The organism is Halopseudomonas sp. T1L2 (assembly GCF_055397385.1).
Genome location: NZ_AP040865.1, coordinates 674,488 through 730,111 on the forward strand (window position 1 = coordinate 674,488; position 55,624 = coordinate 730,111).

Genomic DNA, 55,624 nt, shown 5'->3' on the forward strand with positions numbered 1-55,624 from the left:
AGTGCAGACCCGCCCCGGCGTGCTGCAACTGAATGAAGGACGCGAAACGCTGGTGATCAGTGTGGCCAACAGCGGTGATCGTCCGGTGCAGGTCGGCTCCCATTACCACTTTGCCGAGACCAATCCGGCGCTGCAGTTTGATCGCGATGCGGCGCGAGGCTTTCGTCTCAACATCGCCGCCGGTACCGCGGTGCGTTTTGAGCCGGGGCAGAGCCGCGAGGTAGAACTGGTAGCGCTGGCAGGTGAGCGCAAGGTGTATGGCTTCCGTGGCGACGTCATGGGCAGTCTCTGAGCAGATTGGGAGAAGCGAACAATGGAAATCAGCAGACAGGCCTATGCGGAAATGTACGGCCCAACCACCGGCGACCGCGTTCGCCTCGGTGATACCGAACTGTGGATCAGCGTCGAGAAGGACCTGACCCGCTACGGCGAAGAAGTGAAATTCGGTGGTGGCAAGGTCATCCGTGATGGCATGGGCCAGAGCCAGCGTACCCGCGCCGAGACGCCGGATACCGTCATCACCAATGCCCTGATCGTTGACTGGTGGGGCATTATCAAGGCCGACGTGGCGATCAAGGATGGCAACATCCAGGCCATCGGCAAGGCCGGCAACCCGGACATTCAGCCCGGAATCGATATCATCGTCGGCCCGAGCACCGAAGTCATCGCCGGTGAGGGCATGATCCTTACCGCCGGTGGCATCGACGCGCATATTCACTTTATCTGCCCGCAGCAGATTGATGAGGCGCTGATGTCCGGTGTGACCACCATGATCGGTGGCGGCACCGGCCCGGCCACCGGCACCAACGCAACCACCTGTACCCCGGGTGCCTGGCATATCGGCAAGATGCTGCAGTCGGCCGAATGCTTCCCGATGAATCTGGGCTTTCTCGGTAAGGGCAACGCCAGTCTGCCGGACCCGCTGGAAGAGCAAATTCAGGCCGGTGCCATGGGCATGAAACTGCACGAAGACTGGGGCACCACTCCGGCGGCGATTGACTGCTGCCTGAGCGTGGCCGATGCCTTCGACGTGCAGGTGGCGATCCATACCGACACCCTGAACGAATCCGGCTTTGTTGAAGATACCCTGGCGGCCATCAACGGTCGGGTAATTCACACCTACCACACCGAGGGTGCCGGTGGCGGTCACGCGCCGGACATCATCAAGGCCTGCGGCGAATCCAACGTGCTGCCGTCCTCGACCAATCCGACGCGGCCCTACACCATCAACACGGTCGACGAGCACCTCGACATGCTGATGGTCTGCCACCACCTTGATCCGGCCATCGCCGAAGATGTGGCCTTTGCCGACTCGCGCATTCGCCGCGAGACCATCGCCGCCGAAGACATCCTGCATGACCTGGGCGCCTTCTGCATGATCTCCTCCGACTCCCAGGCCATGGGCCGCGTCGGCGAGGTGATTACCCGCACCTGGCAAACCGCGCACAAGATGAAAGTCCAGCGCGGCCCGCTGGAAGGCGACGACGACTGGTCCGACAACGCGCGGGTCAAACGCTACATCGCCAAGTACACCATCAACCCGGCCATTACCATGGGCGTCGGTCATGTGGTCGGCTCGATTGAAGTCGGCAAGCTGGCGGATCTGGTGCTGTGGAAGCCTGCCTTCTTCGGCACCAAACCGAGCCTGATTCTCAAGGGCGGGGCCATTGCGGCTGCGCCCATGGGTGATCCGAACGCCTCCATCCCGACACCGCAACCGGTGCATTACCGGCCGATGTTTGGCGCCTTCGGGCGGGGCATGGACACCACCTGCCTGACCTTCGTCTCGCAGGCGGCGATTGATGCTGGCGTGGCGGAAAAGCTGGGCCTGAAGCGTCGTCTCGAGGCCGTTCGCAACACCCGCACCATCAGCAAGGCCGACATGAAGCTGAACGACTATCAGCCGGACATCAGCGTCGATCCGCAGACCTATGTGGTCAAGGCTGACGGCGTTGAGCTGCTCTGCGAGCCGGCTGACGAGCTGCCGTTGGCGCAGCGTTATTACCTGTTTTAAGGAGAGCACGATGCTGGAATGTCATGCCTGGCTGGAGGACGAGTCCGGTCCCCATGACCACGTACTGGAGCTGACCTACGAGCTGCGTACCCGCAGCCGCCTGCGCGCCAAGACGGTCGCCGGTGATGAAGTGGGTCTGTTTCTGCCGCGTGGCCGCGTGCTGGCGCAGGGCGACCGCTTGCAGTGCCTCGACGGCAGCGTGCTGATGATTGCCGCCGCGCCGGAAAAGCTGTCGCGCGTCGTCTGTGACGACACCCTTAAACTGGCCCGCGCGGCCTATCACATGGGTAACCGCCACGTAGCGCTGGAGGTGCACGCCACCGAACTGCGCTACCAGTGCGATCACGTGCTGGACGCCATGCTGGTCGGCTTCGGGTTGGAGGTCGAGCAGATCACCGCACCGTTCAACCCGGAGAAGGGCGCCTATCACAACCACAGCCACAGCGTAGCCACGCCGGCCGCGCCGCTGCTGCGCCTTGCTGGGCACGCCCATGACTGAGCTGAACCCAGTCGCCGATCTGGCCCTGTTGCGTGTGCTGCAGCTGGCCAGTCCGGCGCTGCCGATTGGCGCCTACGCCTACTCGCAAGGGTTGGAGTACGCCATCGAGCAGAACTGGGTAACCGACATCGACAGCGCCGCGCACTGGCTGGGCGGCTTGCTGGGTCACTCGCTGGCGCGGCTGGATATTCCGCTGCTGCTGCGCCAGTACGACGCGCTGGAGCGCGACGACGAAGGCGCGCTGTTCTCCTGGAATGACTGGCTGCTGGCCAACCGGGAAACCGCTGAGCTTTATCTGGAAGACAGCCAGCAGGGTGGGGCGCTGCTGCGCCTGCTCAAGTCGCTGGCGGTGCCGGCGGCGATCGAATGGCCGCAGGGCGAGCCGATTGCGCTGATGACCGCACTGGCAATGGCCGGCCAGCATTGGCAGACCGGCGCTCGCGCGCTGGCGCTGGGTGCGCTCTGGAGCTGGCTGGAAAACCAGACCGGCGCCGCTACCAAGCTGATTCCGCTCGGGCAGACCGACGCCCAGCGGTTGCTGGATCGCATGCTGCCCGATTTGCCTGCGGTGGTGGATACCGCCGCCACACTGTCCGCCGATGATCTCGGCGCAGGATTACCGGGCCTGGCCTTTGCCAGCGCCCGCCATGAACATCAATACACCCGATTGTTTCGATCTTAAGGAGCACTGACACATGACTTCCAGACCTGCACTGCGGGTAGGCATCGGCGGACCGGTCGGGTCCGGCAAGACCGCACTGGTGCGCACCCTTTGCGAGCGCCTGTATCCGCACTACAACCTGGGCGTGATTACCAACGACATCTACACCCGCGAAGACGCCGATTTTCTGCTGCGCCATCAGGCGCTGCCGGAAGATCGCATTCTGGGGGTAGAAACCGGCGGCTGCCCGCACACCGCGATTCGCGAAGACGCGTCCATGAACCTGGCCGCGGTGGCCGAGCTGCAGGAGCGCTTTCCGGACATGGAACTGGTGCTGGTGGAGAGCGGCGGTGACAACCTGGCTGCGACCTTCAGCCCGGAGCTGTCTGACCTGACCCTCTACGTGATCGACGTGTCTGCCGGCGACAAGATTCCACGCAAGGGCGGCCCGGGCATCACCCGCTCCGATCTGCTGATCATCAACAAGACCGACCTGGCCCCGCTGGTCGGTGCCGATCTGGGTGTCATGGACCGTGACGCCAAGAAGATGCGTGGCGAGCGTCCGTTCGTATTCTCGAACCTCAAAAGCGGTCAGGGCGTGGACCAGATCATCGAATTCATCGTTCGTCAGGGCATGCTCAAGGCTCTGCCGGAAACTGCACAGCAACAAGGAGCCTGACATGACACAACTGAACAAACGCCTTGGCTTGATTGCCACTCTTGCCCTGCTGCCCGGACTGGCACAGGCACACCCCGGCCATGATGTCTCGGGACTGGCCGCCGGGATCACGCACCCGTTGATGGGCATGGATCACCTGCTGGCGATGGTGGCGGTTGGTCTGTGCGGCGCCAAGCTGGGTGGTGCTGCCCGCTGGCTGCTGCCGCTGCTGTTCGTCTCCGTGATGCTGGTGGGCGGGGCGTTGGCGATGGCCGGTGTTCACCTGCCGGGCGTTGAACTGGGCATCGTCGGGTCGGTCATCGTACTGGGCGCGCTGCTGGTTGTTGTGCAGCGTGGCCAGACTGCGCCGGTGGCGCTGCTGGTGGCTGGCTTCTCGCTGTTCCACGGCTACGCCCACGGTGCTGAAATGCCTGCTGCTGCAGGTGCGCTGAGCTACGCGCTGGGCTTCGCGGTCGCTACCGCCGCATTGCACGCAGCCGGTCTGTTTGGCGGCCTGTGGCTGCAGGAGCGCAAGGCCGCGCGCGTCGTGATGGGCAGCCTGGGCGCCCTGATCAGTCTGGCTGGCGTCGGTATGGCCGTCGGCATGTAATCGGCTGCGGTACCGGCGGCGTTGACCCGCCGGTACCGCGTCTCTGCGCTTAACCTCTTCGTTCTCTTTCCTTCCAGCATCACCCGGCCTTCTCGGATTTTTCGGTTTGTCCGGTTGACGGCGTTGCCCTGACTTCCCTTGCTTGTGCCGTTTTTTCCTAGTTGGTTCTGGCTGAGGCGACAGCCGGATCCGTGCTGACTTGCTGCCCGCCATCCCGCTTGCCGTGCCGACTTATGAAGCCGGTGATCTGCTCAATCATCGGAGCCCGGTCCTGAAAGGGCGCTGCCAGTGTGAGCAGAATTTTGATGTGCCCCATGTCGCTCAGAATCGCGCTTTGCGTGGCAACCTGATAGTCGCTCAGGGCCTCGGCGAGTTGCCGGGTGTTGCGCTGCGGGTCAACCAGGCTGTCATCGGCTCCGGCAAGCAGCAGGGCCGGCGGGCTGGCGGCACTGGCGTGGACCAGCGGCTGGGAGTCGACCGGCGTCTGCGGGTGATAGAAAACCGGCTGCACATTGGGATTGATGATCGGCAGAAAGTCATAGGGCCCGGCGAGACCGATCCAGCCACTGAGCACCTCGGGGGCAAGTTGTTCCTGTGCCAGCCAGCGCGGATCTAGCGCGAGCATGGCGGCGTTGTAGGCGCCGGCACTGTGGCCCATGACGAACAGCGGACCGGCAGGGCTTTGCCAGTTGCTGCGGTTGGCCCGGGTCCAGGCCAGTGCCTTGGCGCTGTCGCGCAAAAAATCGGGATAGCGGACCTCGGGATACAGCCGGTAGTCCGGGATCACGGTGATAATGCCGCGACTGGCCAACGCCTGGCCGACAAACCGGTAGTCTGCGCGTTCGCCGTTGCGCCAGCTACCACCGTAATAGAACACCACCACCGGGGCGTTAGCTTTCAGGTCCGTCGGCAGGTATACGTCGAGCCGCTGGCGTGGCAAGTCACCGTAGGGCAGATCGGTGAGGGTTTTGTAGCCGTTTTCAGGCACCAGCCAATTGACCGGGGCCAGCGCCGAGCAGCCGCCCAGCAGGCTTGTCAGCAGCAGGACCATCGTGCGAAACAGTGACATTCAACCCCCTCGGATTTCCTGATGGGTGATGTGCAGGCTGTTACAAGCTATTGCATTTGGCTTTCGCGTAACAGCGCTTGCACCTACCATGGCATGGTAGCCCGGAGAAGAGGTAAGCATGAAGGATGTGTTGAGTGCGGCGCAGGACGCCATAGGTGAGGTGCTGCTGGGCAAATCCCAGGCGATCAAGCTGGCGCTGGCCTGCATTCTGGCCAAAGGGCATCTGCTGATCGAGGATCTGCCCGGCATGGGCAAGACGACGCTGTCGCAGGCGCTGGCCCGGGTACTGGGCATGAGTTACCAGCGTATTCAGTTCACCAGTGACCTGCTGCCCGGTGACATCCTCGGCACCTCGGTATTTGACCGCAATACCGCCCAGTTTGTGTTTCATCCCGGGCCCATCTTTGCCGAGCTGGTGCTGGCCGACGAGATCAACCGTGCGACCCCGAAGAGCCAGAGCGCCTTGCTTGAAGCAATGGAGGAAGGCCAGGTGACGGTTGACGGGGCGACCCGCCCGCTGCCCGATCCGTTTTTCGTGATCGCCACCCAGAACCCTGTTTCCCAGTCCGGCACCTTCGCGCTGCCCGAGTCGCAGTTGGATCGGTTTCTGATGCGTCTGTCGCTCGGTTACCCCAGCGAGGCGGCCGAGAAGAGCCTGCTGCAGGGCGATGCACGTCGGGTCCGCCTGGACGCCATCAGGACCGTGCTTGGTCGTGAGCAGCTCTGTACACTGCAGGCGCTGGTGCCGCAGGTTACCGCCAGTGAAGCGCTGATCGACTACATCCTGCGGCTGGTCAACCACACCCGCAACAGTGACGCGTGTGCCTGGGGGCTGTCGCCACGGGCCAGTTTGGGCCTGCTGGCCGCAGCCCGCGCCTGGGCACTGCTGGAACAGCGCAATTACGTCATTCCCGAAGACGTGCAGGCGGTATTGCCTGCCGTGGTCAGCCATCGTCTGCGCGCCACCCACGATCCGGCCGGGCATGGCGGCGACAGCCTGGCGCGCTGGTTGCTGAGCGAGGTGTCGCCGGTGTGAGCGACGCAATACGTGAGCGCCTGCGCCAGTGGCACCGTGGCTGGTTGCGCCGCCGCATACCGCCCGCGCAGCAGATTCGGCTCGATCACCGGCGTATTTTCATTATTCCGGGCAAGGCCGGCGCTGGATTTCTGTTGCTGCTGGCGATCATGCTGGTAGGCGCTATCAACTATCAGAACAGCCTGGTATACGGCCTGACCTTCACGCTGCTCAGCCTGTTCTGGGTGGCCCTGCATCATACTTACCGCAATCTGGCCGGGGTGCAGCTCAGGGCAACCGGTGGCAGGCCGGTGTTTGCGGGGGAGCAGGCCCCGCTGGGCCTGGTGCTCAGCAGCTCGCGGCGGGAACATCAGGCACTGCGTCTGAGCTGGCCGAAGGCTGGCTTGCATACGGTTGATGTGCCCGCCGGCGGCGAGCAGGCACTGACCCTGTATTACCCGACCGATCATCGAGGCTGGTTAACACTTGAGCGGCTGAGGGTCGAGACGCGCTTTCCGCTTGGCTGGTTTCAGGCCTGGAGTCTGGTCGATCTGGACTGGCAGGTGCTGGTCTACCCCAGACCGGTCAGCCGCCCGTTGCCGCGCGGCAGTGCGCCGGAGGGCGCGGAGCACGATCAGGATCAGGCGCTGGTCGAAGGGGTGGACGATTTTCAGGGCCTGCGCGCCTATCAGCCGGGTGATTCGCGCAGGCGTCTCGATTGGCGCGCCTGGTCGCGCGGCCAGGGTTTGCACAGCAAAATATTCGCCGAGCCGCAGCAGCAGAGTCTGTGGCTTGACCTGACCAGCGCGGTCGGTCGTGATCTGGAGGAACGGCTCGGGGTAATGACCGGTTGGGTGCTGGCGCTGGAGAACGCTCGCCGCGCCTACGGACTGAGCCTGCCCGGCCAGCGTATCGAACCGGCGCTCGGCCCTGCGCATCGTGAGCAGTGCCTGCGGGCGTTGGCGCTGTATGGTCTGGAGCCGCAGCGATGACCGCGTTGATTCCGCGTAACAGCCTTGCCTGGCTGTTGATTGCCCAACTGGTGGTACTGGTGCCGCATTTGCCCCGCCTGCCCTGGTGGATCGCGGTGCTCTGGCTGGGTTGTGCACTTTGGCGGGTGCAGATTCAGCGTATGCGCTGGGGCTATCCCGGGCGTCTGCTGCGCGCAGGCGGTCTGCTGTTGACCGGGCTGGCGGTGTATGTCTCCCAGGGCACGCTAATCGGGCTGGATGCCACCGTGATGCTGCTGCTCCTGCTGTTCATGCTCAAGCTGCTGGAAATGCGCAGCCCGCGTGACGCGCTGGTGGTGATTTACCTCGGCTTCTTCATTGTCGCGACCGCGTTTCTGTTTGATCAGGGTATTCCGCTGGCCCTCTACCAGGGACTCTGCACGCTGATTCTGGTAGCGGCGCTTGTAGGCCTGCAGCAGAGCCCGGCGCGCAATGATCCTGCAGCCGCCCTGCGCCGGGCCGGCGCTATGGTTTTGCAGGCGCTGCCGTTGATGCTGGTGCTGTTTCTGTTCTTTCCCCGACTGGCACCGCTGTGGTCGGTCAATGTGCCCGGCAGCAGCGCCCGCACCGGCCTGTCCGAGAGCATGGCGCCGGCGGACATCGCCAATCTGGCGCAGTCGCCGGAGCTGGTCTTTCGGGTTGAGTTCGACGGACAGGTGCCGCCGGCATCGACCCTGTACTGGCGGGCCCTGACACTCAGTCGCTTTGATGGGCGCACCTGGTCCTACGATCAGCGTCTGGAACAGCGTACCGTGCCACCCCTTAGTACGGCAGGCGCTGCGCTCGTTTATCAGGTGGTTGCCGAGCCCAGCGGTCGCAACTGGCTGTATAGCTTAAGCGGGAGCGTCAGCAGTACGCCCCAGGTCAACCGGCTGGCCGATGACACCTTGCGCGCCTTGCGGCCGCTCAGCGGTACCTTCGCCTATACGGCCACGGCCCATAGCGATGCCCTGCTGCAACCGGAAGGGCTCTCGGTCAGTGAGCGTCGCCGTGAGCTGCAACTGCCGCCCAGCGGTGACCCGCGTGCCCGTGCCTGGGCCCGACAGCTGCGTGCCGAGTATGGCAGTGATGCGCAACTGATCCAGGCGGTGCTGGCGCATTTTTCCGAGCAGCCGTTCTATTACACGCTGCAGCCGTCGCCGCTTGGCCAGCATGCCAATGACGAGTTCCTCTTCGAATCCCGCCGTGGTTTCTGTGAGCACTACGCCGGTGCCATGGCATTCGTTCTGCGTGCGGCCGGGATTCCGGCTCGTATCGTCACCGGCTATCAGGGCGGCGAGCTGAATCCCAGGGGTGGATATTTACTGGTACATCAGTTTGATGCCCATGCCTGGGTTGAGGCGTGGCTGCCGGGAACCGGGTGGACCGCCTTTGATCCGACCTTTCAGGTTGCTCCCACGCGCATCGAGCGCGGACTGGAAGAGGCCATGCGCGAGGAAGGCAGCTTCCTCGCCGAGGCGCCGCTGTCAGGAGCGCGCTACCGCGGCGTCAGTTGGCTTAACAGCCTGCGCCTTAGCTGGGATGATCTGAACTATCAGTGGCAGCGGCGGGTGTTGAATTTTCGCTCGGAGGAGCAGCTGGCCCTGCTCCGACGCTGGCTTGGCACTGCCGACTGGCAGCGGATCGGTGTGATTGTGCTGGCGCTGGTGTTTACCCTGATGGCAGTGCAGGCGTTTTTCTGGCTGCGGCCCGCCCGGCGTACCGGCACACCGGCGCAACGTGCCTGGCAGCAGCTTGATCGGCGTCTGCGCCCGCTTGGCCTTGGCGCGCAGGCCGGGGAGGGGCCGCGGGACTGGCAGCAGCGTATTGGGTGCGCACTGCCCTCGCAGACTGACCTGCTGGCAGCGTTTTTTGACTGCTTCGTTGCCCAGCAGTATGCGGGTGGTAACGCTGATGCGGCGCTGCTGCGCGCGCACCTCAAGCGGTTGCTGCGCAATCTGCCACGGCGGCGTTCGGCGGGCTTGCCAGTCAAGCGTCGACTCTTATAATCGATTGGGCCTATCCCGGCATAGTTGGCAGCGGAGTTTGCATGCATCCATTCGGCGCAACGCGTCCCCCTCGTCTGGCGTTAGTGCTTGGTCTGGCGGGGCTCATTCCCTTTGTAACCGGGGCATTGGGCCTTTGGCTCACCCCCGAGGCCTGGCGCGACAGGGTGCTCGAGGAGCTGCTGGCCTATGCCGCCATCATTCTGGCCTTCATGGGCGCCATTCACTGGGGCCTGGCGATGCGCGCCGAGGAGAACAGCGACAAGGCTCCTGTTCAGCTGGGGCTTTCGGTCATCCCGCCGCTGCTCGGATGGGTAGCCTTGGCATTGCCTAACGTCCTCGGGCTGCCGGTCATTCTGGTCGCCTTTGCAGCGTTGTATTTTGCCGACATCTGGGCGGTCAATCACGGGGTCGCGCCGGTTTGGTACCCGGCGCTGCGCAAGCCGCTGACGATTATCGTGGTCTGTTCGCTGCTGGTTGCCTGGCTGGCAACGCTGGTGGTGGGCTGAGGCTCACTGTTTCGGGTGATGGGCGCGCAGGGCAGGGTGTGATCAAGTAGGTCGCACACTTGTTCATGCGGGCCTGCCGTGCAATCCGATCTGTCTTTCCATTACGTTGATGGGCGCTGGCTGCTGGCGCTCTATGCGGTTATCCCGCTTTCGTTTGCCGTCATCGCGTTCGATGCGCTGGTGTTGCAGCGAGCACTGCTGCACAACCTGCTGCCGGACGACCCCAATGACTGGGCACTGTGGGCGCTGCTGTTCGGCCTGCCGCATATCGTCGCCAGCGCACTGACGCTGTCGGATCGCGCCTACCTGCGGCATTACCGTCGGCAACTGCTACCGGCATTGCTGGCGTTTCTGCTGATCTGTCTGATCGGATGGTATGGTCCGCAACCGCTGAGCTATCAGTTGCTGTTTGTGTTCTTTGCCGGCTTTACCGTCTTGCATGTGCTGTCGCAGCAGCTGGGCATTGCCCTTGTGCTGAGCGGGCGCAGGCCAGGACGCCTGTTTCGTTTGTGGAAGTGGGTAGCCATCGCCGCGGGTCTGGCGATCTATCTGAACGTTTATGGGGGGCAGTATCTGGGGCATTTTCGGGTCGCCGGCACGGATGTCTATGCGTTGCTGGCCGGGTTGGCTGGTGCCCTTTGTGTGATCTTGCTGCTGTTGACCTGGCGGTTGGCGGGGGCTTGCGAAGGGCGCCTCGGGTGCTGGTTTATCTGGGCCAATGGTGCGCTGCTGGTCAGTGCACTGATGATCAATCAGTTGGGGTACACCTTGCTGGTGATCCTGATGCCGCGCCTGATACATGATCTGACCGCATTCAGCGTGTACATCACCCATGACCGCAATCGCCAGGCGCGTACCGCAACAGGCTGGCTGTATCGCTGGCTGCCCGCGGCCGGTGTGACGCCGTTCGTGGTGCTGCCCGCGGCGTCGATTCTGATCGCCTGGCTACTCAATACCCATCAGCAGCATGCCGTCATCGGGATCGCAATCCTGTTGATCTCGTTTATGCATTATTACTGGGAAGGGTTTGTCTGGCGCGGCGAAAGCCCGTTGCGTCAGCACGTGCGCTTTCGCCGCTAACGGGGCTCAGACCTTTTTGACGAACTCGGACTTGAGGTTCATGGCGCCGATACCGTCGATTTTGCAGGCAATATCGTGATCGCCGTCGACCAGACGAATGTTCTTGACCTTGGTGCCGACCTTGACCACCAGCGATGAGCCCTTGACCTTGAGATCCTTGATCACGGTCACTGTGTCACCGTCCTGCAGCGGGTTGCCGTTTGCATCCCTGATACCCGAGTCGCTGGCGGCCTGGGTGTCTGCTGTCTCTGCCGACCATTCATGGGCGCATTCCGGGCAGATGAACATCAAGCCGTCCTGGTAGGTGTAGGGGGACTGACAGGCAGGGCATTGGGGCAGATCACTCATGCGGGTACCTCGGTATGGCGGGATTGACCCTGCGGAGTACAGGGTCATTGGCGCCGGCATAATGCCCGATAGCGGCCTGACTGTCCATGCTGCAGCTGATGTTATAGGGCTTCTGCGACGATCTTGCGGCCATCTGCCGTTATCAGCAGAAGATGGCCCTGCGCATCGATATCGAAGCGCGACAGCTGCTGCAACACGTCGAACAACGCCTGATCCTGAGCCATCAGCTCATCCATGCAGGCTTTCTGGGTGGCTGCAATCGCGCTGGTGGTGAGGTTCTCTCCGGTTAATTGATAGCCGGAGGAAAAGCCGTTGCAGGCACCCTGACCACCCATACGCCCGTCCGCGGTGAAGCTGAGGGTTACCGGGGTGTCGCTTTGCACTGCCTTGTCATCGATATGCTGCACTTTCCAGGTGTGTTTGGTCAGCAGGGCTTCCGGCGCACCGCCGCAGCCGGTCAGCTCCGTCGCTTCGCGCTGAACCCGAACCCGGTAGGGGTATGGCATGCCGGTCATGCTGTCGTGGCACAGCGCCGGGGTTATCTCGACAACCATCTGATGTGTCGTCCCGGCATCAAGGCGTATGGTGTCGCCCTGACGGGTTGCTGTCGGCGTCGGTGTAAGCTGGGCGGCGCTGCTGTCCTGACGGGTCAGGCGCATCCGTTCGCTGTCGATGGTCAGCATCCAGCCGGGCTCGTTACCCCGTGCCTGCAGTGGCAGCAGGGTGCTGACATCAATCACCTCGGCGTCGTCAGGCACCCGCCCGCTGACCTTGATCATCATCAGGGTGCCCAGGTCGTTGATCGCCTGACTGAGGTCAATGGGGTAGTGGGTGTCGGTAGTCCACAGCAGCTTTCCGTCGGTCCCGCGAATCTGGCCGGACACGGTGTAGGTCGCCTGCGGCAGAAACATGCGGGGTTCCACCTTGAGCTCGAACGGCACCGGAACCGACATGCCGATCAGCGTGGTTTTTTGTTCGGCCAGCACGGTGGCCGGGGCGTCAGCGCGTGACACATCCAGCAGTCGGACGTGGGCGACGCTGCCCGGCGGCAGGGCAATACGCTCGCGGTAGCTTATCGCTCCGCTCACCTGCCGGGTCTGTGGCACTACTTGCTGTTCTGCCGTGGTGGCGGGCGTGCTGTCGTCTTCCGGGGCGGCGTTATGGGCGCAGCCCGCCAGCAGCCAGCCGAAGGCTGCAGCAAGCAGCAGACGTGACGGGGAAAGCAGCATGGAGAATCCTCTTCTGTGTGGCCGTGTTTTCGTCGACCGGCCGTGTCCTCAGTGTAAACCCGTTTTTGCGGTTGTCCGCATCCACGCAGCCGTGGGGCTGCGTGGAATGTCGGGTTTACAGGTTCTGGTAGCGATTGATGTCGAATAGACCTGCCTGGGACGGATCGGTTTCCTCAACATAGCGTCTGAAGTCCGCCATGATGTCCCAGAAGTGGGGGCTGGTGCGACGCACACCCCAGCGGGCGGCGACCGCGCCCAGCCCTGCTTCGTCGCGTGTGGCACGCAAGGCGGCGACAAAATCCGGCAGTTGCTGCAGGGGAATGTCGAAGCTGAAGTTGGGATAGCTGCCGAGCGTGCCGCGCATCAGTGTGAGCGTGTCACGTTCCGGCTGCAGACGGGCGTCTTCACCGAACATGAAGGCGACGTTGCTGTGGGCGCGGTTGTGGACAAGGGTGTATACCCAGCGCTGCTTACCATCATGGATACGCATGAAACTGACCTCCGGCAGCAGTGCAATGACCGGAACGCTGGCAGCGGTGCCCTGCCCGAGCGGGCGCAGGAGCTGATCGATGTGGCGCTGCTGGTCGCTCAGCTCCGGACGTTGACAGGTGTTCTGCGGGCAACGGTTCAGGGTGTCCGGGCCGCTGTCTACCGTATCTGCACGGGCCATCAGTTGTCGGGTGAAGGCGGCCATGACAGCGGGGTTGCTGCGGGTATCTTCCTCTGTGTAGCGGATGGCGACCGGGGTATCGAGGCTGACATCGGCGTAGGCAATGCGGTCCTTGAGCAGCGCATGGCCCTGATACCACTGCTCGTAGAGGGCCTTGCGGGCCTGTGCCGGGACAAAACGCAGGAAATTGTGCTCGGCGCCATTGCGAATCAGGTCAAAATACAGCCGGGTCTGAGCCTGGTGCGACAGGCTGCCGAACACGTTGAAGTTGACGACCAGCTCATAGTAGGTCCGCTCAAGCAGCGGGTAGTCCATGACCCAAATGGTCTCCGGCACCTGGCCCCATAGCCCGCGGCGCACCGATGCGCTGTCGTGGTGGCGGAAGATGGTCAGCAGCGCGTCCCGGTTGTGGCCGTCGCCGTTCCAGATCTCGGCCATATCGGCCCCGGCGGGTTTGCGCTCGACATAATAGTCGTGCCGCAGCGTCAGATACTGATTGCGTTTGCTGCTGTACTCCAGCCACGCCGCACCCAGCGCGGAGAGATCGCTGTCCTGCCCGGGCAGGCCGAGCAGTGGCGTGGTCAGGCTGCGATAGAGCGGATCATTGACGTAGGCCTCCTGCTGCGGATCTTCGAACACGGTCCAGAACTGGTCGCGAATGACATCGGTAGCGATCTGGCCGCGGCACACCGGGCCGCGAATAAAGGAGCGAACGAAGTACTCCGCCGAATCGAGCATGAACTGATAGCGCGCCCTGGCCGGAATGGCGGTAAAGGTGATAAACGGGTTGGAGCGTTCTGCGTAGGCGTAACCGGGCGGGGTGGCAACGGCCCAGTCGTTCTGCAGGAACAGTTCCTGCCAGCGATCCATGCGCTGAGCATCCAGCGCATAGGTGATGTGGGTCTTTTCGACCAGCGTTTCGCGCAGCGGGCGCAAGCGATAGTAGAACGGCTGGCCCGGATCGTCATTGGGGCGCACTGTGGCCAGTGGCTCGGCAGGCTGGCCCGGGGGCGTTGCGGAGCGCACCAGTTCATAGAAGCTGCTGCCGGCGATGTCGGGGAAGTGCAGATGGGCGATAAACAGGTGCTCGAACAGGTAGCGTGAGACCAGTTGCTCTCGGGCACCCCGCTGGTTGAAGAAGGTTTCCCAGCGCTCGATGCTTGCCTGTTCCTGCGCCGATGGGTTCCAGGGCTGTGGCGCAGTGACCGCGCCTTCACTGATCCAGCGACTGAGGGTGGCAAATTCCTCATCGCTCAGGCCGCTGGTGGCATAGGGCATTCCGCCGTGCGGGTTCTCTTCGGCGTAGTCGTCAAAGGTGCCCGGGGAAGGGCAACTGAAGGTGTGTTTGGTGCCGATCTTGATCGCTTCCGGCAGTGTGCTGTCGGCCGGGAACGGGTTGCGGTGGCCCAGTTCGATCATGCGGTAAAGCAGTGATCCGTCGAGTTGCTGGGCTGCGCCGGCGTTGGCGTCATGCAATACCGAGAAAAACCCCTTTTGACGCCAGGCTTCGGTGCTGTCGGCATCAATACCCAGTCTAGTCGGCTCGGCGTCGTCAATTCGCGTGCCGTCGTAGACCTGCTTCTTGGACGCACCGCGTTCAATGCCCTCGGCGCTGGTCAGTTTGAGCTGGCAGGGGGCGTCGTAGCAGCCGTGACAGGCCATGCACCTGGTTTCCAGAATCGGCCTGATGTCGCGCTGATAGTCGAAACTCTGGTGCGTCGCCACCACCGGTTCGGCGTGCGGGTAGGTCTGAACGGCGCTGCAGGCGATAACCAGGACGGTCAGCAGCAGGGTAACGGATGCGATGCGCCAGGTCGCACGGCGGGACAGTAGTTGCATGGAATCCTTCCTCGGAGGCAGGCGACAGGGCGGGGCGGTTGCCCATCTTGCATCAGGCAGGATGTTTTATGCCAGGCATTGTGACGACGGCCATGCCCCGAGGTTCAGTTATTGGCCACCTGTTTGCGCAACACCAGCGCGATACCGCCGAGGATCATCGCCGATGCGAGCAGCAGCCTCAGGGTCAGCGGTTCGGCCAGTAACAGCGCGCCGCCGAGTGTGGTAATGACCGGCACACTCAGCTGTACGGTTGCCGCGACACTGGCGCGCAGATGCGGCAGTGCGGCGTACCAGATAGCGTAGCCCAGCCCCGAGGTGACAGCGCCGGAGGCCAGCGCATAGAGCACCCCCTGACTGTCCAGGTTCTGGCTTTGCAGCAGCGCCAGACTGAGGAGAATGGCCAGCGGTGCCGCGCGCAGAAAGTTGCCCGCGGTCACCGCGGTAGGGTTACTCGCGCCACGCCCGCGCAGCGAGTAAACGCCCCAGGCAGTACCGGCAGCCAGCATGCTAAGCGCTGCAGGCAGCGGCGGGGCGCTGGTGCCGGGCAGCAGCAGGGCGATGAGGCCCAGGAGCGCCAGCGCCATGCCCACCTGCTGAGGCAACGTCAGCCGCTCACCGCGCGCAACGCCCGTCCCGATCATGGTGACTTGTACCGCGGCGAACAGCAGCAGCGCGCCCAGGCCCGCATCCAGGTGGATATACGCCCAGGAAAAGCCTGCGGCATAGGCAAACAGCGCCAGCGCAGAGGGCCAGCTACCGTGGCTGAAGGCGCCGCCGCCGCGCAGCGTTACCAGCAGCCACAGCACAGCGGCGCCGGAGATCAGCCGCAGACTGGTGAAACTGGCCGGGTCGATGGCGGTTGTGTCCAGCGCCAGCCGGCACAGCACCGAATTGCCGGCAAAGGCCAGCATGGCGAGCGCGGTCAGCAGGGTTGCCTTGGGCAGTTGCATGGTTACTCCATGGCGAGGTTCAGAGGCCATGAGACGTTGAATACACCCACGGCGCAATACTATTTTGGTAGGCATTGAGCCTGTGATCGTGGCCGCAGCGCTACGCCGAGCCGCTGCATGCGGTAGAGCAGGGTCCGTCTGGGCAAACCGAGCATCCGGGCGGTCAGGGTCTGATTGCCGTTGTGCTGTTGCAGGGCTTCGTTGAGCAGGTTGCGCTCTACCGCCTCCAGTTGTTCGCGCAGCGTCAGTCGGTGAGCCTGGGTTGGCGTGTTGGGCAGGTCCAGGTGCTCCGGTAGCAGCAGGTTGCCGTCGCACAGCAAAAGAGCCCGGGCGATCAATCCCTTGAGTTCACGCACATTGCCAGGGAAACGCTGAGTCGCGAGGTAGGCCAGCGCGGTGTCTGACCAGCGGCAGTGCGAGCGCTGCAGGAAGGCACAGGTCTCTTGGGTAAACTGCAGGGCAAGCTGTCGGATATCGCTGCCGCGCTCGCGCAGCGGCGGCAGGCTGATCGGGAAATGGCTCAAGCGGTAGTAAAGGTCCTCACGAAACCCTCCCTGCTCGACCTGACTGAACAGATCCTGGTGGGTGGCGGCGACGATACGGACGTCGACACGATGGCTCTGGTTGCTGCCAAGCGGTCGCACCTCTCCCTCCTGCAGCACCCGCAGCAGCTTGGCTTGCAGGGCCAGCGGCATGTCACCGATTTCGTCCAGAAACAAGGTCCCGCCATTGGCCGCGTCGAACAGCCCTTCCCGGTCCTGGTTGGCGCCGGTGAAGGCCCCCTTGCGGTAGCCGAACAGTTCGCTTTCCAGCAGCTGCTCGGGCAGCGCGCTGCAGTTTTGAGCAATAAAGGGCTGGCTGCGGCGTGAGCCGTAATCGTGGATGGCGCGGGCGACCAGCTCCTTGCCGGTACCGGTCTCGCCGCCGAGCAGCACCGTGACGGGGTTGTGCAGTACCTTGCTGATCAGTCGGTAGACCTGCTGCATGGCGGGGCTCTCACCGATCAGCCCGAAACTGCCGAGCTTGCTGGCTGTTGCCGGCTCGGGCAGTGGCAGATCGGGTGCCTGCAGCGCCAGCTCGGCCTGTTGCATTGCGTGCAGTTGCGCCAACGCAATATTGCCGACCATGTCCAGCGGCAGGGTTAGTGCTCTGCCGAGACCCCGTGCCCGGCTGGCCAGCACCAGCAGCCCGCCCACTTGCTGTCTGCGATCCAGAATGGGCTGACACAGCAGGCTGCGCCAGGCAGCCGAACTCGCCGGCAGGAAGGGGGTTGCATGCAGGCTGCGATCCAGTTCGTCCAGTTGCAGCGGGGTGTTCTGGCTCAGGCTGTAGGCAAGCAACGGTGCCGTCAGGCCATCCTCGCCGTGCTCGCCACCGAGCTGGCCGTCCAGCCACTGGCAACACAGCGGCAGCCGGCTATGGCTGGCGTCGAGCAGATACAGCTGAACCAGCGCGCAGTTGCCCAGCTCTGCGAGCCATCCGACCAGCTTTTGCTGCAGCTCGGCGGCGCTCTGGCACTGCGCGAGCGCGCTCAGTCCGGTCAGTACGCTTGCCACATCGGGTACGGCAGCTGCCGCATTGAACGGCAGCATTTCACGCGAGCTCACAGGTCACCTCTCCTTCGTTGTCAACCCGGGCGTACAGGTTCAGTGCACAGTGGTTCGGCTCGTCGCTCTGCAGCAGCCTATCTGCGATGGGGCTTATCAGACGCTCTTCAAGCCAGCGCTCAATATGACGAGCGCCACCCGTATTGCTGCACGCCTCGGCAATCAGTGAAGGCAGCCGGGGATCGAACCGGCACCCAATCGCACGCGCCTGCATACGCTGCTGCAGCGCGCGAAGGCGCTGACTGGCGATGGATTGCAGGCTTTGCGCTGCAAGCGGGTAGTAGGGCAAAACACGCATGCGGGCGAGTAGCGCCGGTTTGAAATGAGCGTTCAGATGGGGGTGGATGGCTTCGACCAGTTGCTCAGGGGTAGGGCGTTCAGCGTCGCGACAGAGTCGTTCAATGTGCTCACTGCCAAGATTGGAGGTAAGCAGAATCAGCGTGTTGCGAAAGTCGATTTCACGACCCTCACCGTCGTTCGCCAGGCCCTTGTCGAAGATCTGATAGAACAGATTGAGCAACTGCGGATCGGCCTTCTCGACCTCGTCCAGCAGGATCACCGAGTAAGGGCGGCGACGTACCGCTTCGGTCAACTGGCCGCCTTCACCGTAGCCCACGTAGCCGGGCGGAGCGCCGATCAGCCGGGCCAGGCTATGGCGCTCCTGATACTCACCCATGTTGATCACAGTAAGAAACGCGTCTCCGCCATACAACAGGTCGGCAATGGCCTCCGCGGTTGCCGTCTTGCCTACGCCGCTCGGACCGGTGAGCAGAAATACGCCGGCAGGACGGTCCGGGCGGGACAGGCCCAGTGCGCTGGCACGCAGGCTGCGATTCAGTTGCTCTACCGCCTCGGGTTGACCATGCAGCCGCTCATGCAGGTGTTCCCCGAAACGGGCGATGCGTTCGTGGTAGTGCCCGCTCAGTTGTGCGGTCGGGATGCCTGTCCACTCATGTACTACTTCGACAATCGCATTGCGATCGACCTCGGCGCAGACCAGTTGCGGTTGCGGCGCCTGTTGCAGGTCTTGCAGCGCCTGGCGCAGCTCGGCATGCGGCGCCTCGCGCTGATGACGCAAGCCGACCAGTTGCAGCGCCAGCTCCCGCTGTGCGGTCCACTGCTGCTGCAGATTTTGCAGGGTATCGGTGCCGGCCTGATGTTGCTGGTTCAGATGTTCAAGCAGGGAAGGGTCGGTTGGCAGTCCGAGTTGTCGGTCGCGCTCGATCGATTCGCGCTGGCGTGCCTGGTCAGCCTGTTGTGCCTTCAGGTGGTCCAGCGCAGCGGGCACGGCTGCAAGGTTTACCCGCGTTCTCGCGCATGCGGTATCGAGCAGATCCAGGGCTTTGTCAGGCAGTTGGCGGTCGGCCAGATAGCGGACTGCCAGCTCGACCGCCGCCACAACCGCCTCGTCTCTTACATGCAGTCCGTGGCTTTCGGCATAGCGAGGCGCCAGTCCGCGCAGCAGGCTTATCGCGTCGGATGGGCTGGGCTCGCGCAGTTGCAAGGGCTGGAAGCGGCGTGCAAGAGCCGGGTCCTTTTCGATATGACGCCGATACTCGCTCCAGGTGGTGGCGGCGATGGCCTTGAGCGTGCCGCGCGCCAGGGCGGGTTTTAGCAGGTTGGCGGTATCGGCAGTACCGGCATCACCGCCATGGCCGATCAGCGTATGGGCTTCATCGATGAACAGAATGACCCGGTTATCAGGGTCGGCAGCGGCTGCCAGTATGCCTTGCAGGCGTCGTTCGAGCTCACCGCGCATACCCGCCCCTGCCTGCAGAAGACCCAGATCAAGACTGAGCAGTCGCCAGCCGCGCAGCGCTTCCGGGACACCGCCGGCGACCAGCCGCTGTGCCAGCCCCTCGACCAGTGCGCTTTTGCCAACCCCGGCATCGCCGATGATGATCGGGTTGCTTTTGCGACGTCGGCAGAGAATGTCGACCAGTTGCCTGATCTCGCGCTCGCGCCCAAGGACCGGGTCCAGAGCGCCTTCCTCCGCCTGTTCTGTCAGGTCGTGGGTGTAGGACTTGAGCACTGATGTGTCGGCCTGAGGGCTGGTGTCTTGCGCGTTGGCCAACTGCTGCAGTTGATCAATGTTGAGCGGCGCCAGGGGATCAGGGTGCAGCAAAGGGTTGCGCAGCCAGCCAAGCAGCAGTGCGTGCAGGTTTATTCGTTGCTGCTGCAGCTCGGTGGTGGCGACCAGTAGTGCCTGTTGCAGCCAGTTGACCAGCATGCTGGACAAGCTCGGATTGCGGCCGCTCTGCTGGTATTGGGTTGGTGGATGGCAGCTGGCAAGCAGTGCATCGGCGTCAATCTCGCTGACAGCAAGCACCTGATGCAGCAGGCTGCCGCGCTGTTGCAGCAGGGCCCGGATCAGGTCTTCCGGCTCCACGTTGGCGCTGCCGCGTTGCAGACACTGTTCGGCGGCGCGCTCAAGGGCGCTGTGTACCTCGCTATCGAGCAGGCTGACAAGTTGGTGAATATCAATTGCAATCATGCAGACCGTCCTTGGTCGTGGAACAGAGAAGAATGTCGGGATCGCCGGCCGGGCTGCCCAGCCAGGTTGTCCAGCCGAGTCGGCAGGTGTTGCGGCTGCCCAGCTGCAGGGCCCGCACCTCGCTGGCCTGCAGCTGCAGTCGCAGGTCGTACTGCAGCGGCGTGCGCAGCAGAAAGGCGAGCAGGTTATGCAGTGTCTGGTGATCCTGTCCGGGTGGCAGGAATCGGTGGAAGTCGTTCCAGTCGAGCTGCGTCAGATGCACTCGAAATGCACCGGCGATGGACATGATATGGCTGCCCAGGATCAGCTCATTACCGAGAGTACTGTTGTTGCGGCCGAGCGCCGAGCGTTGCTCGTCCGGGATGGAAACCTGTCTGGGCAGGCATTGTTCCAGTGTGATTGAGGGAGAGCGGAAGTACTGACGCAGCACCGCCGCGATACTGTCGGCCGACTGAGCCTTGCCGCTGATCAGCCCCAGACAGGGCAGCAGACGGTGGGCCTGCAGGGGGCCGCTATCGGGCGCATTGTGCAAGCCGGCCAGAGCCAGCAGGCTGCCGGACAACCGGTCGCTGGCGCCGCTGCGAAAGCGGCTGTAGTAGCGATACTTCTGCCAGATCGGCAACAGCAGCCGTTGCAGACGGTTATTGCACAGGTCGAACAGGGCCCTGACGTTGCCGCAGCCCGGATCATCACCCAGCGCCAGCTCAACCTGGTGGGCAGGCAGGGGTGAACTGGCACCGCTGAGGGCGATCAGGTTCAGCTGCAGGACGAAATGCAGGCCGTGCTCGTTGTGTTCAATCTGCAGTTGTTCGATGTCCCTTGCAGCGAACCCCAATCCCGGGTTGGCACAAAAACGGATACGTCGGTAGTGCGCTTCCGGCGTCTCGCCGGGATAGCTCTGCTGCAGTTGATCCAGCAGGCATAGCAGTGCCTGATACAGGCTGTAATGCTGGATGTCCCGTTGCAGGCGAATCAGAACAGGGGCTGGTGACCCAGACGCGGTACCCATTGGTAGCGTTCTCCCTGCAAGCTGATGATGGAGAGGGCGTGAAACGTGTTGATGCCGGCATGCTGCGCGAAAAATTCGTTCAGCACCGAGCCAAACAGAAAGAGTTCCCCGGAGCCGTTACAGCCCTCTGCGTCAATCTCCAGTTCCGACTGCACGCCGCGTATCGGCAGCCCTCGAAACAGACGGTCGGTCTGACGGTGCCGCACCGAGCGCAGCGCGTTCAGACGGCGCTCGCTGACCCTGGCTGCGTTCTGGTCGCAGTGCCTTGGCAGGTCGTGACAGCTGAGTGCTTCGCGCAGGGCACTGATGTTCTCCAGCGTCTGGTAGTTGAGCGCCATGCTGCTGATCAACTGCCACAACCCCTGGCGGTGCAGCGCCGGTGCATAGCTTGGGGTAATGCGCCCGATATTGCGAAACTGCACAAACTCGGGCGTGCCCTCGCAGGGATGGCAGATATCGCCCTGGGCCAGCTTGCCAGGCCACTGCTGATTGGTGCAGGTCAGCTCAATGGACAGGGTTTCCTGCTGATCCTGCTGCTGGAGGCCGAAGCAAAGGTGGGTTTCCAGATGTTCGCCATCCAGAGCCGGCAGTTGTCGCAAGCTGTAGTGCGGCGATGCATCGGGGCCTGCGAGTGTGTGGTCGTGCTCGAAGGATTCGAACGGAACGTAGGTCCGGTAACCCATGCCGCCCGGCTTCCAGCCGGTTACCCGATCGACCGAAAAGACGCCGCACTGGGCTGGTGCAAGGCCCGCAGGGCGCAGCAGGTAACGATCCTGTCGGCCATCGAGTCTGACCGGGCTGGCGTCGTGGCTGAACAGGTTGACGACAGGTGTGCAGTAAAGCTTCACCATATCGGTGTCTGGCGTCAGTTGGCGGCAGTCCGGATGGTGCAGGTCGAATTCGATGCGCAGCCCGCGTGCCTGCTGCATTAGAGGTTTGTCCGGCGTGACCTCGCGCTCAAGGCCGCTCAGCTCGACAAACAGAAACTTCTCGGCGAAGGCAAAGTAGTCCTGCAGGTGCCGATAGCCGCTGAACCCCTGATCGGTATCCGGCAGCAGGGTTTCCTCAGTCGCAAAACCGCAGGGCTGCAGGTGGTCGGCGGGCAGGGTGAGTGATGGTTGTTGAGTCAGCGGTTGCCCTGCTGCATCGAGCGGCTGCAGGGTAATGGCGTCCAGATGGCGGCACAGGTGCAGGTACAGCTGACGGCTTGAATAGGCATTGCCGCTCAGGTGCAAGCGCAGTCGGCGCAGATCGAGGTCTGTCAGGCTGCCTTCGCAGGTCATCTGCAGTGTCAGGGTCAAGCGTGCGCCGGTAGCATGGCTCTGGTAACGGCAGCCTGCCAGTTCGACGGGCAGCAAGGTCACCGCACTGGTTGTGCGAAAGCGGCACCGAATACCGTCGGCAGGGCGCGACTCCACCCCGGTGCCGCGTGCAATGGGTAGTGCCTTGAGCGGTCGTTGCAACGGTTCGAATTGCAGCATGGCCAGTGCCGGCATGGGGCGCATGCAGTTGGGCCAAAGCAGATGCATGAGCGAGTGGGTCAGTTCGGGCAGCTCGTCATCGAGTTTTTGCCTCAGGCGCCCGGTAAGAAAGGCAACGCCCTCAAGCAGCCGCTCTACATCCGGGTCGGTGCTGGTGCCGGCGAGGTAGGGCGCCAGCGCGGGGTGATGTTCGGCAAACCGCCGTCCCTGCTCACGCAGTGCGCTCAGCTCGCTCTGAAAGTAGTGATTGAAGGTCATGGTGGATTCAGATGTCGGAGTCGTCTCGCTGCAGGGTCACTGCAGCCTTGCCCTGGCCGTCGAGTTGCACACTGAAGGTGACTGGCTGCTGCAGCTCCGGCAAGTTGAGCCGGGCGTTGATGATGAAGGCCAGGCGCAGCGGGTCACTAGCATCATGCTGACAGCTGACCCGCACCTCGCGCAGACGCGGCTCGTAACGGCTGATGAAGCGCTCTATCGTTGCGCGTGCCTGCTGCCGGGTGTCATGCAGCGTCAGTCGCATATCGTTCAGTTCGGGTAGGCCGTAGTCGGGCAGCATCTGTACGCTGCCGGCGCGGGTGCTGAGCATGCGCGCCAGCTGGGCCATCACCGAGGCACTGGCGGCCTCGGCGCCTGGCAGACCGGAGCGGGACCGGTCGCTGCCGCTGAGGCGCTCCAGTAAGGAGCCGTATCCGGGTCTGGTCATCATTCGCGATCCAGCTTGCCGACCAGCGACAGCGTGAAGTCGGCGCCCATGTACTTGAAGTGAGGGCGAACGCTGAGACTGACCCGATACCAGCCCGGCTGGCCGGCAACATCCTCGACGCCGATGGAGGCTGCCCGCAGTGGTCGGCGCCCGCGCACCTCTGCGCTCGGGTTGTCCTGGTCAGCAACGTACTGGCGAATCCAGCGGTTCAGTTCCAACTCCAGGTCGGTGCGCTCTTTCCAGGCGCCGATCTGCTCGCGTTGCAGCACTTTCAGATAGTGGGCCAGGCGGTTGATGATGAACAGGTAAGGCAGTTGCGTACCCAGCCTGAAGTTGAGTTCGGCTGCCTTGCCCTCGGCGCTGTTGCCGAAGTAGCGGGGTTTCTGTGCCGAGTTTGCGGAGAAGAACGCCGCATTGTCGCTGCCCTTGCGCATGGTCAGGGCAATAAAACCTGCTTCTGCCAGCTCGTATTCTCGACGGTCCGAGACCAGCACTTCGGTGGGGATCTTGGTTTCAATCTCGCCCATGCTGGAGAAATGATGCAATGGCAAATCGTCAACGGCGCCACCGCTCTGCGGACCGATGATGTTGGGGCACCAGCGATAGCGAGCGAAACTGTCGGTCAGGCGGCTGGCGAAGGCGAATGCAGCATTGCCCCACAGGTAGTCCTCATGGCTGTCGCTGACCGTTTCGCGGTAGGCAAAGCTGCGGACCGGATTGTCTTCAGGGTCGTAGGGTGTGCGCAGCAGGAAACGGGGCAGCGTCAGACCGACATAGCGTGCATCCTCGCTCTCCCTGAACCCCTGCCACTTGCTGAAAAGCGGGCCCTCGAAATGGTCCTGCATGTCTTTCAGGTCGGGCAGGCCGTGGAAGCTCTCGAGTCCGAAGAAGGCGGGGCCGGCTGCTGCGATGAACGGGGCGTGTGCCATGGCGGCCACGCCGGCCACCTGTTGCAGCAGGCGAATATCCCGCGTACCCGGACCAAACTGGTAGTTGGCGATCATGGCGCCGACCGGCTGCCCACCAAACTGCCCGTACTCGGCCGTGTATACGTGTTTGTAAAGACCGGACTGCACAAGTTCCGGGCTGTCTTCAAAGTCATCCAGCAGATCATCTCTGGAGGCATTGATCAGCTCGATGCGGATGTTCTCCCGAAAGTCGGTGCGCGCAACCAGCAGCTTCAGGCCGCGCCAGGCCGACTCCAACTGCTGAAAGTCGGGATGGTGCAGGATGGCGTCAACCTGACGGCTCAGCTTGCTGTCGATTTCTGCGATCATCCGGTCGACCAGTGCCTTCTTGACTGGCTCCTGGCGGTTGTGGGGTTTCAGCAGTTCGCTGATGAAGGCGCCCACGCCCCGGCGGGCGATCGCATAGGACTCGTCCTCCCGGGGCAGCTGGGTTTCGGCGATAACGCGGTCGAGCAGACTGCCGTTGGTCACCGGCTTGTTTGCCCGAGCGGTGGATTGGCTTTGCATGGAGAGGGCTCCTGTAGGGTGCGTCACGGGGTCGGAGGGAGGCCGAGTTCGGTCAGGATCTGTTCACGTGAATGGTCGTCGCGCAGCAGCGCTTCAATTGCCTGGCGGAAGGCCGGTGTGTTGCCCAGCGGCCCCTTGAGGGCGACCAGGGCTTCGCGCAGCTCCATCAGTTGACGCAGTTCCGGGACCTGTTCGACCACGCTGGCCGGGTTGAAGTCGGACATCGAGCGGATGTCGAGTTCGACCGGCAACTCGCTGTCGGCGTCCTCCTCCTGCAATCGATTGGGAACATTGAAGGTCAGGCGCAGATCCTGTTTGGCCAGCACATCCTCGAAGCTGTTTTTGTCGATTGCGATGGGCTTGCGCTGCTCAATGCTGCGTTCGTCCCGGCGCTGGGTGAAGTCACCCAGCACCATCAGCTTCAGGGGCAGTTCAATCTCCTGTTGCTGGTCACCGGTGTTTGGGGTGAAGGTCACGTTGATGCGCTCGCGCGGGGCGACCGTGGTGTCTTTTGTCATAGGGCTTCTCCATGCGGTTCAGGCCGGGTGGCCTGCTCAAGGGGATCTTGGAAACTCAGCCAGTGCAGCTGTTGCTGCAACGCCTGGCAGCGTTCTTGACTGGTGCTGTCGCGCCGTGGGACAAGGCTCTGGTGCAACAGCTGGAGGGTCTCGCTGAGTAGCTGCTTGTCCCAGATGGCAAGCGGCATGCTTTGCTGCAGCTGCGCCAGTTGCGGCTCCAGCATGGCCTCTGCCTCCCGGTGTCGGGCGTTGGCCAGCAGCCGGCGGGCCCATTGCAGCCGTGACAGCGCGCGCTGGCGCTCGTCGGTCTGGCCTGCCGGCATGGCCGTATCAGCCGGGACAGAGGAGCGCAGCGGTGCGGCGGTGTCGCCCTCCGTAGCGTTATCTGGCTGGCTCTGCTGCTGTGCATCCGCGGGGGGCTGAAGCCAGGCTTGGGTGGCCCGGCTGGCAAAAGGGCTGCCATCGTCGAAGCACAGGCATTCCAGGCCGGGGAGGCGCTGCACAAGCGACCGGGTATGGGCCTGTATGACTGACGCCGCGTTGGCATCGTCCATGGCGTGGCAACAGCGAGCGGCCAGATAGTGCCCGTCGAGCCAGAACGGCGCTTTGCGCAAGCTGTTTTCGAGGTTGTGCAACAGCCGGGCGTACTCTTGCTGCTGCCACAGCGTGTCATAGTGCTTGATCCGTTCGGCCGGGGGTGGACGCAGGCTGGTATGCTTCTGTTCGTCGTGCCGGGGGAGTTGCCCAATGCCGCCCCAGGTGAGGCAGCGGCTCATCTGCAGTGCACTGACGCGCTGATCTGGCTGGCTGAGCCACCACTGCAGCAGGGGCGTCGCCGCTTCCTGCAGGCGACGTAGCTGTTGTTGCGCCGCGCGTTCGTTGCCGATTGAGTCGCGCTCTGGGGCCGGCTCCCGGCTGGGAGCGGATGAGGCCGGTTCCGGCGCTGCGCTCTCCGTGCGCTCGCTCGCTGCTGGTGCAAGGCTGCCTGCCAACTGATGCCAGTCCTTGCTGAGCGGCACGGAGTGGGCATGCAGGGCTGAACCAATGGCGTGCATCGCACTTTGCAGCACGGGCAGCTCGTGCTTGGCGCAGCACAAGGCGCTCGCTTGGCGCACCAGCGACCTTTGGAGCCACTGCAGCGCTGCCAGTCTGGCGCGCTCCCTCGCCGGCAGGCTGCTTTCCCAGGCGCTGCTGAGAGCGCTGGCAATCTGCTGCAGGCTGCCAACTGCCTGCTCGAGTTGCTGCAGCCGAATCAGCGCAAACGTTCGCCAGCCGGCAACGCGCAGGTCCATGCCCCGCGCAAGCAGATCGCTGGCAGTATCGGCCAGCTGCTGCCAATCAGGCTGGGGCTGTTGGTGTGGAGAGTCGAGCAGCGAGAATACCTGCTCCAGTCGCACATAGGCGTCGCAGTCGCGCAGATCGGGCAGGTCTGCGGCGGGGCGGTTGCCGGGTGTGACAGCGACTGATGCCATGCTGGTTTCCTTTCCTGGGTGCCGACGGACCCCCTGTCCGCCCAGCCTGGTCGAATCGAACCGGGTTGGCGCATGCTAGTGAGCTGGTGCGGGGCTGCCAAACGGCCACCCTGTGATCGGGTTCGCGTTACGACTGGAGATTTATCAGTTTTCTACCCGCTTCGCTGGTTATTAAATTAAATAAAATCAATAGGTTGTGAGTATTTATTGAGGTTCTATTCAGGATGTGTGCCGGTGTTGTTGGTGGGGCGGAATCTGTGAACCAGACTGCATCCGCTCGCTCAAGGTGATGTAGTACCCCGCTGTTACCCGTCGGCGCGAACAAGGGCGCATGATGGGCGCTCAAACACCCGCAAGGAGGAACAGTGATGTCCACCAAGAAGATTCTGCTGCTGGCCGGCGACTTTACCGAAGACTACGAAACCATGGTGCCGTTTCAGGCGCTGAGCATGCTGGGCTATGAGGTGCATGCGGTGTGCCCGGACAAGACCGCTGGTCAGACGGTCAAGACTGCGATTCACGACTTTGAGGGTGATCAGACCTACACCGAGAAGCCGGGTCACCTGTTTGCCCTGACCCATGATTTTGCCGCTGTTAAGGCCGATGACTATGTGGGGCTGGTGATTCCGGGCGGTCGGGCGCCGGAGTATCTGCGGCTGAACGCCGATGTGATTGCGCTGGTGCGGGCGTTCAATGCGGCCAACAAGCCGATCGCTGCGGTCTGCCATGGTGCACAGCTGCTGGCAGCGGCCGGTGTGCTGGAAGGGCGTGAGTGCAGTGCGTATCCTGCATGCGGGCCGGACGTGCGTCTGGCGGGCGGTACCTATATCGATATCGCTGCCGATCAGGCCCATGTTCAGGGCAATCTGGTGACTGCGCCGGCCTGGCCGTCGCATCCGCGCTGGCTGGCCGCGTTCGTGAAGTTGCTGGGCGCCCGAATCGAACTCTGATTGCTGCCGGGGGCTGGCTGCGGTCAGCCCCTGCAGAGGAGAGCTGCATGTGTGAACTCTACGTAAAGGCGGACCCGATTCTGTATGAGTCGCGCTCGCGTTCGCTGCGTATTCGCGGTGTGGTTACCACCTTGCGACTGGAGAACCAGTTCTGGGACATTCTGCAGGAGATCGCCGAGGTGGACGACATGACCACCAATCAGCTGATCACCAAGCTGTATGACGAGGTGATGGAGCTGCGCGGTGAGGTGGTGAATTTTGCGTCTTTCCTGCGGGTGAGCTGCACCCGTTATCTGGCTCAGCGCGAGGCGCGGGTGGTTCCTCTGGCGGTGGTGGGCCGCAGTACAGCTCAGGGCTGATTTTGCTGCCAGCTGTATCGCGCCGGCCTCCGGTGGTTTTGCTAGCATTGCCGCTTACCTGAATTTCTCTGGAGCCGTTCGATGTCGATCGAAACCTGGCTGGCGTTCTTTGTTGCATGCTGGATCATCAGCCTGTCACCGGGCGCTGGTGCCATTGCCTCAATGTCCAGCGGTCTGAATTACGGTTTTGCCCGTGGTTACTGGACTGCGCTCGGTTTGCAGTTGGGGCTGGTGGTGCAGATTGCGGTGGTGGCGGCGGGCGTCGGTGCGGTGCTGGCTGCATCTGCGCTGGCATTCACGCTGATCAAGTGGTTCGGGGTGTTGTATCTGCTGCATCTGGCCTGGCGCCAGTGGCGAGCGCCGACCATGCAGGTGGACGAGACGCAGGCTCCGCGTGCGCTGGGGCAACCGTTGGCGCTGGTGTTCAGGGGCTTGCTGATCAATGTCAGCAATCCCAAGGCGGTGGTCTTCATGCTGGCCGTGCTGCCGCAATTTCTGGATGTCTCCCGGCCGCTGCTTAGTCAGTATCTGATCATGGGGCTGACCATGATTACCGTCGACCTGATCGTCATGGCGGGTTACACGGGGCTGGCGGCGAGGGTGCTGCGCCTGTTGCGCTCACCACGTCAGCAGCGGCTGCTCAATCGCACCTTTGCCGGGTTGTTTGCTGCGGCCGCAGGGATGCTGACATTGGTGCGCCGCGCAACCTGATGCCTCCTGTGCCTAGTGGCCTTGTTGCCACTGGCTGCGGTACTGCGACGGGCTGATACCGGTCTGCTGACGGAAGCGATTGCTGAAGTGGGCTGCTGAACTGAAGCCGCAGCGCAGTGCGACCTGCAGCAGGCTGGCGCTGCTGTAACGCAGCAACTGTTGCGCCTTTGCCAGACGCTGCTGCTGCACGTAGCGGTGCGGAGGCAGGCCAATACTCTGTTTGAACATCCGCGCGAAGTGGTATTCGCTGAGCTGGCACTGGGTGGCCAGGTCGGCCAGTTGCAGTGGCTGATCCAGATGGCTGTCGATGTAGTCGCGTATATGCCGTACCTGCGCCGGCGCAAGCCCGCCCTTGATGGCGGGGGCCTGCCAGCTGACCTGGGTGTAGTGTTTGAGCACGTGATTGAGCAGCAGATTGCTGGCGCTGCTGAGGGTCAGACTGTCGCTGCGGTCGTGCCAGTTGCTGGTCAGCAGAAAATGGCGGTAGAGCAGGGCGATCTGCGGGTCGTCTGCAAACAGCTGCTCGTTGACGCTCAGCTCCAGCGGGCTGCGATCCCAGGTCTGTTCTGCCAGCTGGCGCAGGTGAGCGTCGGTGAAATACAGGTGAACGAACGACAGCGGTCCGCGGATATTCCAGGTGGATGCGTACTGCCGGGGCATCAGGCACAGCCGATCTGGTCCGCCGCCGTTGTGCCAGCCGTCGGTGCTTTTGAAGTAGGGGTTCTAGGGATTTTCCGTCCAAAAACGACAAAGTGCTCTGGAGGCCGCGCCGTCCGTGGCCTCCAGAGGGGTATTACTTTTCGCTGACGGGTAAATATCCCTCGATTGAGCGCATAAGCTCCTCCAGATCTGGCAATTTTTCGCTCAATTCGAAGTGGTAAGTCCCCTTGAGGTTAATGTTGTGCCAGGCCACAGGGGATGCCTGTTTGACGATATCTATTCTCTTGGTATCTCCTTGGTATTCGAAGCTGGTCAACAGCTGGCTGAGTATCCTGGAGTTGAAGTAAACGATGGCATTGGTGACCAGGCGAGCGCACTCATTCCATAGCTGGATTTCTTCGTCTGAACTGCCCCGGAACTGATCCCCATTGACGCTGCTCACGGCCCGACGCAGTTGGTGATAGGCCTCTCCCCGGTTCAGCGCGCGCTGAACATAGTTTCTTAAACTGGCATCATCGATGTAGCACAGTAGATAATTCGCTTTCACCAGGCGATTGTATTCCGTCAGGGCTTCCAGCAGCGGGTGATTGCGCTTGTACTCCGAGAGCTTTCTCACCAAGGTGGCTTGCGTTGTTTTCCGCTGCTTAAGTGATACTGCAATCCGTTGGATGGTATCCCAGTGCTGCGCAATACGATGGGTATTGATTGGCTTTTTTAAGCACAGCTGAATTCGGTGTTCTTTGTCTTCCTTGACATCAAACATGTCATTGATCACTTTGCCAACCTGGGCATAGCGTGGGGCAAACTGGTATCCGAACAGATCCAGTAACGCGAAGTTCACATGGTTCACCCCATGGGTATCGGTTGAGAGCACATCCGGAATGATGTCTGACGTATTGCTCATCAACAAATCAAAGATGTAGTGCGATTCATGTTCGTTGGCGCCGATCACTCTGGCGTTGATAGCAGCGTGATTGGCGATCAAGGTCATGGCAGAAACACCTTTTTGAGTGCCAAAGTACTTCGACGAATAACGGGTTTTGAAGGTCTCGCGCCGGGCTTCGAACTTTTGACCATCGGCACTGGCGTGGATCACATCTTCCTGGATGTTGTAGTACCGGAAGATGGGTAGCTTGGCTGTCGCGTTATTGATGTTGTCGTTAGCAGCATTCAATGTTTCCAGGCGAAGATAGTTCGCCTGGATAGTGCTGAGCTGATCATAGGTACGATCAGAGATCTGTGCCATGCCGTAAATGCCTTGATTGGTTGCATTGCCGACCAGAATTGCCAACAGGTCATATTCATGGGAACGGCTTCTGGATTGGGAACCCAGCACATGAGCGAAGCAGTCAATGAAACCGGTGTCACGATCAACCATGCGCAGTACATCCGCAATCCCCGTTGTGGGAATTTGCTGGAAGAAGGGATTGTTGACCAGATGATGTTTGCTGGCCGAAGGCAGGCGCCAGAAGCGTTTACCCTGCGGATTACGCAAGATGATATTCCGGTTGTCTTCCTGTTCAAGATATTCGCCGACTTCGTACAAACGGGTATCCAATTCCATGGCCATCTGTTTGATCAGCTTTTCAGGCTCCTCCGCTAATTTTGTAAAATGGCTCTGTTGAAGCAGCGTATATTTGTTTTTTCGCCAATGTTCCCCGTCGATCAGGTCGGCGTCGAGTGCCCGGTATTTAGTGATATCAGGCAGCGTCAGCTGGCCATTCAGGCGATCAGGAATCTGTTGATAGAGGAACCACTCATAACGATCGATCAGGATATTCCCTTCACCATCCAGCAGGAATTCACGTGATTTTTTGGAAAGGAGTCTGGTGTCGGCAGTTTGCAACTGAGCGTCCTGGCCGTTGAGTTCGTTTTGTGTTTTCGCCAAGGCGGCCGCTAAGTGCTGGGTGCCGTCGCAGCCTTCGAAGCGCAGACATAGGAACAACTCTCGCAGCAAACCTTTCCGCAGACTTTCTTTCTCGTCGCAGTACTGCCACATGGCTTCATCGACCGATCGTCGCTGCTCGTTCAGGAAGAGACATACAGATTCCAGATCCCTTTTGGTCAGCAGGCTCAGTGCTTGCTGTCTTACTGTTGCAAACGGTAGTTGCAGATCAATGCTGTCATCAATGAACAGGTGCAGTACTTCAGCTGCCTTGCTGACATTTTTAGCTGCTTTTTGCCAATCCTTAAACACCGCTTCCTGCGCATAATCCTTTGCCTTCTGTTTGGTCTGTCTGACATGATGCACAAAGCCATCGGCAATACGTTCCAGCGCTTGCTGCCATCGCGTTTGAAGATAGCACAATAAATACAGCCATTGGCTGCCTACGGTTTGACGTTTCAGTTTGGCACCGTAGTAGTCGACTTTCTCTGCCAGGTGTTGCAGATTTTTCTGCGACAGTGATAGCGTGCTCAACAGCAGATCCACTTCCGGCATCCAATGCTGGATATGGCGATAGACAATCAGTTCTTTCTCCAACTCGGTTCCGGTGAAGTTACGAGCCGATTGTCGCAACTGTCGGAACGGCAGTGGACCTGTGCCGTTCACGAGCTCCGCCAGTGCTTGCTTAAGACCGCGTGACATTGCACGCTCAAGGTGCGCGGCCATGTGTTCCTGTTCGTCTCCCACCACCTGACTGATGATCTTTTGCAGCGTGCTGTAGGCAGGGATTGCGATCTTCTGCCCCGAACAATATTCAATGGCCGCATCGAAGAGGTGCCTAGGCGCTGTCCAGGCTCTGGCTTGCTGGGATAAGTAATCTCTCAACGCCGCTCCATGGTCTTTGACATTCCAGCGCTGGTAGTTGCAGAGCTGGAAAACACGTTGGTAAATCCGTTCGTTCTCTTTTGGCGTGAGATTAAAGGGTCTACAGCCTGGGCCTGGTAGAACGGTTTGATAAACGTATTTGAGGTCCTGCTTGATCTGATGAAAGCCGGGATTCAGCACCACCGGCTTGGCTTTGAAATAGCCCAGCAGTACCACCAGCATGTAACGCTGGCCCCGATGACGGAGGCTTTTAGCGATCGCCAGTTCCTTATCGTTCAGCGAGAAAAAGAAGCGTTGGTCGGCGGAGGTGAAAGCGGGGGGTCCATATAAGGGGTTCTAGGGATTTTCCGTCCAAAAACGACAAAGTGCTCTGGAGGCCACGCCGTCCGCGGCCTCCAGAGGGGTATTACTTTTTTGGCGCTTCACATAGCCAGTCACAATAAATCAATCACTTAGCAGTCTGAATGTCGCATTTGGACGGAAAATCCCTAGAACCCCTCATAGATTGGATCGCCCTGGGCGGCAGAACCGAACCGCGCAAGAGCTGCCACCGCACTGGCATGTCCGCTCATGACCGAGGCTGCCAGGTGCACCAGACTATCCCAATGCTTTTCGATCAAAGCGACGTCGACATTGGCTTCGCACACCGCAGCGATTTCTGCGGGCACTTTGGTGCCGCGTGGCACAAAGAGGTGGCGCTGTTTGAGTTCCTTCAACCGCGGGCAAAGATCAAAACCAAGCAAACGGGCATGTGACATGGCAAAGTCGGTGTAGCCAGCCGTTGCGCGTGACTACCTTGCCGCTCGCGGCGAAGTTCTCGCCCGCGATCTCGACGCCCACGGTGGTCTGCATGTACTCGTGCAGCGGGTAGAACTGCGCCAGGTAGGCGCGCACGATCAGGTCGTAGATGTTGCGCTCGCGCTCGCTGAGGGCGGCCTTGCTGCCCTTCTGCATGGTCGGCACGATGCCGTGGTGCGCGGTGATCTTCGAGTCGTCCCACGTCTTGGACTTGATACGCGGATCGGCACCATCGACCAGGCCGGCCAGTTCGGGGTTGACGTGCTTGATCGCCTCCAGCACGCGCGGCGCGTCGGCGTGCTGCGACTCCGGCAGGTAGGCGCAGTCGGTGCGCGGGTACGAGGTCAGCTTGTGCGTCTCGTAGAGCGCCTGGCAGGTGTTCAGCACGTCCTCGGCGCTGTAGCCGAACTTGGCCGAGGCCAGTGCCGTAATGTCGGACAGGGCGAAGGCCAGCGGCTGGTTCTGCTTCTTGGCCTCCTGTTTGTACGCGGCGATGGTGCCCGGCTGGCCCTTGACGGCGGCCACCAGGGCGTCGGCGACGGCGGTATCGACAAGGCGGCCTTCGCTGTCCAGGCCGGCTTGATCCTCCTGCGTGGTGTTTGTCACCGGCCACGCCAAGCCGGGCGATGCTGGCACCGACTGGCGTGCACTGGCTGACACCGCGCGCCAGGCCAAGTTGACGCTGGTGATCTACATGGGTGTCAGCGGTGCGCAGCGCATCCAGGACGAACTGCTGCACGGCTTGCCCGCCGACACACCGGTCGCCATCGTCCAGAACGCCAGCCTGCCGACGCAGCGCCACGCGGTCTGCACCCTGGAAACACTGAGCGCGACGATTGCCAGCGAACAACTGACCAGCCCCAGCGCCATCATCGTGGGCGATGTGGTGCGCGGCGTGACGACCAGCCAGCGCGCTCTTCAGAGCCTGTTCACGGGCACCTGAAAGGGCAGAGCCCCGCTCGGTCATTTCTTGGCAGGCTGTGCCGGTTTGCGCGCAGACTTTCAAGTTCATAGAATCCCCTGCGACAAGCGAGCCGCGCGGCATGCCAGCGGGCCTACTTCTGAACCCACAACACAAGGAATATGTATTTGTCCATGTGCATTTGCGGTGGTTGGGCCTTGGCCATGCCGTTTGAACGTAGCGTACCGGCTTACGCGAACGCGCCGCGTTTGGGGACACCGCGCACTGTATGTTGCAGGATCAGCGCTAAAAGCAGTGCCGCAGTTTCAAACACCAGTAGAAAGTTGGCCAGATCATTGGGCTGACCATCCAGGAGCAGGCTCGATACCCGCCCGGCAACCAGCCCGCCGAGAAATGCCGCGCAAAACCACAGCGCGTGGCGGGTGAGCGCTGGAAGCAGCGCACCAGCCAGCATCATGGCGCCGAAGCTGAAGTGCATGCCGCCGTAGATGGAGCGAATTTCGTTGGTCGCGGTAACGGTTGTTGGTGCGAGGTCGAGGGCGGCCATCGCCGCCTCCGGGTTTATCGTCGTGTTGATGCCAATTGCCATGAAAGCCAGTGCGTTAAGGATCAGGAAACCTTTGGCAATCGTCAGCATTTCGGTGAAACCTCTTCGTGTCGTTCTACGGTCCAGGTATGGATAGGTTCGTGGCCCTCGCGCTGCCACGCCGGGGGCTTCCATAAGTGCTTCAGGCGTTCGCCCAATGGGCCCGGCGCCATGACATCGCGAATCATGTCGACGAATTCATGCAGATTCAGTACGAACCAATTGTGGCTCTTGATCTGCCGCGGCGTACCGTAAACCACCTTTTCCTCTTCGGGTTCGTAGGTGCCGAACAGGTGGTCATACAGCATGATTACGCCGCCGTAGTTTTTGTCCACATATTGCACATTCCGGCCATGGTGTACGCGGTGATTGGAAGGCGTGTTGAACCACCATTCAACCCACGGGTGAAGTTTGGGTATGGATTCGGTGTGTACAAACCACTGGAAGGCCAGGTTGGCCCCGAGCAAACCCAACATGACTTCGGGCGTAAAACCCATCAACACCGCCGGTACATAAAATATCCAGGTGCCGACGATGCCATTCAGAATGCTCTGCCGTGCCGCCGTCGACATGTTCATGATCTCGCCGGTGTGGTGAGACACATGCTGGGTCCAGAACCAACGAACACGATGCGCGGTACGGTGATACCAGTAGTAACAGAGTTCCTGAACAAAAAATGCCAGCACGACCGTGCCGGCGTTCATCGGGATGGAGAAAAAGCGGTGATCCCAGACCACCGTGAACAATGCGGCGACAAATAGCACGTTCATCAACGCGCCAGACACGTAATAGCCCGCGCCTAGCGAAAAATTGGCGAATACTTCGCGCAGCCAGAACGGTTTGCCCGCCGTCAGGTTGGTGTTACCTGATTTGATGCAGGTGTAAAGCCATTCGATCAGGAATGCGCTGACGAATACCGGAATCATCGGGATCAGAATCATCTCGTTCAAGGTGGGCTCACGCCCGAAAAGCGCCGTCATGCCTGAAACGATCGGCGTAAACAGTGTGTCCATCAAAGATTCCTCACTCGGTTATTCTGCGAATGCGCGAAATTGTCGTTGAACCTGTGGCCAGGTTCTTGACTTCCGCGTATGGTTTTTTGACATCGTGTGCCAACCGGAGTCTTGATGGCGACAGGCGCCCAGGTCTTTGCCCGAACCACCAACCTCGTCAGACGGTTCATGGAAGCTGAGGGAATCCGCAGCACGGTCGTACGCCGCAAGCTGGATGAGGCCAGCCGCTTTGAGCGCATGCCGATCGAGCTGTGGTGGGCGCTACTGCAGGATCTGGCCGACGCCACGGATAGGAAATTCAACCGCATGAGGCCAAGTATGGCACGAGTTTTGGGCCTCGAAACACGTTCGGCCAAGGAAGGTTGAGCGCTCGCTTGCCGCTCAATGGCAAGAGCTTGGGAGGCAGTATGCATTTGGGCCTGGCGCGCGCGCAGCTGCTTCCCCGCAGCGATGGATACCGCCGCTTCACTGGGTCACCAATTGACGCGCTGGTCTACCTCGTCGGGTTGAGCTGCCAGATCCCAATCCGGCTCGCCTTGCGCACCATCATCCACCGGCGCGTCGCAGCCCTCCCACAGCGGTGGCCCGCGTGCCGGGGTGATGTGCGGGGGGGCAGACTCCACCCCGATGTGGTTCAGGATGTGGCGGATTTCGGCGCTGTGGGTGATGAAGGCAATGATGTGCATCTGCCCACCGCACATGGGGCACAGCAGCGGAAATGCCTCGTAGATGCGGGCAATCAGCACCGCCCACAAGTAATGCGCCGCTCGCTTCGGGCGTGCTTCAGGTTCGGGTGTGGGTGTGGCCGCGTTGCCCGGCGCCGCCACCCCAGGTACGCCCGCGCCAGGTTGTGCAGTCTCCACCGTGGCTGGTTGCGACGCAGCAGGCTGAGCCAGCGCCGTTACCGCCGCTCTCAGCGGCGAGTTTGGTGCCAGCACACCAAAGTAGCGGTGCCGGTGGGTGCGTGGCGGTGGCACCAGCGCGGCGATGCGGTCGATCAGTTCCAGCGGTGTGAGGTGCAGCTCATCTGCCTTGGCACCACGCTTGTCACTGGTGGGCTCGCTGCGCTGTTTGGCACAGCGGTACACCAGTTTGCTTCCCTCTTTGCGTAGGCGCTCCATGGAAAACGGTGGACGCGCGCAATAGCGCAGCAGCCGCTCCAGCGCAGCGCGGTCGTGGGCTTCGATGCAGACACCGGCGTCCACCGAGAAGCCGCTGTGTTTGTAGCCCAGCATGTCTTTGGCGTCACAGTTCTCCAGCAGGCCCCGAGCAACGAAGGCGCGCAGGATGCGTTTTTGCAGTGTGGTCTGCACTGGGGCCACGGTAGCCGCATCGATGCCGGTGGCCGCGTGAAAGATGACACCCGGCGATGAGATTCGAGGGGTCGCATCAGCATCGCCCTCGCCCTCCACTTCCTCAAACACCCCGTCCACCACACAAACGTGGAAGTGGACGTGTTCATTGAGGCTGGAGCCGAATCGGTGAATGAAGGCGATGGCACCGATGTGCAGGCCTGCCTTGTCCATATGGGCCGCACCGGGGCTGTGGGTCTGCAGAGTTTGTGCGATCACCCGCAGAAAGATGCGCAGCACCATGCTCAGCACCGCTCCGTCGCGTTGCATGAAGTACCGCAACCTCTTGGGCACGGAGAGCACCCACTGGCGCACCGGCAGGCGGGGGAAAACGTGGTCGCTCAGGTGTGCCGCCGTCTCCACCATCCGCCGCGTGGTGCACGAGGGGCAGACTCCCCGGCCTTTGCAGGAGAAGGCTACAAAGTAGTCGTGCCCACAGTCGCCGCAGCGAGCGCGGGCAAAGCCATGGGCAAAGATGCCGCACTCAAGATACTTGGCAAACGCTTTGCGCACGAAGGGCTTGGGGGTGTGGTGGTCGCACTGGCCGTCGAACTGACCCGCGCTGGCCAACTCTAGCCAGGTCTCGTAGTGCTCGGCTACCGTTTGGTACAGCAGCGTGCGTTCGGGGTGGCGTGGGTTGTAGAGCTTGGGCTTGGAAGTGGCTGACATGAATACTGTACAAATGCAAGGGGTATCTATTTAGCTCCAGCAGCCCCATTGATACTGTGATTTCATCCAGCAATGGTATCCGATTGGCTCTCCCCGGTGTTCTTGCTCACGACATCCCCATACGTCACTGGCGGCGTAACCACCGCTTGCTGCAGCAAGCGGTAAAACAGCATCCCGCGTGAGCTGGATGTGCGCCGGTTGAAACGGAACACGAATTCATCGAGATAGGCGTCCAGGTGGTCTGGCTGTACAGAGCCATGATGTGTTCCCAGCACCCAGCGCTGTACCAGTGAGGCGACCCGGTGCACTCCCGCCATGGAGACATGGGCAGGTACGCCTGAGCCGAGCATGACGGTGCGCTGGTGGGTGTAACCCAGTTCTCCCAGAGCGCGGTATGCCGCCGAACCATCCGTGCGTACCTGGGCTCCAGGCTCGACCACCTCCTGCACAAAGGGGATTACGTGGGTGGCGGCGTCTCGGTCAATGCGGCGTAACCGGATGCGCCCAAACCCCTTGGGCTCCACGATCTCCACCGCCATGACCATCAACACTTTGGTGGTGCTGCTCTTGCGCCCTGCAGGGGTGGCGGGATTCTTGCGATCCGTGATGGACAGGTACGTTTCATCCACCTCCACAAGCCCCTTGAGCTTGTCCCGGCCCGGGCGGACCATGGCACGTCGAAACCGGTGCAGCATGGTCCAGGCGGTCTGGTAGCTCCCCAAACCCAATACGCGCTGCAGCCCCAGGGCGCTCACGCCTTGTTTCTGATTGGTCAGGTACCAAGCTGCAGCCAGCCAGACACGCAGCGGTGTGCGCGTCTTGTCAAAGATGGTTCCAGATGTCACTGTGCCTTGGTACTGGCATGAGCGGCACATCAGGCGGGTGCGGCTGGCGCGGTACACATCGCCAGCGTTGCCGCAACGCGGGCAGACGAAGCCTTGGGGCCACCGAAGCTTCTCCAGGAACGCCTGGCAAGCCTCTTCGGTGGCAAACCAGTCAAGAAATTCGTTCCAGGTGCGGGGGTAGTCCCCTCCAGGAGTTGGCGTTAGCATCTGGGTTTCCATCCAGCTATTCTCACGTCACTGGAGCTAAATAGATACCCCTTATAAACGCACAGTCTTTTGTATGCCGCAGCCCGGCCCTGCGCCCGCACCGCACCGCTTTTACTACCTGCACAACTTCCAGCGTGCGCTGGACTGGCTGTACACGCGCTATGGCGACCTGCTCGGTGTGGACGACCTGCAGTTCCTCACCGACTTTCGGCAACTGCCCCAGGCCGCACAGGCCCTGCTGGTGCGCATGGTGATGCGGCGCGGGCCGTGGTTTCGCGCGAGCAAGCTGGCCTATGACGAGATTCCCGACACGCGCGACGCTGCCGCGCCGCTGCTGGCGCGGGGCTGGCTGTGCGCCGATGCGCCCCTGGGTCTATCGGAGCTGTTCGCCTTGCACACCAAGCGCGAGCTGCTACAGATTTTGCAGGGCACTGCGCTGCACCCCACCATGCGCAAGGCCGAAATGCTGCAGGCCCTGGCCGACCGCGCTGACCTGCGGCAGCCCTACGCCGCCTGGCACCCGCACGCCGACGAGCCCGTGTGGCAGGTGACGGTGGGCGCGCGCTGCGAGCGGCTGCGGCTCATGTTCTTTGGCAACCTCCATCAGAGCTGGGCGGAGTTCGTGCTGGCCGACCTGGGCGTGTTCCGCTACGAGGCCGTGCCGCTGGACGCTGCCTCGCGCGCTTTCCAGCATCAGGCCGATGTGGACACCTACCTCGCTCTCAGCGCCTGCCGCCAGGCGCTGGACGAGGAGGGCGCCGATGCCGCTGCGCTGCTGCAGGCCCTGGCCGCCGCGCACAGCGCCACGCCGTGGCTGGAGCAGCGCCGCGCGCGGGTCCTGCTGCGCGTGGGCCAGGCCTGCGAGCGCGCGCGCGACTGGCCGCTGGCCGCCCAGGCCTACGCCGCCAGCCGCGCCCCCGGTGCGCGCCACCGCCAGATCCGCGTGCTGGAGCGCATGCAATGCTCCGATCAGGCTCTAGCCCTTGCCCATCAAGCGCTGGCGGCTCCTGAAAGTGAAGAAGAACACCAGCGCGTGGCGCGCATGCTGCCGCGCCTGCGCCGCCGCGTGGGGCAGGGCGGCGGGCCGCGCCGGCCGGCACTGGCCCCGGCCGTGGCCGCGCTGCGCATGGACGTGGAACTGCCCGCGCCCACGCCGCCCCAGTCGGTGGAGCACGCGCTGCGCGCGCACTGGCACTGCGCCGAGGCGCCGGTGTTTTATGTGGAGAACACGCTCGTCAACGCCCTGTTCGGCCTGCTGTGCTGGCCGGCCATCTTTGCGCCGCTGCCGGGCGCGTTCTTCCACCCCTTCCAGAGCGGCCCGGCCGACCTGGCCGCGCCCGACTTCGTGGCGCGCCGCCAGGCCCTGTTCGACGCCTGCCTGGCCGAGCTGCACGACGGCCGCTACCGCGCCACCATCCTGCAGCGCTTTGAAGAGAAGCACGGCACCCAGTCGCCCTTCGTGGCCTGGGGCGCGTTGAGCGCCGAGCTGCTGGCGCTGGCGCTGGACTGCATTCCGCCGGCGCACCTGGAGCGGCTGTTTGCCCGGCTGCTGTGCGACGTGCAGGCCAATCGCACCGGCCTGCCCGACCTGGTGCGCTTCTGGCCCGGCCGCCCGCCCGGGGCCGAGCGCTATGCGCTGGTGGAGGTGAAGGCCCCCGGCGACAAGCGTTGGTGGTGCGCACCACACCGAAAAAATTGGTGTTGAAAATTGCTTGAGCCTGCTCCAGCGAAAACTCTTCCGCACCGGCTGGCGACAAACCTCGGCCAGCGTTATTCACCAACAAATCTATTCGGCCTGTTGAATCAATGATTTGATTGACCAGCGCCGCAACGGATTCGTCTTTGTCAACATCGAGCGGCAGCATTTCAAACGAGTGCTGCATGTCGGCACCTGGGCGCCTGCTGGTGCCAAATACACGATAACCCGCTGCTACAAGTTTTTGAGCGGTGACCAGCCCTATGCCGGAAGACGCACCTGTTACCAGTGCAACCGGTTTTTTGTTTTTGTTCATGATTTAAATCTCCCGTGGGTGCGAAATGTCAGTGGATTTCTGATCAGCAACTTGTTACTATCAAAACGAAACTCACTTTACCTGCAATTCTAAATAAAGTCACTATCAAAATAGTATGGACAGTAAAAATATTTCGGAAAACCCCTGCCCGATCGCACGAAGCCTTGCTTTTGTAGGCGACGCGTGGAGCATTTTGATTTTGCGGGATGCGCATGCGGGCATCACCCGCTTTGACAATTTCCGCAAAAGCCTGGGTATAGCGCCCACCATGCTGACCAAGCGTTTGTCGGTGTTAACCGAAGAAGGATTGTTGGAAAAACACCGCTACTCCGAACACCCACCGCGAGAAGAATATTTATTAACCGAGGCGGGGCGAGACTTTTTGCCGGTACTCTTCATGATTGGAGCCTGGGGACGCAAGCACAGGGGCGGCGGAAAACTGACAAAATTTTTTGATGCGGAAGCAGGAACAGAAATTAAACCGGTGGCAATTGACGAAGCGACAGGTGCAAAAATTGGAACCCGTCCTATCCGGATGAATTTCAGTGATGAGGGGTGAGAGCACTTACTTCAAAGCTCAGGGTCACTTCACACAATAAAATTCCCTTCTGTGTTTCAAAGGTGTGCTGCCCGTCCATTGCCGAAAAGCACGATTGAAAGCACTTTGCTCCGAATACCCCAGCAGCAATGCTATTTCACTGAGGGACAGGGTTTCATCAGCAAGGTATTGCTGTGCAAGTGTTTGCCTCAATTCATCAAGCTGACCTTTGAAAGTTTTACCGCGTTCATTCAATGCCCGATAAACAGAACGTACAGACATGTTTAATTGAACCGCCACCCAAGGCATCGAAGCATTTCTTTCCAGCAACCCCCTGCTCATTGCTTTTTGAAGTTGAATCAAAAATTCATCAGAATGCTCAAGCCCTTTCAGCGCCGTTGCGGCCTTCTGCTCAAGCAGCTGCATCAGGTGCGTGTCACGGCTGTTGATTGGTAGCATTAAATTGTCTGCGCGCAGCCTGACTGCCAATTGTGGTCGGGCAAATTGCACTGGGCAGCCAAGCATGGCTTCATAAGTGGCCAAACCCGAGTCGCTCTTTCGCGGAAATTCGACACAGACGGGTTTAATGCGATGTGGGGCAATCAAAATTCCCAACACAGTGAGCAGGCCGCTGATCAGCACTTCGTTCGACAAATCTGTGGAGTGTCCATTCTCATTGGTCCAGGCCAAACGGATGCAATCCCCGTCCACCGCAACCGAGGAGGCGGCTAGCTGCTGCAACAGCCCTTCGAATCGCTGCAAGCGCTGCATGGCTTGCCCCAGGGTTTCACACGAGGCGGCCAAATACCCCAAAACACCGACATCTTGAATCTGGGTCAATTTGCCGATTCGCAATCCGACATGGGGGTCGTTGCTGACCTGTGCCACGCGCTCAAGCAGAGCCCACCATTGCCCTATCGGCAATCGCTCGGACCCGGAAGAGGCCGCATTCGTGTACTCATTCAACAAATCAAGACTCAGCCCTTCCGCTTCCATGAAGCGGCGAACAATGTGTGTAAGCCTCGCGAGAATGAGTGCGTGCTGATTGCTGGATGTGCTCATTGGCACATTATGTCAAAAACTAAAGGCCAGAAGTCAATATTCAGCGCACGTGTCTATGGATAATTCTTTTGAATCAAAACCGATTCACGAGTTCAACCCAAAGGTGTTGCGATGGATTTTTTGTACCAAACCGTTACTGAACATCTTGAATCTGGGTCAATTTGCCGATTCGCAATCCGACATGGGGGTCGTTGCTGACCTGTGCCACGCGCTCAAGCAGAGCCCACCATTGCCCTATCGGCAATCGCTCGGACCCGGAAGAGGCCGCATTCGTGTACTCATTCAACAAATCAAGACTCAGCCCTTCCGCTTCCATGAAGCGGCGAACAATGTGTGTAAGCCTCGCGAGAATGAGTGCGTGCTGATTGCTGGATGTGCTCATTGGCACATTATGTCAAAAACTAAAGGCCAGAAGTCAATATTCAGCGCACGTGTCTATGGATAATTCTTTTGAATCAAAACCGATTCACGAGTTCAACCCAAAGGTGTTGCGATGGATTTTTTGTACCAAACCGTTACTGAAGCATTGATCAATGTATTTGGCCGAGCGCCAGGTTTAAGCGAATTGATCCTGATCCTGATGCTTCCTTTGTTTGTCAGTGCTTTTTTGCTCGAGTGGATCCATGTGCGATATCGCTCGGGAAATTGGAACATTGCCCGGAACCAGACTTTTTGGCTACGCGAAGTTGCAGCAAATTACGCATTGGGCTTTGGCTTCTACATCTCCAGCGCCCTGATGAATGTCAGTTATCTGCTTGCATTGTGGGCGCTGCTTTGGGAGCACAGACTATTCACCATTCCCGTCAATGTGTTCACAGTAATTGCAGCCTTTTTCGTTCAGGAACTTTGCTACTACTGGTATCACCGAACTGCACACCGGGTTCGATGGTTTTGGGCTCAACATGTGTCGCACCACACCGGCGAGATCATGAACATGTCCACTGCGGCCAGACAAAGCATTCTGAATGGAATAATAGGCACCTGGATTTTCTTCGTACCTGCCGTTTTATTGGGCTTTTCACCCGATCTGATTCTCGGTTTACTGGCAGCCAACCTGGCCTACCAATGGTTTGTGCACACCGAGTCGATCGGGAAATTTCACCCGGCCATTGAGTGGCTGTTCAATACACCATCCAATCATCGGGTTCACCACGGCCGCAACACGCAGTACATTGACAAAAATTACGGGGGCGTGGTCATGCTTTTTGATCATTTGTTTGGAACCTACGAACCGGAGCAGGAAAAAGTGCTTTACGGCACACCCCAGCAGATCAAAAGCCACAACTGGTTTGTACTGAATCTGCATGAATTGGTGGACATGATGCGTGATGTGATGGCGCCAGGTCCTGTATTGGAGCGGTTAAAACATTTGTGGAAGCCGCCGGGCTGGGTGCGCGAGGGTCATGAGCCTATTCACACCTGGACTGTGGAAAGACAGCAAACAGCCAACCAAGAAACCATTCAAGCCTTAAAACCATAAGAATAGGCACGCGACAGCCATTTGTCGCGGGTAGTTGCGTGCGAATTCTTGACCGGCCCAAAACTGGTCACAGCAACAGGTTTAACTCCACAAAACTCGAGAATCGTTCGCTTCATTTGATTGTGTCCCGGCATGCGATACACCAATCGGTAATACCAAGGGGGGGTGTCCATGGTTGCAATCAAATGGGCCGTACGCCCGGCCAACAGGCCATCTGCCATCAAGGCACCTTCTTTGAATTTAAAGCCGAACCCTGGCAGCAAAATACGGTCGAAAAATCCCTTGAGAATAGCGGGAATTGAACCCCACCAAATTGGATAAACAAAAACCAGGTGCTCGGCCCAAACAATGGATTTCTGCGCCTCCACCAGGTCGGGCTCCAACGCTTGAATGGTGTTGTAACCGTCGTGAAGAATCGGATCAAATTTCAAGCTGGGGAGCCTGAGCAATCGAACGTCGTGACCCGCAGCCTGAGCACCCTTCATGTATGAACTGGAAATTGCGCCACACAAGCTGCTCTCGGAAGAATGCCCAAGAACCACCAGAATCCTTTTGCTCATTGTGAGCTCCTTTTGTCTGAACCAGAAAAAGGAGCTTAAAGCTTGCCCTTAGGGGCAGAGTCAACAGAAAGATCACAGTGCATTGAATCAGGCGAATTACGCAATTGCTGCTCAAACTGTTCCAGCAGTTCAAGTTGTGCCTGCGCTGCAGAAATTTCAGCTTGAATGGCCCGCCGCTTTCGACGGATAGGCGTTTTAACCGCATGAGGCCAAGTATCGCACCGCGGAAGCGCCATCAAGCCGGCTGAGACACTCGATTTTCCCGCCCAGGTGTCAGGTTCACCACCAGGGTTTGGCGTTCAGGAGAGTGATTTGCGGCGCTCGGCGTGTACCGGGCGCAGAGCCAGTTCGCGGCAAGTCAAAATCGCCGCTTTGTTCATTCACCAACTGATGCGCTGATCGACCTCAAAGTCCGGTGCCGGTTGCGCCGCTAGGTCCCAGTCTGCTGGCTCGGTTTGCGCCCCGTCATCCATCTGCGCATCACTACAGTCATCCCACAGCGGTGGCCCGCGCGCCGGGGAGATGCGGGGTGGCTCTGAATCTGCCCCGATGTGGTCCAGGATGTGCCGGATGTCAGCGCTGTGCGTAATGAACGCGATGATGCGCATATGCCCGCCACACAGCGGACACAAGAGGGGGAACACCTCGTAGATGCGGGCGATCAGCACCGCCCACAGGTAGTGCGCTGCACGCTTGGGCAGCACCGGCTCGCTCTGGGATGGCAGCGCGCTGCTCATCGGTACCACACCAGGCGCGCACTCCCCCGTGCTGATCGACGCGCCCAGCACGGGAGCGGCTTGCGCCGGTGTCGCCAGCGCCGTCACCGCAGCCCTGAGCGGCGAGTTGGGTGCCAACACGCCAAAATAGCGGTGCCGGTGGGTGCGTGGCGGTGGCACCAGCGCGGCGATGCGGTCGATCAGTTCCAGCGGTGTGAGGTGCAGCTCATCTGCCTTGGCACCACGCTTGTCACTGGTGGGCTCGCTGCGCTGTTTGGCACAGCGGTACACCAGTTTGCTTCCCTCTTTGCGTAGGCGCTCCATGGAAAACGGTGGACGCGCGCAATAGCGCAGCAGCCGCTCCAGCGCAGCGCGGTCGTGGGCTTCGATGCAGACACCGGCGTCCACCGAGAAGCCGCTGTGTTTGTAGCCCAGCATGTCTTTGGCGTCACAGTTCTCCAGCAGGCCCCGAGCAACGAAGGCGCGCAGGATGCGTTTTTGCAGTGTGGTCTGCACTGGGGCCACGGTAGCCGCATCGATGCCGGTGGCCGCGTGAAAGATGACACCCGGCGATGAGATTCGAGGGGTCGCATCAGCATCGCCCTCGCCCTCCACTTCCTCAAACACCCCGTCCACCACACAAACGTGGAAGTGGACGTGTTCATTGAGGCTGGAGCCGAATCGGTGAATGAAGGCGATGGCACCGATGTGCAGGCCTGCCTTGTCCATATGGGCCGCACCGGGGCTGTGGGTCTGCAGAGTTTGTGCGATCACCCGCAGAAAGATGCGCAGCACCATGCTCAGCACCGCTCCGTCGCGCTGCATGAAGTAACGAAGCCGCTTGGGAACCGACAGCACCCACTGGCGCACCGGCAGGCGGGGGAATACGTGATCGTTCAGGTGCGCTGCTGTCTCCACCATGCGCCGGGTGGTGCACGAGGGGCAGACTCCCCGGCCTTTGCAGGAGAAGGCTACAAAGTAGTCGTGCCCACAGTCGCCGCAGCGAGCGCGGGCAAAGCCATGGGCAAAGATGCCGCACTCAAGATACTTGGCAAACGCTTTGCGCACGAAGGGCTTGGGGGTGTGGTGGTCGCCCTGGCCGTCGAACTGACCCGCGCTGGCCAACTCTAGCCAGGTCTCGTAGTGCTCGGCTACCATTTGGTAGAGCAGCGTGCGTTCGGGGTGGCGTGGGTTGTAGAGCTTGGGCTTGGAAGTGGCTGACATGAATACTGTACAAATGCACAGTATTCTGCGGCGATTGTTTGGGTACGCAAAGCACAAGGCCCGAACCGTCGCCAGTTCGGGCCTTGTCAGGGTAGCTTGGCTGCGGACTTACTTGCGCGCAGGCGGCACATCCGTGCAGCTGCCATGCGCCACTTCCGCCGCCATGCCGATGCTCTCGCCCAGCGTCGGATGCGGGTGTTGGCCATCAGGCTCAACGCATCGGCCACAGCCTGCATTTCATCGACACGTTTGGCCTGCGCCGGGCTGATCCGGCCGGTATAAATGGCGCGCTTGAGGGCGTTAACAGCCTCGCCCCGATTGAGCACCCGGCGCAACTCGTTCCTGAAAGCGTCCTTGACAAAGTAGTCAGCCAAAAACGCCGTACGCAGCAACCGCCCCAATTGCACGCCAGCCTCATAGATTGGATCGCCCTGGGCGGCAGAACCGAACCGCGCAAGAGCTGCCACCGCACTGGCATGTCCGCTCATGACCGAGGCTGCCAGGTGCACCAGACTATCCCAATGCTTTTCGATCAAAGCGACGTCGACATTGGCTTCGCACACCGCAGCGATTTCTGCGGGCACTTTGGTGCCGCGTGGCACAAAGAGGTGGCGCTGTTTGAGTTCCTTCAACCGCGGGCAAAGATCAAAACCAAGCAAACGGGCACCCGTTTGGTGGTCTCCATGCTCATCATGTCAGAAGATGCCAAATCGGACCGCCCCCAGGTGGCGGCAATCGGGTGTCGCTGCATGAATTCCAGCACAGCCTGGCAGGCCTGGCTCAGACGCCGTTCGTCCCGCGCCCAGCGCATGGCCTGGCGAATGCTGGTGGCAGACAATTGCGGAATCATGCGCGCGCATTCGACCGCAGTCAGACTGGTGCCGTGGGCCATGATGCCGGCATAGACCATCAGCAGCTCGTCGGTAGCCCACGCATCCCCAAAAACGTTGTGTGCCAACCCTGCATCGTGAACCTCAAAAGTGGGAGGCCACCATACCCGTTTACAAAGCGAACAGGAAAGTCAATGAAATCAACGGTCTACCCAGACCACCCCCGCGCCAGTGCTAGCTTTGCGTACCGTCACTTATTGCACTGAAAACGAGGAGACCCCGAGCGAGGCGAAAAAAAACCGCCTCGGGGTGTCCGAGGCGGCAAGTCTGCATGCGGTTCAGGGAGGAAGAAACCGCGCCGGCGATCAGGGAGGAAAACCGCGCGGCCTGATGTGCAGCTCGGCCACTTTAGCCGGATTTTTCGACTTATCCGATGCGAGCGGCCCGCCGTGGGCGCTGCTCGATCTGCTGTTGCTTTTTCTCGACGTGCTTCTGCTCCTGGTGCTGCTGCTCGTCGCGCTGCACCTGGCTGATGGCCGCGCCGATCTGCCGCTTCACGCCCTCGATGCCCAGCTCGCTCTTGTGCGCCAAGTCGTTGAAGTCGGTGTGCTGCTTCATCGTGGACAGCGCCGCGATCTGCGCGCCGCTCAACATCGACGCCTTGAGCTTGGCCGCCTCGTCGCCGGCCAGCTCGACCTTGCCGGCGGCGGCGTCGGCAAGGCGCTGCTCGGCGCGCAGGTGGGTCTTGAAGCTGTCGGGCGTGATGGCGGGCAAGTCGCGCGGGTAGGTGTTCTCGGCCGGCGCGAAGATCGGGAAGATCGCCTTGCCGCCCACGGCCTGGGCGGCCGCCTCGGCCTTCTCCCGGCCGGGGTTGTTGCCGTGGGTCATGACCAGGTGCCGGTCGTCGTCGCCGGCGATGATGACCGGCTTGTCCGGGAACTTGGCGTGCAGCGCCTTCGCCACGGCCTCAAGGTTGCCGCTGTCGAAGGCGGCGACCGTGGCGTGGCCCACGGCCTCGGCCACCTGGGCCGCCGTGGCGTAGCCCTCCGAGATCACCAGCGCCGGCGCGGCCGCCAGGGCGTCCATGCCGCCGACCGGGTGGAAGCATCCTTCCTTCTTGGGGTTCTAGGGATTTTCCGTCCAAAAACGACAAAGTGCTCTGGAGGCCACGCCGTCCGCGGCCTCCAGAGGGGTATTACTTTTTTGGCGCTTCACATAGCCAGTCACAATAAATCAATCACTTAGCAGTCTGAATGTCGCATTTGGACGGAAAATCCCTAGAACCCCAAGGAGGAACAGTGATGTCCACCAAGAAGATTCTGCTGCTGGCCGGCGACTTTACCGAAGACTACGAAACCATGGTGCCGTTTCAGGCGCTGAGCATGCTGGGCTATGAGGTGCATGCGGTGTGTCCGGACAAGACCGCTGGCCAGACGGTCAAGACCGCGATTCACGACTTTGAGGGTGATCAGACCTACACCGAGAAGCCGGGTCACCTGTTTGCCCTGACCCATGATTTTGCTGCCGTTAAGGCCGATGACTATGTGGGGCTGGTGATTCCGGGCGGTCGGGCGCCGGAGTACCTGCGCCTTAACGCCGATGTGATTGCGTTGGTGCAGGCGTTCAATGCGGCCAACAAGCCGATTGCTGCGGTCTGCCATGGTGCACAGCTGCTGGCGGCTGCCGGTGTGCTGGAAGGGCGTGAGTGCAGTGCGTATCCTGCATGCGGGCCGGACGTGCGTCTGGCGGGCGGTACCTATATCGATATCGCTGCCGATCAGGCCCATGTTCAGGGCAATCTGGTGACTGCGCCGGCCTGGCCGTCGCATCCGCGCTGGCTGGCCGCGTTCGTGAAGTTGCTGGGCGCCCGAATCGAACTCTGATTGCTGCCTGGGGCTGGCTGCGGTCAGCCCCTGCAGAGGAGAGCTGCATGTGTGAACTCTATGTAAAGGCGGACCCGATTCTGTACGAGTCGCGCTCGCGTTCGCTGCGTATTCGCGGTGTGGTTACCACCTTGCGACTGGAGAACCAGTTCTGGGACATTCTGCAGGAGATCGCCGAGGTGGACGACATGACCACCAATCAGCTGATCACCAAGCTGTATGACGAGGTGATGGAGCTGCGCGGTGAGGTGGTGAATTTTGCGTCTTTCCTGCGGGTGAGCTGCACCCGTTATCTGGCCCAGCGCGAGGCGCGGGTGGTTCCTCTGGCGGTGGTGGGCCGCAGTACAGCTCAGGGCTGATTTTGCTGCCAGCTGTATCGCGCCGGCCTCCGGTGGTTTTGCTAGCATTGCCGCTTACCTGAATTTCTCTGGAGCCGTTCGATGTCGATCGAAACCTGGCTGGCGTTCTTTGTTGCCTGCTGGATCATCAGCCTGTCACCGGGCGCTGGTGCCATTGCCTCAATGTCCAGCGGTCTGAATTACGGTTTTGCCCGTGGTTACTTGACTGCGCTCGGTTTGCAGTTGGGGCTGGTGGTGCAGATTGCGGTGGTGGCGGCGGGCGTCGGTGCGGTGCTGGCTGCATCTGCGCTGGCATTCACGCTGATCAAGTGGTTCGGGGTGTTGTATCTGCTGTATCTGGCCTGGCGCCAGTGGCGAGCGCCGACCATGCAGGTGGACGAGACGCAGGCTCCGCGTGCGCTGGGGCAACCGTTGGCGCTGGTGTTCAGGGGCTTGCTGATCAATGTCAGCAATCCCAAGGCGGTGGTCTTCATGCTGGCCGTGCTGCCGCAATTTCTGGATGTCTCCCGGCCGCTGCTTAGTCAGTATCTGATCATGGGGCTGACCATGATTACCGTCGACCTGATCGTCATGGCGGGTTACACGGGGCTGGCGGCGAGGGTGCTGCGCCTGTTGCGCTCACCACGCCAGCAGCGGCTGCTCAATCGCACCTTTGCCGGGTTGTTTGCTGCGGCCGCAGGGATGCTGACATTGGTGCGCCGCGCAACCTGATGCCTCCTGTGCCTAGTGGCCTTGTTGCCACTGGCTGCGGTACTGCGACGGGCTGATACCGGTCTGCTGACGGAAGCGATTGCTGAAGTGGGCTGCTGAACTGAAGCCGCAGCGCAGTGCGACCTGCAGCAGGCTGGCGCTGCTGTAACGCAGCAACTGTTGCGCCTTTGCCAGACGCTGCTGCTGCACGTAGCGGTGCGGTGGCAGGCCAATACTCTGTTTGAACATCCGCGCGAAGTGGTATTCGCTGAGCTGGCACTGGGTGGCCAGGTCGGCCAGTTGCAGTGGCTGATCCAGATGGCTGTCGATGTAGTCGCGTATATGCCGGACCTGCGCCGGCGCAAGCCCGCCCTTGATGGCGGGGGCCTGCCAGCTGACCTGGGTGTAGTGTTTGAGCACGTGATTGAGCAGCAGATTGCTGGCGCTGCTGAGGGTCAGACTGTCGCTGCGGTCGTGCCAGTTGCTGGTCAGCAGAAAATGGCGGTAGAGCAGGGCGATCTGCGGGTCGTCTGCAAACAGCTGCTCGTTGACGCTCAGCTCCAGCGGGCTGCGATCCCAGGTCTGTTCTGCCAGCTGGCGCAGGTGAGCGTCGGTGAAATACAGGTGAACGAACGACAGCGGTCCGCGGATATTCCAGGTGGATGCGTACTGCCGGGGCATCAGGCACAGCCGATCTGGTCCGCCGCCGTTGTGCCAGCCGTCGGTGCTTTTGAAGTAGGACTGGTAGCCATCGGCGATATACAGGCTGAGGGTGTGGTGATCGGCGTTTTCCAGGTCGATCAGGTCCTGCTCGTTGTACCAGGAGGCCAGCCCGACGCCATTGCCCAGCCGCGTGCTGTCCCGCAGCCGGGTGTTGTGCCGCTGCAGGCTGTCGAATACCTGAAAGCGTTCGTCTGACATGGTTGCTCCGTGCGCCGTGACCTGCTGTCCATGGTATGCGGGCCGGTGCGCTGCGCCAAGCGGGCAGCGCGCCGGCCGGCAAATAAGCGCAGGATTGTGCAAGTCGCCAGCAAGACCGCGCAAGCCGGCGCAGCGCGCAGGGCCGATACTGGGCCGCCATTACCAGAGACTGCATCATGAATGTATTGCTGTATGCCGCTACTGTCCTGATCTGGGGTACCACCTGGATCGCCATCTTCATGCAGACCGGCACGGTTGCGCCGTTGGTGTCGGTGTTCTATCGCTTTGCGCTGGCGGCTGCGCTGATGCTGGTGGTGCTGTCGCTCCTGGGCAGGCTGCGGCGCATCGGCGGGCGTGATCATCTGTTCTGCATGCTGCAGGGTGTGTGCGTGTTCGGGCTGAACTTTTACTGTTTCTATTCGGCCAATGCCTATATCAACAGCGGTCTGGAGTCGGTGCTGTTTTCGCTGGCGACCCTGTTCAATGCTGCCAACAGCGCGCTGTTTTTCGGTCTGCGCCCGGGGCGGCGTTTGCTCTGGGCCAACCTGCTGGGGCTGGTCGGCATTGTCTGTCTGTTTTGGCACGACCTGCGTTCGGCCCATCTCAGCGCGCTGGTGTTGACCGGCATCGGCCTGAGCCTGCTGGGCACCTATGGCTTTTCACTCGGCAACATGATCAGCGTGCGTCATCAACGCCGGGGGCTGGATATCCTCTCCACCAATGCCTATGCGATGGGGTACGGCGCGTCGGCGATGCTGCTGCTGGCGCTGTTGCGCGGTGACGCTTTCACAGTCGATTGGAGTCCGACCTACATTGGCTCGCTGCTGTATCTGGCGATCGTCGGCTCGATTATCGGCTTTGCCGCCTACTTTGCGCTGGTTGGGCGTATTGGTGCCGGAGCGGCTGCCTACGCAACGGTGCTGTTTCCCCTGATTGCGCTGGGCCTGTCAACCGTGTTTGAGGGCTACCAGTGGTCCGGCATGGCGGTGATCGGTCTGGTGCTGATCCTGTTCGGCAATCTGGTGATGTTCTACCGGCTGCGACCCAGTGCCGCAGCGGTACCCGCAGCTGAGTGACTCTGCCATGCTTGCGCTGAGAAGCATACAAGGGCGGGAGTCATGGATTATCTGATTATTGCGATCGCGACCCTGAGTGGTCTGTATTTTCACTGGTGGCTGTTTGTGCGCATTCGCCGCTGGACCGATCGCGATCTGGCCCTGTCGATGGCAGGCGAGGACCCGGCCCGACGCGACTACATGCTGGCCTGTCTGAATGATGCGAAACGGCAAAAGGTGCGTCGCAGGGACCTGGAGGCCTGGCTGCAGGCTGCTGCTGATCGTTACGATCCGGCATCAGGGCAAGGAACTTGAGCAAAACGGGCTACTCTGTGTAAACAGGAACTGAGTTCAACCCCAGCAGGGAGAATCATTATGGAACTGCACCAGAAAGACCTCGGCACCTTGTTTGAGCAGCTCGGTTTGGCGTCGGATGCAGAGAGCATCGATGCCTTTTTTGCCAGTCATTCACTGGCGCACGATACCCGCCTGGTTGATGCGCCGTTCTGGACACCCTCACAGTCGGCCTTTCTCAGCCAGCAGATGCGCGAAGACGCCGAGTGGGCACCTTTGGTTGATGAGCTGAACGCACGCTTGCACGAAGACTGAGCAGGCGAGCGCCGATCGTTTCGGTACCACCAGGCAGTCTGTGACAGCGACACGGCAGGGCAGTAGGCGGCATATTCTGGCATCATGTCGGTCTGCTGACTGACCCTGACTGTCTCTGCAATGGCACCAGTGCGCTGTTGCACGGCGATTGCTACCACGGATATCCGTTTCATGCCGTTTTACATCCTGCTCATTCTGGGTGGCCTGAGTGCCTTTGGCCCGCTTGCCATCGACATGTATCTGCCTGCCTTTCCGGCCATTGGCGCCGCATTGGCGGCAGACCCCGAGCAGGTTCAGTTGAGCCTGTCGGTCTATTTCCTCGGGCTGGCCAGTGGGCAACTGGTTTATGGTCCGCTAGCTGACCTGTATGGGCGCCGGGGGCCGCTGCTGTTCGGTATCGGCCTGTTTTGCCTCGCCTCGCTGGCGTGTGCGTTCGCCCCGACTCTGGAATGGCTGCTTGCCGCGCGTTTCGCTCAGGCGTTGGGTGGCTGTGCGGGCATGGTGGTCAACCGGGCAGTGGTGCGCGATCTGTGTGCGCCAATTGATGCAGCCAAGGCGTTTTCCCAGTTGATGCTGATCATGGGGGTGGCGCCGATTCTGGCGCCGATGCTGGGCAGCACCTTGCTGATTTTCGCCGGCTGGTCGAGCATCTTCCTGTTCCTGGCCGCGTTTTCCGCCATCTTTGCCCTGGCGGTGTATTTCTTCCTGCCGGAAACCCTGCCGCAGCATCTGACGCCACCGCCGCTGAGAACGTCGCTTGGACGCTACCTGGAGCTGCTGCGCGAACCTCTGTTCATGTTTCATGCGCTGACCGGCGGGGTCGCGATGGCGGGCATGTTTGCCTACATCGCCGGTTCGCCTTATGTGTTCATGGAGCTGTTTCAGGTTCCGGCAGACAGCTTCGCCTGGTTGTTTGGCAGTGTAGCGACCTGCTTTATTCTGTCGGCACAGCTCAATAGCCGCATGTTACGCCGCTGGACCCAGCTGCAACTGATCAGGCGCATCGCCGCTGTCTACATGCTGGCAACCTGGACGCTGCTGCTGGTTGCCTGGCTTGATGTGGATAGCCTGTGGCTGTTCATGCCACCCCTGTACGCCAGTGTTGGTGTTATCGCCCTGTTGCTGCCGAATGCGTCTGCCTGCGCGTTGGCGGGACACGGCCATCAGGCCGGTGTAGCCTCGGCGCTGATGGGCACCATGCAGTTCATCATCGCCGGTATTACCTCGGCGCTGGTCGGGGTGCTGCACGACGACAGCGCAGTGCCGATGGCCGGTGTTATGGCCGTGTGTGGGGTGCTGACAGTATTCATGGCGCTGATGGCTCGGCGGACATCGCAACGTCTCGCCGAGCAATCACAGCAGGGCCCTGCCTGAGTTTTCCGAGTCAGGCCCAGGCTGGCCGGGTGCTTGCGCTGATTGTGGCGGCACCACGCTGGGAGCCGCCTTCGGAGAGCAGTGCTGAGAGCCGGATATCGGCCCCCAGAACGTATCGCAGCTGTCCGCGTTCATCCAGCACCGGTGCCGACAGGGTAAAGCAGAAGCCATCGGTAGCGGCGGAGCGGTAAACGTCGCTGATAAACGGCGAAAGCGTGTCGCGTACGTTTGAAAACCACGGGCGGTTTGACCAGTTTTTACCCCGTGCACTGCTGCGGCTGCCGTCTTGCAGGTCGGCACTCAGAATGTTCTCGCTGACCTGCACACCATCTGCGCCAACCAGATACATCAGCTCAAATCGACCGTCCTGATCAATCCAGCGCCGCATGGCTTGCTCTGCGCTGGCACCGCCACGGGCCAGCTCTGCGCTGGCGGCCATTTCGGTGACGCGTTGGCGGATCACCTGATGAACTCCAAGCTGGAAGCCGCCGAGACCTTCCAGTAGCCGGTCGCCCTCACTGCGCACTGCTTCACTGTGCTCCAGTACCGAGGAGGCTTTTTGCATCATCGCGCTGGCCACCCCGGCAACACTCTGCACATCCTGGCTCACCGAACGCACCGCAGCGCCGATTTGCTCTGCACCGCTGGCAATGCTGGCGATACGCTGATCCAGCTGCCCCATGGCTGAGGTCGCTTCGCTCAGGCTGCGATCCATGCTGATGATGCGTTCGCGGCCGTTGGCGACCGCTGCCTGCATCTGGGCGCTGGCATTGTTAAGGCTTTGCATGCCGGAGCGGAAGTTATCGATGATCTCGGCCACCTTGTCGGTCGCAGCGGTGGTCTTGCCAGCAAGTGTTCGGACCTCATCGGCGACCACGGCAAAGCCGCGTCCCTGTTCACCAGCCCGGGCCGCTTCAATGGCGGCATTGAGTGCCAGCAGGTTGGTTTGCTGGGAGATGTTGGCAATCATGCCGATGACCTGGGTGATTTCTTCCAGTTGTTTGCCGATTTCACCGATCTGGGCGGTCAGCTCGCTCTCGCAGCCATTAATGGTATCGACCTGGCTGAGAACATTACTGCTGTCCTGCTCGCACTGTCGCAATTGTGTGCTGACTTCGCTGGACAGTTGTGAAACCGCAGTTGCTCCGGGAACCAGCTCAGAGTCCAGGGTGGTACTGACCTGTTCGGTGGCGCTGGCAATCTCCTCTGAAGACTGGGCCAGCTGCTCGCCGTGGGCACGGCTGTCCGCGGCGATGCGCGCCAACTCGGGGGCGTGTGCAGCAATACCCACCGCGGCATGCAGACTCAGGGTGATGCGTTTCTGGAGTTCCCGGGCAAATGTATTGAGGTGTGCTAGCGGGCCGTACTGCTGCGGCAGCTCGGCAGCGAGATTCATATCCTTGAACAGTGCATCTGTGCTGCTGCCTGACTCGCGGTTGTAGCGGGCGATATTGAAGATCCCCATACGTACTCCTTGTCGGCGGTTTGTATCACTCTGCCATCATGCAAGGGGCAAGCAAAAACCAAGCCAGTGCCTGGATAATGCGCGCAATGGGGTATTGTG

At 61.2% G+C, this 55,624-nt stretch carries 51 protein-coding genes and 4 pseudogenes (1 of these 55 cut by a window edge); 26 read left to right on the forward strand and 29 right to left on the reverse strand.

The genetic code is table 11. From position 1 onward, the window contains the following. The 6 genes in view from ACZ5WQ_RS03255 to ACZ5WQ_RS03280 are tightly spaced (at most 21 nt apart) and all read left to right on the forward strand, a layout consistent with a single transcriptional unit that may run on beyond the window. Positions 1-292 carry the 3' portion of an urease subunit beta gene (locus tag ACZ5WQ_RS03255; RefSeq protein ID WP_088275339.1) on the forward strand. The gene continues 14 nt to the left of window position 1, outside the view, so the window shows 292 of its 306 coding nt (coding positions 15-306); the start codon falls outside the window, past its left edge; its stop codon occupies positions 290-292. A gap of 21 nt (positions 293-313) precedes the next feature. Beyond that, positions 314-2,014: an urease subunit alpha gene (gene ureC, locus ACZ5WQ_RS03260; RefSeq protein WP_335598876.1), complete on the forward strand. Its 1,701-nt coding sequence runs from the start codon at positions 314-316 to the stop codon at positions 2,012-2,014. Positions 2,015-2,024: 10 nt separating this feature from the next. Further along, a complete protein-coding gene (gene ureE, locus ACZ5WQ_RS03265) occupies positions 2,025-2,513 on the forward strand; it encodes an urease accessory protein UreE (RefSeq protein ID WP_104737602.1) in 489 nt (162 codons plus the stop codon). Beyond that, entirely contained in the window at positions 2,506-3,195 is a 690-nt protein-coding gene (locus ACZ5WQ_RS03270) for an urease accessory protein UreF (protein WP_269687614.1), read from the forward strand. The genes ureE and ACZ5WQ_RS03270 overlap by 8 nt, the downstream gene beginning before the upstream one ends. 13 nt (positions 3,196-3,208) lie before the next feature. Next, positions 3,209-3,853 (forward strand): urease accessory protein UreG, encoded by a 645-nt coding sequence (ureG, locus tag ACZ5WQ_RS03275; RefSeq protein ID WP_233049441.1) that lies wholly within the window; start codon positions 3,209-3,211, stop codon positions 3,851-3,853. A 1-nt stretch (position 3,854) separates the two neighbouring features. Then, a complete protein-coding gene (locus tag ACZ5WQ_RS03280; protein ID WP_464383133.1) occupies positions 3,855-4,442 on the forward strand; it encodes a HupE/UreJ family protein in 588 nt (195 codons plus the stop codon). Positions 4,443-4,599: 157 nt separating this feature from the next. On the opposite strand, the gene ACZ5WQ_RS03285 is transcribed toward ACZ5WQ_RS03280, so the two are convergent. Then, positions 4,600-5,511, reverse strand: coding sequence for an alpha/beta hydrolase (locus ACZ5WQ_RS03285; protein WP_233049443.1), 912 nt, complete (start codon positions 5,509-5,511; stop codon positions 4,600-4,602). A gap of 118 nt (positions 5,512-5,629) precedes the next feature. Between ACZ5WQ_RS03285 and ACZ5WQ_RS03290 the strand changes: the two genes are divergently transcribed. The 5 genes from ACZ5WQ_RS03290 (at position 5,630) to ACZ5WQ_RS03310 (ending at position 11,110) form a co-directional block, all read left to right on the forward strand. Further along, complete coding sequence (locus tag ACZ5WQ_RS03290) at positions 5,630-6,547, forward strand: AAA family ATPase (protein ID WP_338213732.1); 918 nt, start codon at positions 5,630-5,632, stop codon at positions 6,545-6,547. Continuing rightward, on the forward strand, positions 6,517-7,518 hold the full coding sequence (locus tag ACZ5WQ_RS03295) for a DUF58 domain-containing protein (RefSeq protein ID WP_420915508.1): 1,002 nt from the start codon (positions 6,517-6,519) through the stop codon (positions 7,516-7,518). Before ACZ5WQ_RS03290 ends, ACZ5WQ_RS03295 begins: the two co-directional genes overlap by 31 nt. Continuing rightward, positions 7,515-9,524, forward strand: a complete 2,010-nt coding sequence (locus ACZ5WQ_RS03300; RefSeq protein ID WP_338213730.1) for a transglutaminase TgpA family protein — start codon at positions 7,515-7,517, stop codon at positions 9,522-9,524. Before ACZ5WQ_RS03295 ends, ACZ5WQ_RS03300 begins: the two co-directional genes overlap by 4 nt. A gap of 41 nt (positions 9,525-9,565) precedes the next feature. Then, entirely contained in the window at positions 9,566-10,030 is a 465-nt protein-coding gene (locus ACZ5WQ_RS03305) for a DUF3429 domain-containing protein (protein WP_338213729.1), read from the forward strand. Between the two features lie 78 nt (positions 10,031-10,108). Further along, positions 10,109-11,110 (forward strand): hypothetical protein, encoded by a 1,002-nt coding sequence (locus ACZ5WQ_RS03310; RefSeq protein WP_338213728.1) that lies wholly within the window; start codon positions 10,109-10,111, stop codon positions 11,108-11,110. 6 nt (positions 11,111-11,116) lie between these two features. Here the strand turns inward: ACZ5WQ_RS03310 and ACZ5WQ_RS03315 are convergent, their stop codons facing one another. The 12 genes from ACZ5WQ_RS03315 to ACZ5WQ_RS03370 all read right to left on the reverse strand — a co-directional run bounded on the left by ACZ5WQ_RS03315 (position 11,117) and on the right by ACZ5WQ_RS03370 (position 26,905). Then, complete coding sequence (locus tag ACZ5WQ_RS03315) at positions 11,117-11,458, reverse strand: zinc ribbon domain-containing protein YjdM (RefSeq protein ID WP_335598872.1); 342 nt, start codon at positions 11,456-11,458, stop codon at positions 11,117-11,119. 101 nt (positions 11,459-11,559) lie between these two features. Then, complete coding sequence (locus ACZ5WQ_RS03320; RefSeq protein WP_285676686.1) at positions 11,560-12,687, reverse strand: YbaY family lipoprotein; 1,128 nt, start codon at positions 12,685-12,687, stop codon at positions 11,560-11,562. A 115-nt stretch (positions 12,688-12,802) separates the two neighbouring features. Beyond that, entirely contained in the window at positions 12,803-15,196 is a 2,394-nt protein-coding gene (locus tag ACZ5WQ_RS03325; RefSeq protein ID WP_338213727.1) for a fatty acid cis/trans isomerase, read from the reverse strand. Positions 15,197-15,300: 104 nt separating this feature from the next. Further along, a complete protein-coding gene (locus ACZ5WQ_RS03330; protein WP_335598869.1) occupies positions 15,301-16,146 on the reverse strand; it encodes a DMT family transporter in 846 nt (281 codons plus the stop codon). 59 nt (positions 16,147-16,205) lie between these two features. Further along, positions 16,206-17,738 carry a sigma-54 interaction domain-containing protein gene (locus ACZ5WQ_RS03335; RefSeq protein ID WP_464383617.1) on the reverse strand — a complete coding sequence of 511 codons (1,533 nt, stop codon included), beginning with the start codon at positions 17,736-17,738 and terminating at the stop codon, positions 16,206-16,208. Position 17,739: 1 nt separating this feature from the next. Then, positions 17,740-20,247: a type VI secretion system ATPase TssH gene (gene tssH, locus ACZ5WQ_RS03340; protein ID WP_464383134.1), complete on the reverse strand. Its 2,508-nt coding sequence runs from the start codon at positions 20,245-20,247 to the stop codon at positions 17,740-17,742. Further along, complete coding sequence (gene tssG / locus ACZ5WQ_RS03345; protein ID WP_464383135.1) at positions 20,234-21,256, reverse strand: type VI secretion system baseplate subunit TssG; 1,023 nt, start codon at positions 21,254-21,256, stop codon at positions 20,234-20,236. Before tssG ends, tssH begins: the two co-directional genes overlap by 14 nt. After that, on the reverse strand, positions 21,220-22,995 hold the full coding sequence (tssF, locus tag ACZ5WQ_RS03350; RefSeq protein ID WP_269687603.1) for a type VI secretion system baseplate subunit TssF: 1,776 nt from the start codon (positions 22,993-22,995) through the stop codon (positions 21,220-21,222). Before tssF ends, tssG begins: the two co-directional genes overlap by 37 nt. A gap of 7 nt (positions 22,996-23,002) precedes the next feature. After that, on the reverse strand, positions 23,003-23,443 hold the full coding sequence (tssE, locus tag ACZ5WQ_RS03355) for a type VI secretion system baseplate subunit TssE (RefSeq protein ID WP_233049455.1): 441 nt from the start codon (positions 23,441-23,443) through the stop codon (positions 23,003-23,005). Beyond that, entirely contained in the window at positions 23,440-24,915 is a 1,476-nt protein-coding gene (gene tssC / locus ACZ5WQ_RS03360) for a type VI secretion system contractile sheath large subunit (RefSeq protein WP_228246241.1), read from the reverse strand. Before tssC ends, tssE begins: the two co-directional genes overlap by 4 nt. A gap of 23 nt (positions 24,916-24,938) precedes the next feature. Then, positions 24,939-25,433 (reverse strand): type VI secretion system contractile sheath small subunit, encoded by a 495-nt coding sequence (tssB, locus tag ACZ5WQ_RS03365; protein ID WP_228246242.1) that lies wholly within the window; start codon positions 25,431-25,433, stop codon positions 24,939-24,941. Continuing rightward, a complete protein-coding gene (locus ACZ5WQ_RS03370; RefSeq protein ID WP_233049456.1) occupies positions 25,430-26,905 on the reverse strand; it encodes a TssA family type VI secretion system protein in 1,476 nt (491 codons plus the stop codon). Before ACZ5WQ_RS03370 ends, tssB begins: the two co-directional genes overlap by 4 nt. 368 nt (positions 26,906-27,273) lie before the next feature. Between ACZ5WQ_RS03370 and ACZ5WQ_RS03375 the strand changes: the two genes are divergently transcribed. The 3 genes from ACZ5WQ_RS03375 to ACZ5WQ_RS03385 all read left to right on the forward strand — a co-directional run bounded on the left by ACZ5WQ_RS03375 (position 27,274) and on the right by ACZ5WQ_RS03385 (position 28,925). Continuing rightward, positions 27,274-27,855 (forward strand): DJ-1/PfpI family protein, encoded by a 582-nt coding sequence (locus tag ACZ5WQ_RS03375; protein WP_228246244.1) that lies wholly within the window; start codon positions 27,274-27,276, stop codon positions 27,853-27,855. Positions 27,856-27,902: 47 nt separating this feature from the next. Continuing rightward, the gene (locus ACZ5WQ_RS03380; protein WP_088275291.1) at positions 27,903-28,214 is read left to right on the forward strand and encodes a ribbon-helix-helix domain-containing protein; all 312 of its coding nucleotides are present in this window, start codon (positions 27,903-27,905) and stop codon (positions 28,212-28,214) included. Between the two features lie 81 nt (positions 28,215-28,295). Beyond that, positions 28,296-28,925, forward strand: a complete 630-nt coding sequence (locus ACZ5WQ_RS03385) for a LysE family transporter (protein WP_464383136.1) — start codon at positions 28,296-28,298, stop codon at positions 28,923-28,925. A gap of 12 nt (positions 28,926-28,937) precedes the next feature. Here the strand turns inward: ACZ5WQ_RS03385 and ACZ5WQ_RS03390 are convergent, their stop codons facing one another. From ACZ5WQ_RS03390 to ACZ5WQ_RS03405, 4 genes and pseudogenes are all read right to left on the reverse strand, one after another. Next, positions 28,938-29,585 (reverse strand): helix-turn-helix domain-containing protein, encoded by a 648-nt coding sequence (locus ACZ5WQ_RS03390; RefSeq protein WP_464383137.1) that lies wholly within the window; start codon positions 29,583-29,585, stop codon positions 28,938-28,940. Positions 29,586-29,718: 133 nt separating this feature from the next. Beyond that, positions 29,719-32,685: pseudogene (locus ACZ5WQ_RS03395) on the reverse strand (Tn3-like element IS3000 family transposase); the annotation flags it as partial. A 167-nt stretch (positions 32,686-32,852) separates the two neighbouring features. Further along, a pseudogene (locus ACZ5WQ_RS03400) lies at positions 32,853-33,137 on the reverse strand (Tn3 family transposase); the annotation flags it as partial. Beyond that, positions 33,085-33,813, reverse strand: coding sequence for a DNA topoisomerase (locus ACZ5WQ_RS03405; protein WP_432649130.1), 729 nt, complete (start codon positions 33,811-33,813; stop codon positions 33,085-33,087). The pseudogene ACZ5WQ_RS03400 and the gene ACZ5WQ_RS03405, both read right to left, overlap by 53 nt. Here ACZ5WQ_RS03405 and ACZ5WQ_RS03410 point away from each other — a divergent pair. Further along, positions 33,746-34,096: a uroporphyrinogen-III C-methyltransferase gene (locus tag ACZ5WQ_RS03410; protein ID WP_079742477.1), complete on the forward strand. Its 351-nt coding sequence runs from the start codon at positions 33,746-33,748 to the stop codon at positions 34,094-34,096. The genes ACZ5WQ_RS03405 and ACZ5WQ_RS03410 overlap by 68 nt on opposite strands. 208 nt (positions 34,097-34,304) lie before the next feature. Here ACZ5WQ_RS03410 and ACZ5WQ_RS03415 read toward each other — a convergent pair whose 3' ends face one another. After that, positions 34,305-34,712 (reverse strand): DUF4345 domain-containing protein, encoded by a 408-nt coding sequence (locus ACZ5WQ_RS03415; RefSeq protein ID WP_233048402.1) that lies wholly within the window; start codon positions 34,710-34,712, stop codon positions 34,305-34,307. Next, the gene (locus ACZ5WQ_RS03420; protein WP_285678047.1) at positions 34,706-35,674 is read right to left on the reverse strand and encodes a sterol desaturase family protein; all 969 of its coding nucleotides are present in this window, start codon (positions 35,672-35,674) and stop codon (positions 34,706-34,708) included. The genes ACZ5WQ_RS03415 and ACZ5WQ_RS03420 overlap by 7 nt, the downstream gene beginning before the upstream one ends. 114 nt (positions 35,675-35,788) lie before the next feature. Here ACZ5WQ_RS03420 and ACZ5WQ_RS03425 point away from each other — a divergent pair, with 114 nt between their 5' ends. Next, positions 35,789-36,040: a hypothetical protein gene (locus ACZ5WQ_RS03425; protein ID WP_285678048.1), complete on the forward strand. Its 252-nt coding sequence runs from the start codon at positions 35,789-35,791 to the stop codon at positions 36,038-36,040. A gap of 107 nt (positions 36,041-36,147) precedes the next feature. Here ACZ5WQ_RS03425 and ACZ5WQ_RS03430 read toward each other — a convergent pair whose 3' ends face one another. Then, positions 36,148-37,695, reverse strand: a complete 1,548-nt coding sequence (locus ACZ5WQ_RS03430; RefSeq protein WP_464383138.1) for an IS91-like element ISCR8/ISPps1 family transposase — start codon at positions 37,693-37,695, stop codon at positions 36,148-36,150. A 62-nt stretch (positions 37,696-37,757) separates the two neighbouring features. Then, positions 37,758-38,759, reverse strand: a complete 1,002-nt coding sequence (locus ACZ5WQ_RS03435) for an IS1595-like element ISCsp2 family transposase (RefSeq protein WP_011805635.1) — start codon at positions 38,757-38,759, stop codon at positions 37,758-37,760. A gap of 61 nt (positions 38,760-38,820) precedes the next feature. Between ACZ5WQ_RS03435 and ACZ5WQ_RS03440 the strand changes: the two genes are divergently transcribed. Further along, complete coding sequence (locus tag ACZ5WQ_RS03440) at positions 38,821-40,452, forward strand: VRR-NUC domain-containing protein (protein ID WP_233048411.1); 1,632 nt, start codon at positions 38,821-38,823, stop codon at positions 40,450-40,452. Between the two features lie 10 nt (positions 40,453-40,462). On the opposite strand, the pseudogene ACZ5WQ_RS03445 reads toward ACZ5WQ_RS03440, so the two are convergent. Next, positions 40,463-40,759: pseudogene (locus ACZ5WQ_RS03445) on the reverse strand (SDR family NAD(P)-dependent oxidoreductase); the annotation flags it as partial. 115 nt (positions 40,760-40,874) lie between these two features. On the opposite strand from ACZ5WQ_RS03445, the gene ACZ5WQ_RS03450 reads away from it, so the two are divergent. Further along, entirely contained in the window at positions 40,875-41,318 is a 444-nt protein-coding gene (locus ACZ5WQ_RS03450; protein ID WP_233048410.1) for a winged helix-turn-helix transcriptional regulator, read from the forward strand. Positions 41,319-41,342: 24 nt separating this feature from the next. Here the strand turns inward: ACZ5WQ_RS03450 and ACZ5WQ_RS03455 are convergent, their stop codons facing one another. Beyond that, complete coding sequence (locus tag ACZ5WQ_RS03455) at positions 41,343-42,359, reverse strand: AraC family transcriptional regulator (RefSeq protein ID WP_298664024.1); 1,017 nt, start codon at positions 42,357-42,359, stop codon at positions 41,343-41,345. 493 nt (positions 42,360-42,852) lie between these two features. On the opposite strand from ACZ5WQ_RS03455, the gene ACZ5WQ_RS03460 reads away from it, so the two are divergent. Further along, a complete protein-coding gene (locus ACZ5WQ_RS03460; RefSeq protein WP_285678050.1) occupies positions 42,853-43,839 on the forward strand; it encodes a sterol desaturase family protein in 987 nt (328 codons plus the stop codon). Here ACZ5WQ_RS03460 and ACZ5WQ_RS03465 read toward each other — a convergent pair. The 4 genes and pseudogenes from ACZ5WQ_RS03465 to ACZ5WQ_RS03480 all read right to left on the reverse strand — a co-directional run bounded on the left by ACZ5WQ_RS03465 (position 43,821) and on the right by ACZ5WQ_RS03480 (position 48,255). After that, the gene (locus tag ACZ5WQ_RS03465) at positions 43,821-44,399 is read right to left on the reverse strand and encodes an NAD(P)H-dependent oxidoreductase (protein ID WP_285678051.1); all 579 of its coding nucleotides are present in this window, start codon (positions 44,397-44,399) and stop codon (positions 43,821-43,823) included. The two genes, ACZ5WQ_RS03460 and ACZ5WQ_RS03465, sit on opposite strands and share 19 nt — an antisense overlap. Before the next feature lie 380 nt (positions 44,400-44,779). Continuing rightward, positions 44,780-46,339 (reverse strand): transposase, encoded by a 1,560-nt coding sequence (locus ACZ5WQ_RS03470; protein WP_464383139.1) that lies wholly within the window; start codon positions 46,337-46,339, stop codon positions 44,780-44,782. Between the two features lie 197 nt (positions 46,340-46,536). Next, a pseudogene (locus ACZ5WQ_RS03475) lies at positions 46,537-47,267 on the reverse strand (Tn3 family transposase); the annotation flags it as partial. A gap of 328 nt (positions 47,268-47,595) precedes the next feature. Next, positions 47,596-48,255 (reverse strand): toprim domain-containing protein, encoded by a 660-nt coding sequence (locus tag ACZ5WQ_RS03480; RefSeq protein WP_057390464.1) that lies wholly within the window; start codon positions 48,253-48,255, stop codon positions 47,596-47,598. A gap of 215 nt (positions 48,256-48,470) precedes the next feature. On the opposite strand from ACZ5WQ_RS03480, the gene ACZ5WQ_RS03485 reads away from it, so the two are divergent. From ACZ5WQ_RS03485 to ACZ5WQ_RS03495, 3 genes are all read left to right on the forward strand, one after another. Then, positions 48,471-49,052, forward strand: a complete 582-nt coding sequence (locus ACZ5WQ_RS03485; RefSeq protein WP_338213723.1) for a DJ-1/PfpI family protein — start codon at positions 48,471-48,473, stop codon at positions 49,050-49,052. A gap of 47 nt (positions 49,053-49,099) precedes the next feature. Beyond that, a complete protein-coding gene (locus ACZ5WQ_RS03490) occupies positions 49,100-49,411 on the forward strand; it encodes a ribbon-helix-helix domain-containing protein (protein WP_088275291.1) in 312 nt (103 codons plus the stop codon). A gap of 81 nt (positions 49,412-49,492) precedes the next feature. After that, positions 49,493-50,122, forward strand: coding sequence for a LysE family transporter (locus ACZ5WQ_RS03495; protein WP_464383140.1), 630 nt, complete (start codon positions 49,493-49,495; stop codon positions 50,120-50,122). Positions 50,123-50,134: 12 nt separating this feature from the next. On the opposite strand, the gene ACZ5WQ_RS03500 is transcribed toward ACZ5WQ_RS03495, so the two are convergent. After that, positions 50,135-51,022: a helix-turn-helix domain-containing protein gene (locus ACZ5WQ_RS03500; protein ID WP_228246246.1), complete on the reverse strand. Its 888-nt coding sequence runs from the start codon at positions 51,020-51,022 to the stop codon at positions 50,135-50,137. A gap of 176 nt (positions 51,023-51,198) precedes the next feature. Between ACZ5WQ_RS03500 and ACZ5WQ_RS03505 the strand changes: the two genes are divergently transcribed. The 4 genes from ACZ5WQ_RS03505 to ACZ5WQ_RS03520 all read left to right on the forward strand — a co-directional run bounded on the left by ACZ5WQ_RS03505 (position 51,199) and on the right by ACZ5WQ_RS03520 (position 54,060). Continuing rightward, on the forward strand, positions 51,199-52,098 hold the full coding sequence (locus tag ACZ5WQ_RS03505) for a DMT family transporter (protein WP_338213722.1): 900 nt from the start codon (positions 51,199-51,201) through the stop codon (positions 52,096-52,098). Between the two features lie 42 nt (positions 52,099-52,140). Beyond that, positions 52,141-52,392 (forward strand): hypothetical protein, encoded by a 252-nt coding sequence (locus ACZ5WQ_RS03510; RefSeq protein WP_088275283.1) that lies wholly within the window; start codon positions 52,141-52,143, stop codon positions 52,390-52,392. Between the two features lie 60 nt (positions 52,393-52,452). After that, complete coding sequence (locus tag ACZ5WQ_RS03515; protein ID WP_088275423.1) at positions 52,453-52,686, forward strand: DUF2789 domain-containing protein; 234 nt, start codon at positions 52,453-52,455, stop codon at positions 52,684-52,686. Between the two features lie 171 nt (positions 52,687-52,857). After that, the gene (locus ACZ5WQ_RS03520) at positions 52,858-54,060 is read left to right on the forward strand and encodes a multidrug effflux MFS transporter (protein ID WP_338213721.1); all 1,203 of its coding nucleotides are present in this window, start codon (positions 52,858-52,860) and stop codon (positions 54,058-54,060) included. A gap of 10 nt (positions 54,061-54,070) precedes the next feature. On the opposite strand, the gene ACZ5WQ_RS03525 is transcribed toward ACZ5WQ_RS03520, so the two are convergent. Then, positions 54,071-55,525, reverse strand: coding sequence for a methyl-accepting chemotaxis protein (locus ACZ5WQ_RS03525; RefSeq protein ID WP_338213720.1), 1,455 nt, complete (start codon positions 55,523-55,525; stop codon positions 54,071-54,073). Between the last annotated feature and the right edge of the window lie 99 nt (positions 55,526-55,624).

Bases quoted from the DNA above. Each gene is read 5' to 3' on its own strand.
- ACZ5WQ_RS03435 (WP_011805635.1), bottom strand. From the start codon at position 38,759: ATGGAAACCCAGATGCTAACGCCAACTCCTGGAGGGGACTACCCCCGC.
- ACZ5WQ_RS03480 (WP_057390464.1), bottom strand. From the start codon at position 48,255: ATGGACGCCCTGGCGGCCGCGCCGGCGCTGGTGATCTCGGAGGGCTAC.
- ACZ5WQ_RS03320 (WP_285676686.1), bottom strand. From the start codon at position 12,687: ATGCTGCTTTCCCCGTCACGTCTGCTGCTTGCTGCAGCCTTCGGCTGG.
- tssC (WP_228246241.1), bottom strand. From the start codon at position 24,915: ATGCAAAGCCAATCCACCGCTCGGGCAAACAAGCCGGTGACCAACGGC.
- ureC (WP_335598876.1), top strand. From the start codon at position 314: ATGGAAATCAGCAGACAGGCCTATGCGGAAATGTACGGCCCAACCACC.
- ACZ5WQ_RS03300 (WP_338213730.1), top strand. From the start codon at position 7,515: ATGACCGCGTTGATTCCGCGTAACAGCCTTGCCTGGCTGTTGATTGCC.
- ACZ5WQ_RS03460 (WP_285678050.1), top strand. From the start codon at position 42,853: ATGGATTTTTTGTACCAAACCGTTACTGAAGCATTGATCAATGTATTT.
- ACZ5WQ_RS03455 (WP_298664024.1), bottom strand. From the start codon at position 42,359: ATGAGCACATCCAGCAATCAGCACGCACTCATTCTCGCGAGGCTTACA.
- ACZ5WQ_RS03370 (WP_233049456.1), bottom strand. From the start codon at position 26,905: ATGGCATCAGTCGCTGTCACACCCGGCAACCGCCCCGCCGCAGACCTG.
- ACZ5WQ_RS03270 (WP_269687614.1), top strand. From the start codon at position 2,506: ATGACTGAGCTGAACCCAGTCGCCGATCTGGCCCTGTTGCGTGTGCTG.
- ACZ5WQ_RS03330 (WP_335598869.1), bottom strand. From the start codon at position 16,146: ATGCAACTGCCCAAGGCAACCCTGCTGACCGCGCTCGCCATGCTGGCC.
- tssG (WP_464383135.1), bottom strand. From the start codon at position 21,256: ATGGGTACCGCGTCTGGGTCACCAGCCCCTGTTCTGATTCGCCTGCAA.
- ACZ5WQ_RS03515 (WP_088275423.1), top strand. From the start codon at position 52,453: ATGGAACTGCACCAGAAAGACCTCGGCACCTTGTTTGAGCAGCTCGGT.
- ACZ5WQ_RS03390 (WP_464383137.1), bottom strand. From the start codon at position 29,585: ATGCCCCGGCAGTACGCATCCACCTGGAATATCCGCGGACCGCTGTCG.
- ACZ5WQ_RS03465 (WP_285678051.1), bottom strand. From the start codon at position 44,399: ATGAGCAAAAGGATTCTGGTGGTTCTTGGGCATTCTTCCGAGAGCAGC.
- tssE (WP_233049455.1), bottom strand. From the start codon at position 23,443: ATGATGACCAGACCCGGATACGGCTCCTTACTGGAGCGCCTCAGCGGC.
- ACZ5WQ_RS03520 (WP_338213721.1), top strand. From the start codon at position 52,858: ATGCCGTTTTACATCCTGCTCATTCTGGGTGGCCTGAGTGCCTTTGGC.
- ACZ5WQ_RS03385 (WP_464383136.1), top strand. From the start codon at position 28,296: ATGTCGATCGAAACCTGGCTGGCGTTCTTTGTTGCATGCTGGATCATC.
- ACZ5WQ_RS03525 (WP_338213720.1), bottom strand. From the start codon at position 55,525: ATGGGGATCTTCAATATCGCCCGCTACAACCGCGAGTCAGGCAGCAGC.
- ACZ5WQ_RS03415 (WP_233048402.1), bottom strand. From the start codon at position 34,712: ATGCTGACGATTGCCAAAGGTTTCCTGATCCTTAACGCACTGGCTTTC.
- ACZ5WQ_RS03510 (WP_088275283.1), top strand. From the start codon at position 52,141: ATGGATTATCTGATTATTGCGATCGCGACCCTGAGTGGTCTGTATTTT.
- ACZ5WQ_RS03440 (WP_233048411.1), top strand. From the start codon at position 38,821: ATGCCGCAGCCCGGCCCTGCGCCCGCACCGCACCGCTTTTACTACCTG.
- ACZ5WQ_RS03375 (WP_228246244.1), top strand. From the start codon at position 27,274: ATGTCCACCAAGAAGATTCTGCTGCTGGCCGGCGACTTTACCGAAGAC.
- ACZ5WQ_RS03335 (WP_464383617.1), bottom strand. From the start codon at position 17,738: ATGCTGCCGTTCAATGCGGCAGCTGCCGTACCCGATGTGGCAAGCGTA.
- ureG (WP_233049441.1), top strand. From the start codon at position 3,209: ATGACTTCCAGACCTGCACTGCGGGTAGGCATCGGCGGACCGGTCGGG.
- ureE (WP_104737602.1), top strand. From the start codon at position 2,025: ATGCTGGAATGTCATGCCTGGCTGGAGGACGAGTCCGGTCCCCATGAC.
- ACZ5WQ_RS03380 (WP_088275291.1), top strand. From the start codon at position 27,903: ATGTGTGAACTCTACGTAAAGGCGGACCCGATTCTGTATGAGTCGCGC.
- ACZ5WQ_RS03285 (WP_233049443.1), bottom strand. From the start codon at position 5,511: ATGTCACTGTTTCGCACGATGGTCCTGCTGCTGACAAGCCTGCTGGGC.
- ACZ5WQ_RS03425 (WP_285678048.1), top strand. From the start codon at position 35,789: ATGGCGACAGGCGCCCAGGTCTTTGCCCGAACCACCAACCTCGTCAGA.
- ACZ5WQ_RS03315 (WP_335598872.1), bottom strand. From the start codon at position 11,458: ATGAGTGATCTGCCCCAATGCCCTGCCTGTCAGTCCCCCTACACCTAC.
- ACZ5WQ_RS03290 (WP_338213732.1), top strand. From the start codon at position 5,630: ATGAAGGATGTGTTGAGTGCGGCGCAGGACGCCATAGGTGAGGTGCTG.
- ACZ5WQ_RS03470 (WP_464383139.1), bottom strand. From the start codon at position 46,339: ATGTCAGCCACTTCCAAGCCCAAGCTCTACAACCCACGCCACCCCGAA.
- ACZ5WQ_RS03495 (WP_464383140.1), top strand. From the start codon at position 49,493: ATGTCGATCGAAACCTGGCTGGCGTTCTTTGTTGCCTGCTGGATCATC.
- ACZ5WQ_RS03485 (WP_338213723.1), top strand. From the start codon at position 48,471: ATGTCCACCAAGAAGATTCTGCTGCTGGCCGGCGACTTTACCGAAGAC.
- ACZ5WQ_RS03430 (WP_464383138.1), bottom strand. From the start codon at position 37,695: ATGTCAGCCACTTCCAAGCCCAAGCTCTACAACCCACGCCACCCCGAA.
- ACZ5WQ_RS03280 (WP_464383133.1), top strand. From the start codon at position 3,855: ATGACACAACTGAACAAACGCCTTGGCTTGATTGCCACTCTTGCCCTG.
- tssH (WP_464383134.1), bottom strand. From the start codon at position 20,247: ATGATTGCAATTGATATTCACCAACTTGTCAGCCTGCTCGATAGCGAG.
- ACZ5WQ_RS03505 (WP_338213722.1), top strand. From the start codon at position 51,199: ATGAATGTATTGCTGTATGCCGCTACTGTCCTGATCTGGGGTACCACC.
- tssF (WP_269687603.1), bottom strand. From the start codon at position 22,995: ATGACCTTCAATCACTACTTTCAGAGCGAGCTGAGCGCACTGCGTGAG.
- ACZ5WQ_RS03420 (WP_285678047.1), bottom strand. From the start codon at position 35,674: ATGGACACACTGTTTACGCCGATCGTTTCAGGCATGACGGCGCTTTTC.
- ACZ5WQ_RS03325 (WP_338213727.1), bottom strand. From the start codon at position 15,196: ATGCAACTACTGTCCCGCCGTGCGACCTGGCGCATCGCATCCGTTACC.
- ACZ5WQ_RS03450 (WP_233048410.1), top strand. From the start codon at position 40,875: ATGGACAGTAAAAATATTTCGGAAAACCCCTGCCCGATCGCACGAAGC.
- tssB (WP_228246242.1), bottom strand. From the start codon at position 25,433: ATGACAAAAGACACCACGGTCGCCCCGCGCGAGCGCATCAACGTGACC.
- ACZ5WQ_RS03490 (WP_088275291.1), top strand. From the start codon at position 49,100: ATGTGTGAACTCTATGTAAAGGCGGACCCGATTCTGTACGAGTCGCGC.
- ACZ5WQ_RS03305 (WP_338213729.1), top strand. From the start codon at position 9,566: ATGCATCCATTCGGCGCAACGCGTCCCCCTCGTCTGGCGTTAGTGCTT.
- ACZ5WQ_RS03500 (WP_228246246.1), bottom strand. From the start codon at position 51,022: ATGTCAGACGAACGCTTTCAGGTATTCGACAGCCTGCAGCGGCACAAC.